The organism is Tepidibacillus infernus, assembly GCF_048898065.1.
Lineage (GTDB): Bacteria > Bacillota > Bacilli > Tepidibacillales > Tepidibacillaceae > Tepidibacillus_B > Tepidibacillus_B infernus.
On the sequence record NZ_JBLWFI010000001.1, the window covers coordinates 1,773,652 to 1,831,322 of the forward strand.

52 protein-coding genes, 1 pseudogene and 1 riboswitch (1 of these 54 running past the window's edge) are annotated in these 57,671 nt (G+C 37.3%); of the genes and pseudogenes, 7 read left to right on the top strand and 46 right to left on the bottom strand.

Features of this window, described 5'->3' with window-relative positions; translation table 11 throughout:
* Positions 1-240: 240 nt before the first annotated feature.
* The 15 genes from TEPIDINF_RS08965 to TEPIDINF_RS09035 form a co-directional block, all read right to left on the bottom strand.
* A complete protein-coding gene (locus TEPIDINF_RS08965) occupies positions 241-1,035 on the bottom strand; it encodes an ABC transporter ATP-binding protein (protein ID WP_068725852.1) in 795 nt (264 codons plus the stop codon).
* Positions 1,036-1,048: 13 nt separating this feature from the next.
* Positions 1,049-2,023, bottom strand: coding sequence for an ABC transporter permease (locus TEPIDINF_RS08970; RefSeq protein ID WP_068725854.1), 975 nt, complete (start codon positions 2,021-2,023; stop codon positions 1,049-1,051).
* A gap of 47 nt (positions 2,024-2,070) precedes the next feature.
* Positions 2,071-3,084, bottom strand: a complete 1,014-nt coding sequence (locus TEPIDINF_RS08975; RefSeq protein ID WP_068725857.1) for an ABC transporter substrate-binding protein — start codon at positions 3,082-3,084, stop codon at positions 2,071-2,073.
* A gap of 304 nt (positions 3,085-3,388) precedes the next feature.
* Positions 3,389-3,604, bottom strand: coding sequence for a YqgQ family protein (locus tag TEPIDINF_RS08980; RefSeq protein WP_068725859.1), 216 nt, complete (start codon positions 3,602-3,604; stop codon positions 3,389-3,391).
* Positions 3,605-3,635: 31 nt separating this feature from the next.
* The gene (locus tag TEPIDINF_RS08985) at positions 3,636-3,803 is read right to left on the bottom strand and encodes a twin-arginine translocase TatA/TatE family subunit (protein ID WP_068725861.1); all 168 of its coding nucleotides are present in this window, start codon (positions 3,801-3,803) and stop codon (positions 3,636-3,638) included.
* A 163-nt stretch (positions 3,804-3,966) separates the two neighbouring features.
* Positions 3,967-5,313 (bottom strand): sigma-54-dependent transcriptional regulator, encoded by a 1,347-nt coding sequence (locus TEPIDINF_RS08990; RefSeq protein WP_069800755.1) that lies wholly within the window; start codon positions 5,311-5,313, stop codon positions 3,967-3,969.
* Positions 5,313-7,499 (bottom strand): ATP-binding protein, encoded by a 2,187-nt coding sequence (locus TEPIDINF_RS08995; RefSeq protein ID WP_421691797.1) that lies wholly within the window; start codon positions 7,497-7,499, stop codon positions 5,313-5,315. Before TEPIDINF_RS08995 ends, TEPIDINF_RS08990 begins: the two co-directional genes overlap by 1 nt.
* 18 nt (positions 7,500-7,517) lie before the next feature.
* A complete protein-coding gene (locus tag TEPIDINF_RS09000) occupies positions 7,518-8,507 on the bottom strand; it encodes an ABC transporter substrate-binding protein (RefSeq protein WP_068725867.1) in 990 nt (329 codons plus the stop codon).
* Between the two features lie 326 nt (positions 8,508-8,833).
* Positions 8,834-9,064: a hypothetical protein gene (locus TEPIDINF_RS09005; protein ID WP_181482283.1), complete on the bottom strand. Its 231-nt coding sequence runs from the start codon at positions 9,062-9,064 to the stop codon at positions 8,834-8,836.
* Positions 9,012-10,313 carry an IS91 family transposase gene (locus TEPIDINF_RS09010; protein WP_421691798.1) on the bottom strand — a complete coding sequence of 434 codons (1,302 nt, stop codon included), beginning with the start codon at positions 10,311-10,313 and terminating at the stop codon, positions 9,012-9,014. The genes TEPIDINF_RS09005 and TEPIDINF_RS09010 overlap by 53 nt, the downstream gene beginning before the upstream one ends.
* Before the next feature lie 124 nt (positions 10,314-10,437).
* Complete coding sequence (locus TEPIDINF_RS09015; protein WP_068725869.1) at positions 10,438-11,412, bottom strand: 4Fe-4S binding protein; 975 nt, start codon at positions 11,410-11,412, stop codon at positions 10,438-10,440.
* A 90-nt stretch (positions 11,413-11,502) separates the two neighbouring features.
* Complete coding sequence (gene nrfD, locus TEPIDINF_RS09020; protein ID WP_201024184.1) at positions 11,503-12,669, bottom strand: NrfD/PsrC family molybdoenzyme membrane anchor subunit; 1,167 nt, start codon at positions 12,667-12,669, stop codon at positions 11,503-11,505.
* A gap of 1 nt (position 12,670) precedes the next feature.
* A complete protein-coding gene (dsrO, locus tag TEPIDINF_RS09025; RefSeq protein WP_068725871.1) occupies positions 12,671-13,291 on the bottom strand; it encodes a sulfate reduction electron transfer complex DsrMKJOP subunit DsrO in 621 nt (206 codons plus the stop codon).
* On the bottom strand, positions 13,284-13,946 hold the full coding sequence (locus TEPIDINF_RS09030) for a TorD/DmsD family molecular chaperone (RefSeq protein WP_068725873.1): 663 nt from the start codon (positions 13,944-13,946) through the stop codon (positions 13,284-13,286). Before TEPIDINF_RS09030 ends, dsrO begins: the two co-directional genes overlap by 8 nt.
* 18 nt (positions 13,947-13,964) lie before the next feature.
* Entirely contained in the window at positions 13,965-17,027 is a 3,063-nt protein-coding gene (locus tag TEPIDINF_RS09035; RefSeq protein ID WP_421691799.1) for a molybdopterin dinucleotide binding domain-containing protein, read from the bottom strand.
* 293 nt (positions 17,028-17,320) lie between these two features.
* Positions 17,321-17,463, top strand: a riboswitch (cyclic di-AMP (ydaO/yuaA leader).
* Between the two features lie 83 nt (positions 17,464-17,546).
* Here TEPIDINF_RS09035 and TEPIDINF_RS09040 point away from each other — a divergent pair.
* On the top strand, positions 17,547-18,809 hold the full coding sequence (locus tag TEPIDINF_RS09040; RefSeq protein ID WP_068725877.1) for a dicarboxylate/amino acid:cation symporter: 1,263 nt from the start codon (positions 17,547-17,549) through the stop codon (positions 18,807-18,809).
* 208 nt (positions 18,810-19,017) lie between these two features.
* Here TEPIDINF_RS09040 and TEPIDINF_RS09045 read toward each other — a convergent pair whose 3' ends face one another.
* The 9 genes from TEPIDINF_RS09045 to fabI all read right to left on the bottom strand — a co-directional run bounded on the left by TEPIDINF_RS09045 (position 19,018) and on the right by fabI (position 28,079).
* Complete coding sequence (locus TEPIDINF_RS09045) at positions 19,018-21,126, bottom strand: TaqI-like C-terminal specificity domain-containing protein (protein ID WP_421691800.1); 2,109 nt, start codon at positions 21,124-21,126, stop codon at positions 19,018-19,020.
* 127 nt (positions 21,127-21,253) lie between these two features.
* Entirely contained in the window at positions 21,254-21,442 is a 189-nt protein-coding gene (locus TEPIDINF_RS09050; RefSeq protein ID WP_421691801.1) for a FeoB-associated Cys-rich membrane protein, read from the bottom strand.
* A gap of 199 nt (positions 21,443-21,641) precedes the next feature.
* A complete protein-coding gene (gene feoB / locus TEPIDINF_RS09055) occupies positions 21,642-23,642 on the bottom strand; it encodes a ferrous iron transport protein B (RefSeq protein WP_421691802.1) in 2,001 nt (666 codons plus the stop codon).
* A gap of 16 nt (positions 23,643-23,658) precedes the next feature.
* Positions 23,659-23,892, bottom strand: a complete 234-nt coding sequence (locus TEPIDINF_RS09060) for a FeoA family protein (RefSeq protein WP_068725886.1) — start codon at positions 23,890-23,892, stop codon at positions 23,659-23,661.
* 123 nt (positions 23,893-24,015) lie between these two features.
* Positions 24,016-24,159: a YitT family protein gene (locus TEPIDINF_RS09065; RefSeq protein ID WP_407701951.1), complete on the bottom strand. Its 144-nt coding sequence runs from the start codon at positions 24,157-24,159 to the stop codon at positions 24,016-24,018.
* 57 nt (positions 24,160-24,216) lie between these two features.
* Positions 24,217-25,611: a sensor histidine kinase gene (locus TEPIDINF_RS09070; protein ID WP_421691803.1), complete on the bottom strand. Its 1,395-nt coding sequence runs from the start codon at positions 25,609-25,611 to the stop codon at positions 24,217-24,219.
* Entirely contained in the window at positions 25,608-26,300 is a 693-nt protein-coding gene (locus TEPIDINF_RS09075; RefSeq protein WP_068725892.1) for a response regulator transcription factor, read from the bottom strand. Before TEPIDINF_RS09075 ends, TEPIDINF_RS09070 begins: the two co-directional genes overlap by 4 nt.
* Positions 26,301-26,630: 330 nt before the next feature.
* Entirely contained in the window at positions 26,631-27,176 is a 546-nt protein-coding gene (locus TEPIDINF_RS09080; RefSeq protein ID WP_068725895.1) for a hypothetical protein, read from the bottom strand.
* Positions 27,177-27,305: 129 nt separating this feature from the next.
* On the bottom strand, positions 27,306-28,079 hold the full coding sequence (fabI, locus tag TEPIDINF_RS09085; protein ID WP_421691804.1) for an enoyl-ACP reductase FabI: 774 nt from the start codon (positions 28,077-28,079) through the stop codon (positions 27,306-27,308).
* 242 nt (positions 28,080-28,321) lie between these two features.
* On the opposite strand from fabI, the gene pyc reads away from it, so the two are divergent.
* Together pyc and TEPIDINF_RS09095 are read left to right on the top strand one after the other, a co-directional pair.
* Entirely contained in the window at positions 28,322-31,789 is a 3,468-nt protein-coding gene (gene pyc, locus TEPIDINF_RS09090; protein WP_421691805.1) for a pyruvate carboxylase, read from the top strand.
* Positions 31,790-31,816: 27 nt separating this feature from the next.
* Positions 31,817-32,215, top strand: coding sequence for a thioesterase family protein (locus TEPIDINF_RS09095; protein WP_068725903.1), 399 nt, complete (start codon positions 31,817-31,819; stop codon positions 32,213-32,215).
* A gap of 72 nt (positions 32,216-32,287) precedes the next feature.
* Here the strand turns inward: TEPIDINF_RS09095 and TEPIDINF_RS09100 are convergent, their stop codons facing one another.
* Positions 32,288-32,758 carry an HAD family hydrolase gene (locus tag TEPIDINF_RS09100; protein ID WP_421691806.1) on the bottom strand — a complete coding sequence of 157 codons (471 nt, stop codon included), beginning with the start codon at positions 32,756-32,758 and terminating at the stop codon, positions 32,288-32,290.
* 177 nt (positions 32,759-32,935) lie between these two features.
* Between TEPIDINF_RS09100 and TEPIDINF_RS09105 the strand changes: the two genes are divergently transcribed.
* Entirely contained in the window at positions 32,936-33,829 is an 894-nt protein-coding gene (locus TEPIDINF_RS09105; RefSeq protein ID WP_421691807.1) for a cation diffusion facilitator family transporter, read from the top strand.
* A 23-nt stretch (positions 33,830-33,852) separates the two neighbouring features.
* On the opposite strand, the gene TEPIDINF_RS09110 is transcribed toward TEPIDINF_RS09105, so the two are convergent.
* Both TEPIDINF_RS09110 and TEPIDINF_RS09115 read right to left on the bottom strand, forming a co-directional pair.
* Positions 33,853-35,322, bottom strand: coding sequence for an N-acetylmuramoyl-L-alanine amidase family protein (locus TEPIDINF_RS09110; protein WP_068725910.1), 1,470 nt, complete (start codon positions 35,320-35,322; stop codon positions 33,853-33,855).
* Positions 35,323-35,478: 156 nt separating this feature from the next.
* Complete coding sequence (locus TEPIDINF_RS09115) at positions 35,479-36,645, bottom strand: MFS transporter (RefSeq protein ID WP_421691808.1); 1,167 nt, start codon at positions 36,643-36,645, stop codon at positions 35,479-35,481.
* A 114-nt stretch (positions 36,646-36,759) separates the two neighbouring features.
* Between TEPIDINF_RS09115 and TEPIDINF_RS09120 the strand changes: the two genes are divergently transcribed.
* Together TEPIDINF_RS09120 and TEPIDINF_RS09125 are read left to right on the top strand one after the other, a co-directional pair.
* Entirely contained in the window at positions 36,760-37,881 is a 1,122-nt protein-coding gene (locus TEPIDINF_RS09120) for an FG-GAP-like repeat-containing protein (protein WP_069800788.1), read from the top strand.
* Between the two features lie 108 nt (positions 37,882-37,989).
* Positions 37,990-38,760: an SDR family oxidoreductase gene (locus tag TEPIDINF_RS09125; protein WP_421691809.1), complete on the top strand. Its 771-nt coding sequence runs from the start codon at positions 37,990-37,992 to the stop codon at positions 38,758-38,760.
* Positions 38,761-38,770: 10 nt separating this feature from the next.
* Here the strand turns inward: TEPIDINF_RS09125 and TEPIDINF_RS09130 are convergent, their stop codons facing one another.
* Together TEPIDINF_RS09130 and TEPIDINF_RS09135 are read right to left on the bottom strand one after the other, a co-directional pair.
* Positions 38,771-39,253, bottom strand: a complete 483-nt coding sequence (locus TEPIDINF_RS09130) for a hemerythrin domain-containing protein (RefSeq protein ID WP_421691810.1) — start codon at positions 39,251-39,253, stop codon at positions 38,771-38,773.
* A gap of 97 nt (positions 39,254-39,350) precedes the next feature.
* Positions 39,351-40,301 (bottom strand): 4-hydroxy-3-methylbut-2-enyl diphosphate reductase, encoded by a 951-nt coding sequence (locus tag TEPIDINF_RS09135; protein ID WP_421691811.1) that lies wholly within the window; start codon positions 40,299-40,301, stop codon positions 39,351-39,353.
* A 217-nt stretch (positions 40,302-40,518) separates the two neighbouring features.
* Here TEPIDINF_RS09135 and pckA point away from each other — a divergent pair.
* Positions 40,519-42,101, top strand: a pseudogene (gene pckA, locus TEPIDINF_RS09140) (phosphoenolpyruvate carboxykinase (ATP)).
* Between the two features lie 80 nt (positions 42,102-42,181).
* Here the strand turns inward: pckA and TEPIDINF_RS09145 are convergent.
* The 17 genes from TEPIDINF_RS09145 to TEPIDINF_RS09225 all read right to left on the bottom strand — a co-directional run.
* The gene (locus TEPIDINF_RS09145) at positions 42,182-42,508 is read right to left on the bottom strand and encodes a class I SAM-dependent methyltransferase (RefSeq protein ID WP_235589101.1); all 327 of its coding nucleotides are present in this window, start codon (positions 42,506-42,508) and stop codon (positions 42,182-42,184) included.
* Positions 42,509-42,635: 127 nt separating this feature from the next.
* Positions 42,636-43,619: an ABC transporter substrate-binding protein gene (locus TEPIDINF_RS09150; RefSeq protein WP_421691812.1), complete on the bottom strand. Its 984-nt coding sequence runs from the start codon at positions 43,617-43,619 to the stop codon at positions 42,636-42,638.
* Between the two features lie 36 nt (positions 43,620-43,655).
* The gene (locus TEPIDINF_RS09155) at positions 43,656-45,140 is read right to left on the bottom strand and encodes a cobyric acid synthase (protein ID WP_421691813.1); all 1,485 of its coding nucleotides are present in this window, start codon (positions 45,138-45,140) and stop codon (positions 43,656-43,658) included.
* On the bottom strand, positions 45,133-45,729 hold the full coding sequence (locus TEPIDINF_RS09160; protein ID WP_421691814.1) for a histidine phosphatase family protein: 597 nt from the start codon (positions 45,727-45,729) through the stop codon (positions 45,133-45,135). Before TEPIDINF_RS09160 ends, TEPIDINF_RS09155 begins: the two co-directional genes overlap by 8 nt.
* A gap of 3 nt (positions 45,730-45,732) precedes the next feature.
* Positions 45,733-46,473, bottom strand: a complete 741-nt coding sequence (gene cobS, locus TEPIDINF_RS09165; protein ID WP_421691815.1) for an adenosylcobinamide-GDP ribazoletransferase — start codon at positions 46,471-46,473, stop codon at positions 45,733-45,735.
* A gap of 7 nt (positions 46,474-46,480) precedes the next feature.
* Entirely contained in the window at positions 46,481-47,077 is a 597-nt protein-coding gene (cobU, locus tag TEPIDINF_RS09170; protein WP_421691816.1) for a bifunctional adenosylcobinamide kinase/adenosylcobinamide-phosphate guanylyltransferase, read from the bottom strand.
* Complete coding sequence (locus TEPIDINF_RS09175) at positions 47,058-48,140, bottom strand: pyridoxal phosphate-dependent aminotransferase (protein ID WP_421691817.1); 1,083 nt, start codon at positions 48,138-48,140, stop codon at positions 47,058-47,060. The genes cobU and TEPIDINF_RS09175 overlap by 20 nt, the downstream gene beginning before the upstream one ends.
* A gap of 12 nt (positions 48,141-48,152) precedes the next feature.
* Positions 48,153-49,118, bottom strand: coding sequence for an adenosylcobinamide-phosphate synthase CbiB (gene cbiB / locus TEPIDINF_RS09180; protein ID WP_421691818.1), 966 nt, complete (start codon positions 49,116-49,118; stop codon positions 48,153-48,155).
* Between the two features lie 16 nt (positions 49,119-49,134).
* A complete protein-coding gene (gene cobT / locus TEPIDINF_RS09185; protein WP_421691819.1) occupies positions 49,135-50,196 on the bottom strand; it encodes a nicotinate-nucleotide--dimethylbenzimidazole phosphoribosyltransferase in 1,062 nt (353 codons plus the stop codon).
* A 12-nt stretch (positions 50,197-50,208) separates the two neighbouring features.
* Positions 50,209-50,751, bottom strand: a complete 543-nt coding sequence (gene cobO, locus TEPIDINF_RS09190; RefSeq protein WP_421691820.1) for a cob(I)yrinic acid a,c-diamide adenosyltransferase — start codon at positions 50,749-50,751, stop codon at positions 50,209-50,211.
* Positions 50,752-50,778: 27 nt separating this feature from the next.
* Complete coding sequence (locus TEPIDINF_RS09195) at positions 50,779-52,170, bottom strand: cobyrinic acid a,c-diamide synthase CobB (protein ID WP_421691821.1); 1,392 nt, start codon at positions 52,168-52,170, stop codon at positions 50,779-50,781.
* The gene (locus TEPIDINF_RS09200) at positions 52,167-53,273 is read right to left on the bottom strand and encodes a cobalt-precorrin 5A hydrolase (RefSeq protein WP_421691822.1); all 1,107 of its coding nucleotides are present in this window, start codon (positions 53,271-53,273) and stop codon (positions 52,167-52,169) included. The genes TEPIDINF_RS09195 and TEPIDINF_RS09200 overlap by 4 nt, the downstream gene beginning before the upstream one ends.
* The gene (gene cobM, locus TEPIDINF_RS09205; RefSeq protein WP_068725949.1) at positions 53,274-54,053 is read right to left on the bottom strand and encodes a precorrin-4 C(11)-methyltransferase; all 780 of its coding nucleotides are present in this window, start codon (positions 54,051-54,053) and stop codon (positions 53,274-53,276) included.
* Positions 54,050-54,769, bottom strand: a complete 720-nt coding sequence (cobI, locus tag TEPIDINF_RS09210; RefSeq protein WP_068725951.1) for a precorrin-2 C(20)-methyltransferase — start codon at positions 54,767-54,769, stop codon at positions 54,050-54,052. Before cobI ends, cobM begins: the two co-directional genes overlap by 4 nt.
* Positions 54,756-56,012: a precorrin-6y C5,15-methyltransferase (decarboxylating) subunit CbiE gene (cbiE, locus tag TEPIDINF_RS09215; RefSeq protein ID WP_421691823.1), complete on the bottom strand. Its 1,257-nt coding sequence runs from the start codon at positions 56,010-56,012 to the stop codon at positions 54,756-54,758. Before cbiE ends, cobI begins: the two co-directional genes overlap by 14 nt.
* Complete coding sequence (locus TEPIDINF_RS09220; RefSeq protein WP_068725956.1) at positions 56,000-57,097, bottom strand: cobalt-precorrin-5B (C(1))-methyltransferase; 1,098 nt, start codon at positions 57,095-57,097, stop codon at positions 56,000-56,002. The genes cbiE and TEPIDINF_RS09220 overlap by 13 nt, the downstream gene beginning before the upstream one ends.
* A protein-coding gene (locus TEPIDINF_RS09225) for a precorrin-8X methylmutase (RefSeq protein WP_421691824.1) crosses the window boundary here: on the bottom strand, positions 57,094-57,671 show its 3' portion. The gene runs 85 nt beyond the window's last position; 578 of the gene's 663 nt are visible here — the last part of the coding sequence; its start codon lies off the right edge, out of view; the stop codon is at positions 57,094-57,096. Before TEPIDINF_RS09225 ends, TEPIDINF_RS09220 begins: the two co-directional genes overlap by 4 nt.

Consider the following 57,671-nt stretch of genomic DNA (forward strand, 5'->3'; position numbering starts at 1 on the left):
GCAGTCTTACCCCACGTTTTGCGCCTAATATTGTTCGTGTTCCTCGGGTCAGAACTTTGCCGCCGGCTTCCTTCAGATTCCACCTCGCGATGGACACCCTTGCCTTAAGCTAATGGTTGGTCGCTACATACCCCCATAGCGGACTTTCACCGCCTAGTTAATCGCCATGCGTGGCGCACTTGAAAATTTTTAAGGGAACCCATATGGATTCCCTTAAAAAATATATTGATAACTTACACACTACCCTAACACAACTCGATCATCAACAAATTGTTCTCCTTTTAAATCTTCAAAGGCACGGATAAGGTCTTTCACGGTCATTTTTGCCTTTTGCAATTCATTTAACTCAAGGACGATTTCTCCTTGGTGCATCATGATGAGTCGATTACCCAGCTTTAATGCCTGATCCATATTGTGCGTTATCATCAATGTGGTTAATCGATCTTGTCTTACTATTTTTTCGGTTAAATGGGTAATCAATTGGGCTCGTTTTGGGTCTAATGCGGCAGTATGTTCATCAAGAAGTAGAATTTTAGGTTTGGTAAAGGTGGCCATAAGTAAACTAAGTGCTTGCCTTTCTCCTCCTGATAGCAATCCTACTTTATGCTCCAAACGATTTTCTAAATCAAGTTCTAGTACTGATAATGAGGATTGAAAAAAATCTCGTAGCTTACTATTTAAAGCAACCCTTAGTCCTCTACTTTTTCCCCGTTTGTATGCCATCGCCAAATTTTCTTCAATGGTCATCGTTGGCGAGGTTCCTGCCATTGGGTCTTGAAATACTCGTCCAATCAATTTTGCTCGCCCGCTTTCTGGCCATCTCGTAATCTCTTGTCCATCAATATAAATATTTCCTTCATCGACCTGATGAACACCGGCAATGGCGTTCATTAATGTTGATTTTCCAGCTCCATTTGTTCCGATCACTGTTACAAAATCACCGGGATATAACCGTAAATCAATGTGACGTAGTGCAGGCTTTTCATTTACTGTACCTATATTAAATGTTTTTGACACATTTTCAATTCGTAACATCCTTTTTCACCCCTTAGCTTTTCTCTGCGCTGACTTTTTGAACAGCATAATCAAGTTGCTCAACTTTTTTAGGACCAGCTTGTGATTTCTTTGTCCTTTTAGAGAAAGATGGAAAAGTGAGTGAAAAAATGACGAGAACTGCAGTAATTAGCTTCATATCGGTTGGGCTTAGCCATGGTAAATATAAAGCGATCGCAATCACTAGTCGATAAATAATGGCACCACCTATAACAGCAATCGTTGACCGCTTAATCGATTTGGAACCAAACACTGCCTGGCCAATGATAACGGAAGCCAAACCAATAACGATCATCCCAATTCCCATTTGTACATCAGCATAACCTTGATATTGAGCCATCATCCCACCTGCTAAACCTACTAAAGCATTGGAAAGAATCAGTCCCATCATGATCGAATGGTGTGTATTTACGCCAAAACTCCTAATCATCGAAGGATTATCACCAGTTGCACGAATCGCCAAGCCAATATCCGTTCGTAAAAACCAGTCAATGGCCAATTTTAATAGTAGAACGACAAGTAATAAGGCGAACGAATAGAGCCACTGATTAACTTCTTCACCATTTGTCGCTCCAAGCCATTGTACGATCTGTTCCTTTATTTTACCAACCGGTGTAAAAATAGTATCTGCTCGAAAAAGTGATAAATTTGAGGTACCCATAATCTTTAAGTTAATGGAATATAAAGCGGTCATCGTAAGAATTCCAGCAAGCAACCCGTCAATCTTCCCTTTCGTATGAAGGATTCCTGTAATCAGTCCAGCAATTCCCCCGGAAATAAAAGCAAAGATTAAGGCAAGGAAGGGATTGACTCCCTTTGTAATCAATAGAGCAGAAATAGCAGCTCCCATAGGGAAGCTACCATCTACTGTTAAATCAGGATAATTTAAGATACGAAAAGCTAAATATACACCTAAAGCCATTATGGCAAAGATAAATCCTTGTTCTAACGATCCAATTACAATTCCCATTTCTGTCCCTCCCAAGATGAATCGTTATCTAACCTTTATTGTTCATATTACTGTTCGAACACTTCATCTGCTTCTTGAAGTAAGTCCTCTGGTAATTGTACGCCCATTCTTTCAGCTGCTTTTTTGTTAATCACCAATTTCATTTCTTTTTGGGTTTCAATCGCCATATCTTCTGGTTTTGCTTCACCCTTTAAAATTTTTACAGCCATTTCCCCTGTCTGATAACCTAGTTTATAATAATCTAAACCATAAGTGATTAACCCACCACGTTTCACCGAATCTCCTTCTCCGACAACAACGGGAAGTTTACCTGCTTCAGCAACCATGAGGACTGCTTCCATACTGGAGACAACGGTGTTATCTGTAGGAATATAAAAAGCATCAATCTTTGGAGCCAATGCATCAGCTGCTTGTTTTACTTCCGAACTGTTCGTAATCCCGGCTAATTCCAATGTTAACCCTAGTTCTTCAGCAGCTGCTTGTGCCATTTTTACCTGTACTTCTGAATTGGCTTCACCCGTATTGTAAATAATTCCAACCGTCTTTGCTTCTGGTTTTACCTTTTTCACTAATTGTAATTGTTCCTTTACAGGGTTCATATCTGTGGTTCCTGTAACATTTGTCCCAGGTTTTTCCATTGACTTAACAATACCTGCACTTACCGGATCTGTAACAGCAGTGATCAGAATAGGAATTGAATTCGTTTGTTGAGCAACAGCTTGTGCTGAAGGAGTAGCAATGGCAAAAATCATATTTTTCTTATCATTTACGAATTTTTGTGCGATTGTATTTAATGTATCCCTATTCCCTTGAGCATTCTGGTAATCAAATTGAACTTGTTTTCCTTCTTCATATCCTAATGCTTTTAATGCATCGATAAACCCTTGTCGTGATGCATCCAAGGAAGGGTGTTCAACGATTTGAATAATCCCGATGTTAACCATTTCCTTCGTTTCTTCTGTTTCTTTTACTTCGGTACTACTTTGACTAGAACAACCAATTAAAGAAAGTAAACTTCCAATTAAAACGAAAATGAATGCCCCTCTTAACCACTTCTTCATCTTTATCTCTCCCGTTTGTTCATTCTAAAAATAGATTCCATTCTCTTTAACGCCGATACGCTTTAACGCTTATAGGCATTAAAGCATTTTCGTTTATCATATCAATCTTTTAAACAATTTACAATGATTTTTTAATCATTTTCATAAAATTAGGCCATAATAAAAAGTTTATATATCCCAACGCACTCCGTTGTTCGTGCATTTCTTTTGAATGAAAAAATTAGAAAGAAATACACTCCCAAAAGTCGCTGCTTATGGAATATACAAACCTCCAATAGCAGTAAAAAAAGAGCAGTCATTTCGACTACTCCTTTGATTCTGGTAAAATCTCTTCTTTGTATTCTCTTTTCAGTATTGATTTTGCTTCTTTATATTCTTCGATCGTAATCAAATTGCTTTCATAAAGATCCTGTAGTTCTAAGTCCATTAAGACGATATCGTCAAGACGATTTCCCGTATAAATGAACGCACCAAACCTTTTTAAGATCGCTTGTACATCTGTAAGATCATTTTTCCCCATGAAATCACTCTTTCATCAGGCAACAGAATGATTAAGCTTTTTTCTCCTCATCATCTAAAAGGTCCTTAGTTGCACTTTTGAATTCTTTTATGGTTCTACCAAATGCTCTCCCGATCTCTGGTAATTTGCTTGGGCCAAAGATGACTAAAGCAATCACTAAAATCAAAATCAATCCAGGTATTCCAATATTATTAAGCATGATATCCCCTCCAAGGTTAAATGTTGTTCCTTACTTTATACTTTAGCAAAATCAATGCCAATTTAGAATCCCTTTATTATGACGATTTCTAAAACATTTGCAGAGCTTATTGTCATTAACATTCCTGCCAAACTGACATCTCTATGCAAAAATGTCATAGTTACTAACGTTCTATCCCATAGGTTTCAATTTTACGATAAAGGTTTCTTAAACTTATCCCTAAGATTTGTGCCGTTCTCGTTTTGTTCCAATCACATTGTTCTAGGACACGAATGATATGATTTTTTTCTACTTCGTCTAACGAGATCAATGCAAGATCCTCTGCTATGAAATCATTTTTATTGAGGCCATGAGGAAAAATATCTTGTGGTTCTATCTTTTCATTACTGGATAACAAGACTCCGCGCTCAATTAAATGAGATAACTCACGAACATTACCTGGAAAATGGTAATTAGTCAGGGCTTCAATCGTGGCTGGACTTAATTCTTTTCGTCCATATCTTTGTTGATACTTTTTCAAAAAATAGGCTGCTAATAAAGGAATATCCGATTTTCGTTCTCTTAGTGGAGGAACGACCAATTTCATCACATTGAGGCGAAAATAAAGGTCTTCACGAAAGTTACCTTTTTCAATCTCTTCCTCCAAATTACGATTTGTGGCAGCAACTAGACGAACATCAACTCTACGTAATTGATTTTCACCAACACGGCGAAATTCTCCACTTTCTAGGAATCTTAGTAATTTGACTTGTAAAGATAATGGCATTTCCCCTATTTCGTCAAGAAACAAAGTACCTTTATGTGCCATTTCCACTAAACCTTTCTTTTCTGACACAGCTCCTGTAAACGCTCCTTTGGCATGACCAAACAATTCACTTTCTAAAAGGTTCTCCATTAATGCTCCTGAATTGATCGCAATAAAAGGTTGGTTTGATCGTTCGCTCCAAGTATGGACAGCTCTCGCAATCAATTCCTTTCCAGTCCCACTTTCACCTTCAATTAAGACAGGAACATGACTTTGTGCAAGGCGTTTGGTCATCTCAAGTAGCATTTTTAATTTTGGATGTTCACCAATGATTTCAAATTGCATCCCTTCGATTTGCATCACTTCTTTTAATCGTTTATTTTCCTCAAAGAGTTGTTTTTTCTCTAAAGCTTTTTGAATAATCACGTCTAATTCTGCTAAGTTATATGGTTTTGTTAAATAATCATAGGCACCTGATTTCATCGCATCAATCGCCGTTTCGACCGTTCCGTGACCTGTTAACATAATCACTTCCATATTTGGACTTCGTTTCTTGGATTCACGAAGCAACTCGATTCCATCCATCCCAGGCATCTTAATATCATAGATACCAATATCATATGAGGTTTGTTCCATTTGCTTTAATGCTTCATGCCCTGAAGCGAAACCAGATACCTGATACCCTTTTCTTTTGAGTCGTTGAACTAAAAGTTGTAAAAGATCTTGTTCATCGTCAACAACAATCATTTGTACAGATTCTTTCATCAAATCACCTCCTGGTTCTTTTGCTGAGTAGTTGACAAGACAATTGTTACGATAGTGCCTTTTCCTTCTTCACTTTCTATTCGTATATCACCATTCATTTTTTTCAATATATTATAAGAAATATATAAGCCTAGACCTGTTCCTTTACCCACTGGTTTTGTCGTATAAAATGGATCAAAAACCTTAATAAGCTGTTCCTTATTCATTCCATGTCCATTATCTTTGATATGAATTTCAAGTTGATTTGGTTTTTCAATTGCTTGAATTTCTAGCAAGCCATTCTCATCCATGGCATCAATTGCATTCTGAATGATATTGATAAGGACTTGTTGAATTTGTAATCCATCACCATGAATCAAAGGTAAAGGTAAATCATATTTTTTCACCAATTGGATCTGTTTTTTCTTTAAACTATGTTGTAAAAGAACTAGACTATCCTCAAGTACTTTAATAGGATCTACATCATTGGCAACAAATGAATTCTTTCGGGAAAAATTAAGCAAATTATTGGTAATCATTTTACATCGATCTACATTATTTCGGATGATATCTAAATAATGGTCAACTTCACCATTTAGAATCAACTCTTGCGTAGGTTCTTCTTTGATTCGCTCTTTTAAATCTTCGGCATAGGCACTAATCGATGCTAACGGGTTATTTACTTCATGGGCAAATCCTGATGCTAATATACCCAATGCTGATAACTTATCCGCCTGTACTACCATTTCTTCTAGTTGCCTTTGCTCAGTAATATCTTCAACTACAACAAGGTAATTCGCTTCTCCTGCCCTTACTCTTTCCAATGGATACATACGATGACTATAAATTCGATTTTCCCCAAGTTCATTGATCGTTGTAACGACTTCATTTTGACATTGCTTTGGATCTTTTAATGTAATTGGACAATCTTTACATGGTTCTTTTAACCTGCCTAATAAAGTATAGCATGACAGTCCTTTTTCATCATTCGCTAGCCACTCCTTTAGACGATCATTCATCCATTCTACAGTAAAGTCTTCATGGACCAAGGCAAAACCTGCTCTACTTCCATTAATAATTGTATCCAATCTTTCTTTTTCTTGCTCTAAATGCTCAGATTTTAATTGTAATTCGTTTGTCATCCGATTAAACGCTTCAGAAAGCTTTCCAAATTCATCTTTTGCTTTATAATTGATTTTTACATTTAAAAAACCCTGTGTAACTTTACGTACTGCTTTTTCCATCAATTCAATCGGTTTAGTGAACCATACCCCAAATATAATACTAACTAGCACAACGATAAGAGTTACGATTAACATCATCAAAATCAGGCGCTGTACAAGTAAATCAATCGGGGCAAAAGCTTTATCAATCGGTTGCTCAATCACTACTCCCCAATTTGCTGATTTAATTGGAGCGTATGCCCCCATAACTTTTTCTCCAGTATAACTTTGATAGGAAATTGGTTGTTTTATTATTTCTTTTTCTTCTACCATCCGTTTTAATTCTGGAGATATAATTACATTTTTAGTTAATAAGACTTGTCCAAAATCGGTATGAGCAATCAAGCGCGACTTATCATCAATTAGATAAATATAGCTCTGATTGCCTGTGTGAATCGCTGATATTTGCTTAAATGTTCCTCTCAAGCTAATTTCAATAATAATTCCGCCATGAAAATCTTGATGGTCTGGCGAATAAAAAGGAACTCCAATATTCACATAAGGATTCCCATCCTCTTTAAATAAAACATCTCCCACTAAACATTGTCCATTCTGAGATTCAGTTTTTAATTTTTCCAACTGGCTTTTTAAAATACGCGTCTGGGGGATAATTTCCCAACGCATCGCCGACGCCATGACCTTGCCATTTTCATCAAAGACATAAGCATTCTCTATTTCCGGATTTTGTTTTAGAAATCCATAAAGGCTCTGTTCCCACTTTTCTCTATTCGTCTCCTTATCAAGATCCTCTATTTCATTCGAATCAATTAAAAGCTGCATTCTTCCTTTAATCGAGGTTAATAAATGTTCTACTTCTGTTGCTGCGCGTTGAACAATATAGAGTTGTTTTTCTTGTATACTTCCCTCAAGTCCCGCTTTTGTCGTTTGAATCGTATATAAACCAATAATGGCGATAGGTACAATCGACATCATCACACCAAAAAATAAAAGTTTAAATTTGATTCGATTCCACCATGGAACCATTTAGCATTCCTCCTGTGCCTACTCTATCCTTTGAATAAAGGCATTTCCTATTTTGGAAAATTCGATATTTAAGGCTCTTTCCGTTTTTGCATTAACGAGCAAACGCACAGTATCTGGTTTCTCAACTGGTATACTTCCTGCGCTTTGGCCATGCAAGATTTGACTCACGGTACTAGCACATTGAAAACCTTGGTCATAGTAAGAGACACCATAAGATAATAAAAATCCATTTTTAATATCACTTGACTGCACACCAAACGTTGGAATATTGCGTTCTAATGCCAATTGTCCTATGGTTAAACTTGCTTTTTCTAAAAAGTAACTAGGTAGAACAAGGATTCCATCATTCTCTTGAAAAGAAAAGGATTTAAGTTCTTTTAACTGTTCCAAATTAGAGATTGGGATAGGGGATATCCCGATCTGAAGCTTTTCGCTCACTTGTTTCACCTTTTCTAGACTTAATAAACTTGCGTCTATTTTTTCATCATAAATAACAATGATTCGGTTAAGCGAAGGTAATAATAATTTAAACAATTGCAATCGTTTACCTGATAATTCAACATGTCCATTTTCAACACCTGTAAGTCTACCATTTGGTTTCTGATAGCTTTCTACTAAGTTTAACTGTATGGCATCAGCAACGCCAAGGAAGATAATCGGCGTTTTCCCTCGGCTATTTTCCTTGAAAAATTTCGTTTCAATTGCACCACCAGCAATAATAACATCCAGATCCATTGCATCAAGTTCATTGGCGTATTTTTTTATTAAATCTATCTGATTATCTGCATTTTTGATGACAAACGATGTATTCATCCCTTCAACATATCCCAGGTTTTGCAACCCTTCTTTCAGGCCTTTAATTTTTTCTATTCTTTCAGTACCACTAATTAAAACCCCAATTTTATACTTTTCTTTTGTATTTACTAGTTCATTGGAAGATTGAATATACCAAAAAGAAAAAAGAATAATGCCTATTACTATTAGAATGATCCTAATCATTTTTTTCATTATTTGTCACCCAAATCTCTTTTTCTACTATTTATCATTTTACCATAGATTTCACTATGATTATAAAATAAAATGTGTGTTAAATTTATGCTAAAAAAAGGTTTGTATATTCCATCGCGCTCCGTCATCCGTGCCCTTCTATGAATAAAGATTAAGGAGAGAAGGGCACTTCTGAAGGCACACAAAGTGTACAAGTCGTGCTACACAGCTAAAGCTGCTAGTCACGCTATGTCGCTGCTTATGGAATATACAAACCCTTAAATGACAAATGGAAGAAAGTTATACTTTCTTAATCTTAAGAAAAACCGGGCATAGCCCGGTCCTTTTTATTTTGGTGATTTAATATCACTTAGTCGATATTCTTTACCTTGTAACCCTTTATAATATTCAGGGTACATTTCTCCCCCACACTCTTCACAAGTAAACATAGGTGGAACCGAAAGGTCTCCATCATCCATTGCGTCAAAATCTTGCACAACTCTTAAAGGTATTTCTTCTACTAATTCACACTGCAAGCAATGGTAAATGACCATTTGCTGCTTTTTTATTTGAGTCAAATTGTTTACTTTCTTTCGTTTTTTCCCTTTTCGCCGATGTTTGGAAACTGGTGATATAACGAATCTCTCCCTCCAAATATTTCTTTGTCATTTGATCTATTGCAAATTTTATTACTAGTATACCATCTTCAAGGCATACTTCACCCTTATATTCATAATAATTTTCACAATGAGGACATATCACGTCTCTTCTTCCACTTGCCACTATTCTTTCCCTCCACGTCTGACGACGTAAGGTCTTTTTAATTTTCACAATCCATTTTCTTGCTTTTTCTTGCCATACAGTGAGTATTTTTTTGCTTATTGTTTTGATTCTTCTGGAATACACCCCATAATGACGAATCGTTTTAAATTGCTCATCTGGTATATGACGAATGAGCCGTGAAATAAATTCTTCTACACTGACTGTTTCTGTTTTTTCTTTCCCATCTGTTTTGTCATGGTATTTAAAAGTTACACATTGACCATCATATGCTTCAATCCTATTGATTCCAATTGCAGGTCGACGAATATAACGACCAATGTAGCGTAGCTGCTCTTTTATGCTCCCTTTCTGTTTTGGGGCATACACATAGAAGCCTTCACCATTTTCGGTAAACGCCTTTTGAAGTCGGGATTGTATTTTTTTCTTTTCTTTTCCTGTTAATCCTTTACGTATTAGTTTCAGTACAACAGTTTGCCATTGTTTTCGAAGCATTGTAAAGGGCAAGTAGTCATATTGTTTCCATTCCCCTTTTTTCGTCAACCCACCCATAGTCACTAACATATGAACATGTGGATTAAAGTTAATCCTTGAGCCAAAAGTATGTAATCCTGCGATGATCCCTGGCGTTACTTTGGCTTTCTTTTGAAAGAAGTCGGTTAAAAGCCTTGCGGCTTTATCCATTAAATCTTTTAATAAATGTCGATGAAGTAGAAATACATCTCGCAATCCCTCATCAATTGTAAAAATAACATGCCTATGATTAACCTGAAAAACGTCTTCTGTCAACAACCTACTCCATTCTTCACTTTCCCCAACTGAGCATGTTGTGCAAAAACGTCCTTTACAGCGATGGGGTACCTTCCGAACATCATGACATCCTTCACACACGAAAAGCTTAAATCCTTTTTTAAAGTCTCCACAATCGCGAAATTTCTCTACTTCTTTAATAACAATGGGTCTGATCTTTTTACCATATTTATTTTTGAATTTCTCCCAGTGTTGATGTTGGTCAAAGAAAATACGTTTTAATATGTTCGTCTCCATACAACAAAAATACCACAGTATCAAGGACTGTGGTAGATCAAAATTTTATACTTTCTTATCTTTTAAAAAAAGTAGCGTAGCCCAATTGACTACGCCATCTTTGTATCATTAATAAAGGGAAGAATTATAGAAATGTTATCGCTTTTCGGTAACAAACATCTTCACATAGATGACAATCTATACATTGTTCTTGAATCCAAGTGAAGTTCTTTTCTGATTCAGTAAGTTTAATCGCCTCGGTAGGACATACCTTTTCACAAATCCCACAATAGGTACATTGTTCTTCATTCAATTTTAAACTTTTATCCATCATTGGTATGGATTCTTTTTGTTTTGGTTTAATCCAATGTTCATATACTTGTAAGCGTATCGACTTTTGCGATACTAATTGACCATCTTTCCAAGGCGATTGTTCCTTTTGCTTAACCACACTTCTTACAATGATTTGCTTTGTTTCTTTACCGAAAATCTTAAAAAATTCTCGCCGATCCATTAGATTAAGATCATCGGATTGTTCTTCTTTCTTACCTTGTTCTTGGATAATCTGCGATAGATAAGTCTTTTTATCCATCTCATGCCATTTAATCATAGGCCAACGTTCTCGCCATTTTACAAGTTTTTGCTTAAATAATTGAAAACCCTGTTTTAACTGGCAAGAGGAGCAAGGTTCAGTCAAAAAGTTGAACTCTGTTATACCGTTAGCAATCGCTAGCTGAACCCCAAGGTCATCTAATTGGCCCAAACATGAGAGCATTTTTCCAGTCTCTTGTTGCATTCCATCCATTTGTTTGCAATGGAAAAACAATATTTCATTCGTCTCAGAATACGCTTTAATTGTTGTATAGTATTCCTTATTTGATTCAACTTTCATTTCAATCGCTTCGGTAGGACAAATAGAGGTACATAACCCACATCCTGTGCATGACCAATCAATAGAAAGTCCATCTTTTAAGTTAATAGCATCAAAAGGACATACTGTTTGACATGCATTGCAAGTGGAAGCTTTATGCCTTGTATGTGTGCATCGGTCAGAATGAATCACAATTGGCTTTTGCCTTTCCGCCCATTCTGTTCCTAACTTGATCAATTGGCTAAGCATAGTAATGTACCTCCTATCTAAGAAGTTTCAATATAAAAATGCATGTGTGCTTTTGCGAGCGAGCCTTCTTATCCTTGAATCGTAATCGTTTTAGATGAGTTTTTTATAACGATCCTTCTCTTCAGTGATTGGCAGAACATAGAATAATACCGCCAACAAGATGATTTCTAATGCAGCGAAGGTAAAAATAAAGGCTAAATGAGTTGGGTTAGGAATATATTCTGTCCATCCATTTCCATCTAATTGTAGCTGCAATCCTCCAACTACAAAGTTCATGCGCATAGCCATAACACCGAACAAGGTCATTAAAGATGCGATAGTGATTCCTGTATAAGTCTTACGAATTTTTGGAATGGAAAACATGATAAATGGAATCAATAATCCAATGGTTACTTCATACAGCAAGAATGGAACTCGATGTTCGCCATGGAGCATTTGCCAAGCCGTTTCGTATGCATTGGTTCCCGCATAGAAGAGTACAATAAAAGCTACGATTAAAAGTACTGCATCGACTAGAATAAACCAAACCATCATTTTTGCAATATCAAAAATCAACTCTTTGCGTTCTTCCGTAATTCTTTTCTTACTACTTAGATAACGTTCTGCAATCATCGTTAAGATTAACAGTAAGCCAGTTCCAGATACAATGGCTGACATCAAGAAGATAAATGGCATCAATGCTGTATTCCAAAGCCCTCTAGCCTGTACATTAGCCAATATGAATCCGGTATATCCATGGACTAATAATGCCAATGGTACATTAATCGTTCCTAAACGTTTTACCCATTTTTCATCTTTCTTATAAGACTCTTCTGTCGTCTCTAAGTGGCCAAATGATAAAAACTTATATAACTTACCTCTCCAATTCGTTAATGCTTTGGAGCCAAGTGCAAAATCTTTTCTAAACATAAACCAAGCATAGATCGCTGTCATTAAAGGATATAATGTTAAAAGAAATGAACCATAAGTAATTGGTGAAGTTGGGTTAAAGTAGACAAATAGGTGCCAAAATCTTGATGGCTGTTCTAGGTCTACGATCAAATGCAATGGTGCAACGACTAATAATGCTAATGCCATGATCGTCCCAATTTTTGCAATAGGTTTATATTTTTTAATGCCTAATACAGAACTTAAGCTGGATAATAAGAACGAACCGGCACTTAAACCTGTATAAAAGAAATATACAGAAATTAAATATCCTAATGGGATTTCATGTTCCACATTATAGAGATAATTTAGATTGATAAACTCTCCCACCTTATTTCTCCCCTTTCTTTAAGGCAGTATAATCGGAGTTCATAAGGGTTCCATCAGCATCGATGTAGTAAACTTGTGGTTTGGTACCCATTTCAGGTTTTAATACCTGTGTATTCTTAGTTGCAACTAATTGATGAACTAAACTGTCAGGATCGTTCAAATCACCAAAAATTCTTGCACCACTTACACAGGTGGCAACACATGCTGGCTCTAATCCTTCTTCTACACGGTGATAGCAGAATGTACATTTATCCACGGTTTTCGTAAGTGAATTTACATATCTCGCTTCATATGGGCATGCAGTGATACAATACTTACAACCAATACAACGATCATAATCAATCAGAATGGTTCCGTCTTCTGTACGCCATGTTGCTTCTACTGGACAAACTTTTTCACAGGGAGCTTCTTCACAATGATTACACAATCTTGGTAGTTTGGCTCTCTTAACATCTGGGAAAGTTCCTACTTCAATTTCCTTTACCCAAGTACGAAAAACCCCATCAGGTACATTATTTTCTACTTTACATGCTATTGTACATGCGTCGCATCCGCTGCATTTGGCTACGTCCACCACCATGGCATATCTCTTTTTGCGTTCTTCCACTTGTTGGTTAGGCATAACTGATCACCCCACTATTTAAAATCAACTCTCGATCCATCTCAATAAATTGCTGAATCAATTCAATCAGAACTCGGTAGATGGTTCCTTGTGCATCTAAATCAAAGGATTCACGATATTTTGCAATAAACGGTATGAGATGCTGTTCTAGCATTCCAAGCTCTTCCTCTTGAATTTTCCCTCTTACATCCATGGAAGAATAGGTTTCCATTCCGCAAAGGTGTGCCATGTACCCCAATTGATAACCAAAAAGATCAGACATTCCTAATTGCTTAAATGGTGTATAAATATCTAAGTTTTCTGGAACAAATTGAGCAGCTTCATAACGATTCGCTAATTCCACTTCAATTTCGCCCCACATTTTGTTGTAGATCACAATCGATTCAACAGCAGGTGAATATCTTCCTGATGTTGGTACGAAGAATAAATCATAAAAGTCTTGTTGTAACTCTTCAATCGTTTTTACGCCATTTTGATAGTTTTGTATAATTTGATCCCATTCATCAAAGGATACCTCTTCTGCAAAGATTTCTTTTAAATACGGAAGGGTATCCACCAACCCCTGAATCAATTCAGGAGTTGGTTCTTTTAATAGCATCGATGTTAAAAATTGATAGATGTGTTCACGTGCTGTAATTTCACCAATACTTAACATTCTTACCCCTCCTAGATGTTATAGTTTGACAATCTTTGCTCTTGTATCATTTCTAGAAATAGCTCCACTTACTGGATCATTAACAAGATTTCCGTTCTTTTCTCTATGAGCGATTGGATTTAATGCGATCCCAGCAGCAATTTTTTTATTTCCTTTTACTTCTTTTCCACCAACCTCATAGGTCTTGCTACCATATTCCCAATGGCCATAACCAAAGGCGATCGCAATACTACCCGGCATTAAGCCGTCACGAATTTTCGCTTCTCCTGTTGCTTCTCCTGTTGGTGTCACTATTTTTACTTGATCCCCATCATGAATGCCTAAACGCTCTGCATCAGACCTTGCGATTTGAATTTGGTTGGCTTCTTTCACATCTCTTAATTTACTAATATTAGCTAACGTAGAGGTACTTCTAAATCTTGATTTGTAAGAGAATAAGGTGAATGGCCACTCTGATTCTGGGTATTCCTTTTGGATTGGCGTTCCATCGCTAAATGCTGGTTCAATAAAGGTACCGGTTCCTTCAAAATATTCACCTGTAATGGAATCACGTGTTGAACCAACACTTTCGTTATAAATATTTAATATCTTAGGATATTTATATTTCAGATCATTTCCTTGGTATGCCTTTTCGTGTGGCTCAAAACGCCCCCCACGAACCATGACATATAAAGCCTTTTTCCACTCTTCAGTTGTGAGTGATTGTTCACTTCCTTTTAACATTTCATCAATTCCAGTCAACTGCACTTCACTTGGATCTACATCAGGGACTGGTGTTTCATCATAAGCAATGTTGGCAATCGCTCTTAAATAGAAGTCTTCCTGACGATGCAGTGGATATAATTTACCATCTGCACCAGGGATTGCTTGATCACCAAAGCCAGGTAATTCAATCATTTTAGCAACATCTATCAGATAGGTTTCCATATTGATGTGACGCCCATCTGGTAGTTTTGGTGTTTTTGGGGTAACCACTGGCCAACGAGTAGCTGAAACCTTATTGACCATTCCATTCCATATACTTGGTAATCCCCAGCTTTCATAGAAAACAGTATCTGGTACAATATAGTCAGCAAAAGCTGTTGTTTCACCCATTATTACATCAATAGATATAATTAAGGGTAGATTCTTTGGATCCTTGATTCCTTCAATAAAATCCTTTTGATAGAGCCCAGGTGTTGTATAGAAAGGATTCATTTGATGGTTGATTAAGATTTTTGCTTTATATGGATATCCCTTTATCGTAGCAGGAATAATATCTTGCATCATTGCTTGGGCAAATGGATAATATGGTTCTTTTGCTGGATAAGGATTTTCTCCTCTAGCTACTTTTTCTTTATATTCTGTCGTTTTCTCATAGGCAAACTTATCTTTTGCTATACGAACGCCTTTAGGTTTTGGCTTTTCAGGGAAACCAAGCAGATTATATTTAGGGCTCTCATCAAAAGTTTTGTAACCACCTGCACTTTTACTCATTCCACCTTTTTTATTCACACTACCTACCAATGCATTTAATAGAATGATTGATAAGCTATTATGAAAACCATTCGGATGCATGGATGGTCCACCATGATGATCAATCCCAACACGAGTTCCGCGCTTTGTGAATTCATCAGCTAACCAGATTATTTTTTCTACTGGAACACCGGATTTTTCGCTGTATTGTTGTAAAGTATATTTCTCTGCATTCTCTTTTAAAGCCATTAAAGAGGTCTTTACTTTGATGGAATTGCCATTTTGACCTTGAATTTCACCTTTGAATAAAATTTGACCCCATTTACTCTTTTTATCTGTAGATGGTTGAAGGGTATCGCGATCAATGACAACGTATTCTTCTTCCGTACCTAATCCAATCTCATTCGCTCTTAAAAACTTGCGATAATTAGGATGAGCTGGATCATCAATAATTAAGTAGGCTGCATTCGTCCAACTTGGGAAACCAATCGAAGCAGCTGTTTCTTTATTTACTGCAGATAAATATTTTTCATTGTAGCGATTATTTTCAAAGATCCAACGAATCATTCCCATCGCCAGTGCAGCGTCATAGCCCGGCTTAATTGGAATCCATTTTGCTTGAGTTCCAGTCAAATTTGGAAGAACTGGATCAACAACAGCAAACTGCAAACGTCCTTCTGTCGCGGCTTTGTTCGTTTTCTTAATTATTGGTTGATACGGGTTTCCTGCTTGGCCAGGTGCTGTCCCAAAGAAAATGATAAAATCTGACTCATCAAAATCAGGCTTCATATGTGGACTTTTTTGCCACTCATCCAAGAAGGCTTGATAAGCTATCCTTCTTGCACCACCACAGATTCCTGTATGGCCATACATATTGACCGTACCATAAGCCTGTTGAAATCGTTTTGCAAAATCTGTTCTTCCATCATAACGACCTCCAAGCACAACTAATTGATTTACCTTTGCTCCAAGCTCAGGGCGCTTAGGATCGATTAATGTCTTAAAGTCACGAACTTGTTTAAGTCCTTCAATCTCTTGATCTTCACCAATTTCACTAAACAATTTCCCACCATTTACGGTTTCATTTAACAATTCCTCATAGGAGATCGGCTTCCATTTCCCTTCTCCTCTTTTCCCATTTCGTTTTAATGGAACTAAGATTCGTTGAGGATCATATGTCGCTTCAAATGCACTATTTCCTCTTGGACAAACCGTAGCTCGATTGGTAATTCCCTTTTCCTCGTAGCGACTAGCAGATAGATAAGCTTCTAATAATGGAGTATCGTATTTGATTGGATTTTGAGCCGCACTTGGATGATAAGGATTCCCAAAAACTTTGATGATCTGACCTGTTTTCTTATCAATTTTTAAGCGGTTGCCACAATCACTAAAACAGCCAAGACAAACGCTGTTCCTCATGACAATATCTGGATTTAATTCAATTTTTCCTGTCTTTAGATCTACCTTAGCTTCTGGTACTTGCCCTGTCTTGGTTGAGCTCTTTACTCGATTGGACATTGGACGAAAGGTTTCATCTGCGGTTACCTTACTTAATCCAATTCCAAAGACGCTTAAAGAACCAATGAGGGCTGATGCTTTCAAAAAGTTCCTACGATTCAATTTCATAAAACAAACCACCCCATTCTTATAACATCTTTGTTTTTGATCTTTGTAGTTTTGTCTTGTGTAAAATGAGTTGCAAAACCCATGCCAAATTTTTAACCAGTCAGATATTAGGCTTCAAAACATATTCTGATTCCCATATATTCTTTTTTTCATGCAAAAATGTCCTTAACGATGACATTTTGGCATATAGTCTAAACCAAGTTTAGTTGCACTTTTATTTACACTTTCAGGAAATAATTGGAGTAATAGCCATTGACATTTTTAATATAAAACAATAAAATTTATTATAACTTTATATTTCTACGCTGAATCAAACTTGAGCGGGGGAACCATTTCTGTGATGAAATTGGTCACTAGGGGTGAATCCTTAAAATAGGTAGGGCGACTCTCACGTCCGAATCCGACAGCTAACCTCGTAAGCGTATAGGGAGAAGGATGGTTGTTTTTTCTAGCCATAGAAGAGCATAGCCCTTCTGTGGCTTTTTATTTCTATAAAAATGAAAAAAAAGGAGGAAATGTATGAAATTAACAGGTAAAATTTTAATTGCGTTAATCGTTGGTGGGGTCTTTGGTTTATTATTTAATTTGTTTGCTTCAGATTCTTTTCCATATGTAGACCAATATTTGCTAACGCCAATTGGAAAAATCTTTTTAAACTTAATCAGTATGTTAGTGGTACCAATCGTTTTCTTCTCGATAACTCTTGGTACAGCTGGAATAGGTGATCCCAAAAAGCTAGGCCGAATTGGAACAAAGACGATTAGTTTTTTCCTTTTTACAACTGGGATCGCAATTACGATCGGGTTATTCTTGGCAAGTGTGATTCAGCCAGGTGCAGGGTGGAATCTTGGTACTGAACAAGCAACCTTCCAAGGGAAAGAAGCGCCCCCTGTCATCGACACCTTATTAAGCATCATTCCGAAAAATCCGATACAATCCATGGCAAACGGAGATATGCTACCACTTATCACGTTCGCTGTCTTTATCGGTATTGGCATTGTAGCGCTAGGGAAAAAAGCAAATCGCTTCCTTGAATTTGTGGAACAGGGAAATGAGATTATGATGTATCTTGTTCATCTAGTCATGAGATTTGCTCCATATGGTACTTTTGCTTTAATCGCTTCTGCCATTGGCAAGCAAGGATTAACTGCAATTAAAGCAATGGGACTATATATGACGGTTGTCATCGCTGCATTATTTGTACACGCTATCGTTACCTATGGTTCTTCTCTTTTATTGATCGCTAAACAAAATCCAATCAGTTTCTTTAAAGGTTTTTTCCCAGCGATGGCGGTTGCATTTAGTACCTCTAGCAGTAGTGCGACATTACCCGTTTCGATGAAAGCTGCTCAAGAAAACCTAAATGTACCAAAATCGATTAGCTCCTTCGTTCAACCATTAGGTGCAACGATCAATATGGATGGAACTGCGATTATGCAAGGGGTTGCCACTGTATTTATTGCTCAAGTATATGGTGTTGATTTAACATTTAGTCAATTGTTAACTGTTGTATTAACTGCAACACTTGCAAGTATTGGAACCGCTTCTGTCCCAGGAGTAGGATTGGTCATGCTAACCATGGTGTTAAAATCAGTTGGTTTACCTGTAGAAGGAATTGGACTCATTTTAGGAGTTGACCGTATTCTTGACATGTTACGAACCTCGATCAATGTGGCAGGAGATGCCACTTGTGCAGTTGTGGTGGCCAAAACGGAGGAAAAACATATGGAACAACCTACAAAAGGAAGACTTGATTATCAAGAAACTGAATTGGCAGGTTAAAAAGGTTTGTATATTCCATCGCGCTCCGTCATCCGTACCCTTCTATGAATAAAGATTACGGAGAGAAGGGCACTTCTGAAGGTCGCAGCTTATGGAATATACAAACCCTTAAATGACAAATGGAAGAAAGTTATACTTTCTTAATCTTTAAAAAAAAGAAGTGTATTTACAAAACATGGTAAATACACTTCTTTTTTTTGCAATGGTTTCACCTCGACAAATTTCTAACCTGCTTAAACTTTTTCTTGATATATTCTTTTTGTTCGGGATGAAGTTGGTATAATCCCATGATTCGATCATCGATTCTTTCATACAGTTCTAAGCGTTGTTCAGGACTATTAACTGACATCAATTGATCAACTAATTTTTCAATCTCCATCTGCTCTTTTTGGTCACAGGGAGGAATTGGAATCGATTCAATATGTTTGCGCAAAATCTTTACAGATGAAAACGATAAGGTATAGAAAAATTGAACCGGCCGCGAATTAAGTACAGCTAAGATATATTTGATCAAATACCCTTCAAGCGTTGGAATCAGGATATTCGCACTATTTAAGGATAAGGTTTGCTGATGATCATAGGCAAACGTTAAGGTTTCATTAATAAACCGATAAATTAATTTTTCTTTAGCCCGATAAAGAGAAACAGGTGCTACTTGTTGAAATTTCTCTGGTGTAAAGACAATATAATGGTTTCCCACATAATAATTATACTTATCGACATCATTTCCTTTTAAAATAGGCTCCCCACCAACAGGTTTGACTTGGGATAAATAAGCTTTATTATCACCAGTCACAATGCCTAATGCAAAATGTGCATGATCCTTTAAATATTGAACACCCGGTAATGATTTCATTTGTTCAATCAATTGATCTTCTGCATCTGATGATTTGACATTAAAAATGTGTAAATCATTGTTTAAAAATCTTTTTTGTGAAATAGAAACAATCAAATTCTCATCTTCGACAGTGATTTGGTGGTCTGGTGAGCTCTTTCTATTTCTCACGATTAAAGTAATGGCAGGAGCAAATACTTTTGAAAACTGCTGACCTAGTACCTTGATATTTAAGAGTTCTGTTTGCTCAAGCAAGATTTTTCGAATGGGAAGATGAGATTTTACATTTAGCAGAGACTCTGGAAGTACATAAGCCAAAAGCCCATTCTCTCGTAACATATGAATTCCACTTTCTAAGAAAAGGACAAAAGATTCGAGCGACCCTTGAGCAGTTAAATAACGATCCCGATAAAATTCCACTTCGTCCTGACTAAAATGATATCCCCATGGCGGGTTTCCAATCACTAAATCATACTGATCTTTATCATACGTAGAAAAGAGATGATAGCCATATGCCTCTAAGCTATTTCGGGATCTAATATTCAAAATAGATTGTACATCAATCTCTGATTCAAGCAATAAAACCAGATTGATTCGAGCTAAAGCAACGGCAATTTCATCAATGTCAAAACCAGCGATACTTTCTTCAATGAGTCTTTGTTCTACTTCTTTAATATTTTGATGACCTGATTCTAACAATTGGCTTTTTAATCTTAAAAAAAGTTTAATTAAAAAATTCCCTGATCCACAGCATGGATCTACGGCTTTAGAAAGTTTATCCTTTTCAAAAAAGGTCAAACTTTTATCTACCAATGAATCGACGATCGTAGAAGGAGTGTAGTAACTTCCATTGTTTTTTCTTTTGCCCAAATGAGAAAGAGACATATAAACTAGTCCTAAAAAATCGTCTCCTTCAACAAAGGGAATATGTAGCTGTCTAACTTTTTGTAAAGCGATCAAATCAGACTCCTGAATGTTACCATTTCTATAATCAAAGAGGGACTCCAGAATCAGTTCATACTTCTGAAGGGAAAGCTGGTCTTTACTTATGAGTTCAGTAAAACTACTATCGTTTTGTGTGATATGAGTCTCTATCTTTCCCTGGGCAAGTAGTAGATTTAGCACAACTTCAAATAGAACAAGACGAACTTTCTCCTGATGTTTAATTTCTTTGGCAATTTCAATGATTTGTTCAGCGTACGAAAGGTAGGGAGAATAAGTAACATATTCGGTAGGGATAAAGTTTCCTTTCACTGCTTTTTTATTTCTTCTACTTTTTAATCGTTCCGTTTTTCCTGTTTCGATTTCATGTTTTAACTTTAAAACTTCCTCTATTTGAAATAAAGTATCCCGATTTTTCTTCAGCACTTTTTGTAATCTTCCTGTTTTCACCCAATTTCGGACTGTGGCCGTTGATACAGCAAGTAAATGAGCGACTTCGTCTATATGAATATATCTTTGTTCTAGATCTGTTTGGCCCAAGCTTTTGCACCTCGCACATTATTTTCATACCTCTTTCAACGTACCATAATCGCTAAGTAGACTCCAGTTTTTCATTTCATTTCCGACGAAACAAAAAAGGAAGGTTATTTCCCTTCCCCAGTGATTGTTATATTTTTCTCTGATTAAGAATGAGCGGAACCTCTTTTGTTTTCATTTGTTGCACTGGGCAGTTCCCACTTACCGCACAGCCTGAACAACTATCGCAGCTTTTCCCAGCACGCCATTTTTGAAAGGAACGATAAAGTGTCCAACTACTATATCCTATAATTGCAGTTAAAATAAGATAGGTCAACATTTTACCCTCTCCCTTTTCTCTTTCCAGCTTCCATATGGGTTGAACAACAATCACCTTTCACTTTCTTTTTTGTTGCCTTAAAAAGAATGTAACCACTATAAGCCACAATCACAGCTGTGATAAGAATTGAACCGATCATTTTTATCCCTTCCATCTTATTTGATATGGAATATACAATCATTCACTTACAAAGTACAATTCAGACTAATAGATTTCCTACTTGATAAATAATGAACGCTAAAATCCACGCAATAGAAAAACTATAACCTATTGAAAATAATGGCCACTTCCAAGAACCAGTTTCCTTTTTCATCACCACGATAGTAGCCATACATGGTGTGTAAAGTAAAACAAAGACCATGAATGCATAAGCAGAGACTGGAGTAAAGGTACTTTGAATAATTGCAGCTAATTGGGCGATGCTTTCCCCTCCGCCTGCACCATAAACAATGGACATGGTTGAAACAACGATTTCTTTTGCCATAAACCCACTAATCAGGGCGACTCCTGATTGCCAAGTACCAAAACCTAATGGGGCAAAAATAGGTGCTATGATTCCTCCTAGATCAGCTAGGAAGCTTTCATTCATCTCTACCATACCCGTCCACGAGAAATTAGCCAAAAACCAGATTAATACCGCCATACTAAAAATAATTGTCCCTGCTTTTTTAATAAAATTTTTCCCTTTGTCCCAGGTACTTAATAATAAGCTTCTTACCATTGGTATGCGATAGGGTGGTAACTCAATGGCAAACAAGCTCTCTTCTTCTTTTAGTAAGAAGCGTTTAAAAATAAAGCCTAGTAAAATAGCAAAAACAATACCTAATAGATATAAAGAAAAAACAACCAGACTTTGATACTGTCTAAAGAAAACGGAAACAAATAACGCATAGACTGCTAATCTAGCAGAACAAGACATAAAAGGACTTAAAAGAATTGTAATTAGTCTTTCTTTTGGCTGCTCAATGGTTCTTGCACTCATCACACCTGGTACATTGCAACCAAACCCGACGATCATGGGAATAAAGGCTTTTCCATTTAATCCGATGGATGACATCGCCTTATCCATAATAAACGCAGCCCTTGCCATATAACCGGAATCCTCTAAAAAGGAAATGACCAAGAATAACACAAAAATTTGTGGGACAAAAACAAGAACTCCGCCTACTCCTGCAATAATCCCATCAACCACCAATTGAAGTAACCAAGGTGTAGCACCAATGGAAATTAGAAATTGTGTTACACTTTCAGATATTGGCCCACTGAGCCAACCATCTAATATATCTTGTAATGGTGTTCCAACCCAAGAGAATGTGACTTGGAAGGTTAAAAACATAAAGAATAGGAATAATGGGATTCCTAAATATTTATGAGTGACGATCGCATCAATTCGTTCTGTCCATGTCCTTCTTGAAATAGATTCTGTTACCATCACTTCTTCTAATAATTGGCCGATCCAGCGATAACGCTCTTCACGAATTACTTGTAAGACAGGCACATTAAATTTAGTTTGCAATTGCTGTTTAATCGATTCAACTGCTTCTCGATTTTGATCATTTTGAACCAGTTGTTCAACAACTGAATTACCTTCTAAAAGCTGCAATGCAATCCAGCGGTAGTTGTGGTTTTTAAATTCAGGTAATTGATTTATGATCGTTCCAATCTGTTTTAGTGCCTCTTCAATCTGAGGATCATACTTTAATGCAAATTGAGGAGGAGACAAAGGAGATTGAATCACCTTAATAAATTCTTGGTATCCTTCCCCTTTTCGAGCCGACATCGGAATAATGGGAATACTCAAGCGTTGTTCCATTTTCTCTATATCAATCGAAATACCATACGCTTTGGCTACGTCCATCATATTTAAAGACATGACCACAGGTTTGCCAAATTCCAATAGTTGTAAAGTAAAATAAAGATTCCTCTCAAGATTTGATGCATCAACAATATTAATCAGTGCATCAAACTCTTCGCTAACCAGGAATTGACTCGCCACTTTTTCCTCAATTGAAAATGGAGAGATACTATACACACCTGGTAAATCCACTACCTCTACTGAATCATTGTATTTCATATAGCCAACCTTTTTCTCCACCGTAACACCAGGCCAGTTACCAACATATTGCCTTGTTCCTGTTAGCAGGTTAAATAAAGATGTTTTTCCTGCATTCGGGTTTCCAGCTAATGCATATACTGTCATTTCTTACACCTCAAATTCATTTTACAAACTCTACAAGAATTTCTTCTGCTTCTTTTTTGCGAAAACTCATCTGAAAACCTCGTACTTTAATCGCCATTGGATCGCCAAACGGTGCAATTCTAGACACTTCTAACACAGTTCCCGGCAAAAGCCCCATGTCCATTAGCCGCCTTTGTTTATTTTCATTCATATGTAATGATTTAACTCTTACTTTTTCCCCAACTCTACATTGAGCTAAATTTAATTTCATTCCACTCACCAACTATTTAGTAGTAATAATCATTCTCAATTACATTATATGATGAAAAATATTGGATGTATACCCTTTACCGTTTATTTAATTGTGAAATTTTTGTGAATGAATGGTTTTTTTTCATAATCCCTTTTCCCTCTGTTTTGTTTTTAATAGATCAATCGTCGTTGTATTGACCAAAAGATTGACTAATGTATATAGAAATGTGCTTAAGCCAAATACCCATGCGGTGATTCCTAGTACGATCATATTCAAGAAAAGGATGAAGCGGCCAAATGAATCAAATCAAACAAATCAACAAAAATAGAAATAGCAAACATACTAATAATGGTTCCCCCTTGGTAACTCAATAAAAAAGGTCGTTCCTTTGCCCTTTTTACTTTCTACTGAAATCTTTCCACCATGTGCTTCAATAAACCCTTTAGCAATAGCTAAGCCTAAGCCGGTTCCCCCCTGATCACGAGATCTTGACGCATCAGTTCGATAAAATCTCTCAAAGATATAGGGAAGGAATTCTTCATCTATTCCAGGACCACTATCCATTACCTTAATCACTAGATTTGAATTGTATGAATGTGGGCTTATCTCAACCAACACCTTACCGTGTTCAGGTGTATGACGGAGTGCATTACCTAACAGATTAATGATGACTTGCGTAATACGGTCAGCATCGATCTCAATCAAAGGGTCTAGGCCTTTTTTAAATACCAAATCGATCTGTTTTTCTTCTGCCAACCATTCAAAATGATCAATCACCCGTTGAATCAATTCATTAAGATTCGTCTCACTTTTGTTAAGAGGTAATTTGCCTGCCTCAGCTAATGTAAGCTGTTGAAGGTCATTCACTAATCTTGACAAGCGAAATACTTCATCATTTAATTGCACAATAACTTCTGGGCTTGGTTCAAGAGCATCCTCCTGAATCGACTCTAACTTTCCTCTTAAAATAGAAAGGGGTGTCCTTAATTCATGGGCCACATCTGCTACTAGGTTTTTCCTTACTTCCTCATTTCGTTCTAATTTTGCTGACATTTCATTAAAGGCATTAGCCAGTTGATGAAATTCATCCTCTGTTTTCACTTGAATTCGATAAGAGGTATCGCCCTTTGACAAATAGTGAATCCCTGTCATCAATAGAGAAAGTGGCTTCGTCATCGTTTTTGAAAAAAATAACCCCAATAAAACAGCAATCACGACTGCAATCGAGGTGCCAAAAAGAATGGAAGTATTCATCGAATTCATGAATTGTTGTTCTAATGTAGTCAAGCCATTACTCTTATCACGATTAATAATTAGTTCTCCAACCTTGTTTTCATTTAGGATTAGGTCTTCATGAATCCCAGAGATTTCTTTTGCCGATTTGCCTAACCATTTATTTTGGGTATCTCCAACGACAATACCCTGTTGGTTAGCAACGATTATTTCTAGGTTTTCCATCCCAATACTATTCTGACTATTTGCCCACATAGGCCCTCTACGAGCCCTATATTGGAATGGATTATCTACCAATTGTTCTTGTATCTGATCCCATGATTGGTAATAGTCATAGTAATTAAGCAACATCTCTTTTAGAACCTGAATTCTTGTACTTTCATTCTGGCTCACATAATTCTCAAAAACAGTTCCAATTCGATTTTGAAAATATAAGGATTGTAATAAGGCCATGACGATGACGATACTACTAAAAGCAATAATTAACTTTGTTTGTAGTCTCATAGGTCTCCCCCAAATCGATAGCCAATTCCATAAACAGTTTGAATATATTTAGGATTCGCTGGATCTTCTTCTACTTTTCTCCGCAGATTGCTTACATGTGTATCAATAGACCGTTCATAGTTCACATAAGCTTCTCCCATGGCAATATTCATCAATTGCAAACGACTATAGACTCTGCCAGGCTTTTGCGCTAAGGCAACCAAAATTTTAAATTCAGTTGGGGTTAAATTTACTTTCTTTTCGGCAACATAGACTTCAAATTTAGATTGAAAAATTTTGATTTTCCCTCTGATCATAAAGTCCTCTTCCACTTCCTCATCAGGCTGGGTTCTGCGTAGAACGGCTTTCATCCTTGCCACTAACTCCCGTAAGCTAAATGGTTTTGTAATATAATCATCAGCCCCCATCTCCAAACCTAACAGCTTATCTACTTCGTCAGTCTTAGCCGTAAGCATAATAACAGGCATTTTCTTATAAGTTGTTCTTACTTCCCTTAATGTTTGAAGCCCATCCATTCCAGGCATCATTAAATCCAAAAGCATTAAATCAATATTTCCATGTTTTATTTGATCAAAAGCTTCATAACCATTGCTTGCTTCTAATACATCATAGCCCTCATTGATTAAAAAGGTTTTAACCATCTCCCGAATTTTTGTTTCATCATCCACGATTAAAATTGTCTTCTTCATGGCAAAGTCCCCCAAAAAATTCCTTTTCCCTTATCTTATCTTCAAAATCTACATTTTTAAATCAATACTATTAAGAAAAGGTTTGTATATTCCATCGCGCTCCGTCATCCGTGCCCTTATATGAATAAAGATTACGGAGAGAAGGGCACTTCTGAAGGCACACAAAGTGTACAAGTCGTGCTACACAGCTAAAGCTGCTAGTCACGCTATGTCGCTGCTTATGGAATAGACAAACCCTTAAATGACAAGTGGAAGAAAGTTATACTTGCTTATCTTTTTGAAAAACCCTGAAGTTAAACTCCAGGGCTAAACATATTATGTGTGATTTAATTAGTTGGAACTGGTTGAAGAATTGACTGACCAGCGTGGGCCACCACCAAATCCTCTACCTGCTCCTCGCATACCTTGACCATTCCATTGACCACCCATTCTTGGGCCAACTTCTGTTCTAGTGATTGCAGCTTCCATATTTACCTTCATTCGTTCAAGGATGTAGTTCTTTTGATCTTCAGTAATCACTTTATCCTTAACTAATTGATCTAATTGTTCGGTTTTTGCAGCAACTAAAACTTCAAGAAGTTGCTCGGTTGTAACACCTTTTTCTTCTGCAATTTGTTCAATTGATTTTCCTGATGTTCTTTGTGCATATAACTCATCAGCTGTGATACCAATTTTCTCAGCAACAATCTCATGCATGGAACCAGCAAAATATTGTCCCATACGCATTCCCATTGGTTGCCAGTTTGTTGGTTGTTGCACTTGTGCTGGTGCTGTAACAGGTGTAGTATCTGCTTGGCTTACGACTGGACCAATCATCGCCCCTACTCCCATTGCTCCAACTAGTGCACTTGCAAATAAAACTTTTTGTAATTTCATATTTGATCTCCCTTTCTTAGATAAATTGGGAAACTAGCTAGCTTCCACTATTATCTTAACCAAGGGATTTTCAGAACTTTTTTTAGAAATATCAAGATCATGTTAAGATTTACATTTTTTAAGTTTAGATTATAATCCTAAAATATGATATCCACTATCTACATGGATGACTTCACCTGTAATGCCACGAGACCAATCACTCATTAAAAATAGAGCCGTATCTCCAACCTCTGAAGCATCTGTTGTTCTTCGAAGTGGAGCTTTTTCTTCAATCTGATGAAGAATAGTATTAAAATCTTTGACACCTTTTGCGGCCAATGTGCGAATAGGTCCAGCTGATATGGCATTTACGCGAATTTGATTTGGACCTAAGTCATTGGCTAAGTATTGTACACTAGATTCTAAAGCAGCTTTTGCTACTCCCATTACATTATAATTTTGAACCACTCGTTCTCCACCAAGATAGGTCATGGCTATAATGCTACCGCCTTCGGTCATTAACTTCTCGGCTTCACGTGCAACAGCAACTAAAGAATACACACTAATTTCTTGAGCCATCAAGTAGCCATCTCGAGAGGTATTGGCATATTTCCCCTCTAATTCTTCTACTTTCGCATGTGCAATACTATGAACAACTCCATGTAAAACGCCAACTTCTTCTTTTAGAAATTGGAAAAGGGCACTAATTTCTTTATCCTTAGTAACATCGCAAGGGTAAATCAGTTTATTGTCCATTTCTTCGGCCAACTCTAAGATATTTTTTTCAAATCGTTCACCTTGATATGTAAAAATTAATCGTGCTCCTTCACGGTATAACGAATTAGCGATCGCCCATGCAATACTACGTTTATTCGCAACACCCATCACTAAAATATTTTTACCTTTTAAAAGCTGTCCCGACATGGGAACTCACCCTCTTTCATTTCTACTTTTAGTACCTGATACTAATATATACTAATAATTTTACATGAACCTTATTTAAATGTAAACCTCATGCAAGCTAATTATGCTCAATCTGTTCATTTTTCAACCTTTTAAAATTTTTTGTGTAAATATTCTATTTGCTTCTTTTTGTATCTCAATTTAAAATATGTATTAAAATTTATGTTATAGTAAAGCAATAAAGAAAGGAGAGAGGATGAGACATGGCACAAATTCGTCCATTTCAAAAAGTTTTGGTAGCAAATAGAGGGGAAATTGCGATACGTATTTTTCGTGCATGTACAGAACTTCATATACGCACTGTTGCCATTTATTCCGAGGAAGACCAGGTCTCTTTGCATCGTTTTAAGGCTGACGAAGCCTATCTGGTAGGGGAAGGGAAGGGGCCAGTCGAGTCCTATCTTGATATTGAAGGGATTATTGAGATTGCCAAACGTCATAATGTGGATGCCATTCACCCGGGATACGGTTTTCTTTCTGAAAATAGTGAGTTTGCACGGCGCTGTGAAGAAGAAGGTATTGTTTTTATTGGCCCAAACCCAGAACATATCAAAATGTTTGGTGATAAGGTGGAAGCAAGACGTTTAGCCATTGAAGCCAATATACCAGTCGTCCCAGGTACTGAAACCCCTATCGAGCAATTACAGGAAGCTATCTTTTTCGCAAATGAACATGGGTATCCGATTATGATTAAAGCCGCTTCTGGAGGGGGCGGACGGGGGATGCGAATTGCTCGAAATCAGGCAGAACTCGAAGAATCAATGGAAAGAGCTCGTTCCGAGGCCCTTTCAGCTTTCGGAAACTCTCAAGTCTATTTAGAAAAATATCTCGAAAACCCAAAACATATTGAGGTTCAAGTCTTGGCAGATCAGTATGGCAATGCAGTTCATTTATTTGAAAGAGATTGTTCTGTCCAACGACGCCATCAAAAGGTTGTCGAGATCGCTCCATCCCTCTCTTTGACTGAAAATCTACGAAATGAAATCTATGAAGCAGCGCTAAAAATCATGAAAAAAGCGAATTATATCAATGCTGGTACTGTTGAATTTTTGGTAACTCCCGATCAAAAGTTTTATTTTATTGAAGTAAACCCTCGCATTCAAGTTGAACATACTATTACCGAACTAATTACTGGTATTGATATTGTTCAAGCCCAAATTAAAATTGCTGAAGGGTATGCCCTTGATAATTCAGTAATGGGCATTCCTCCTCAAAATCAGATTACTAAAAATGGTTATGCAATCCAATGTCGTGTGACAACTGAAGATCCAGAGAACGGATTTATGCCTGATACTGGAAGAATTGTTGCCTATCGCTCTGCAAGTGGTTTTGGTGTTAGACTAGATGCAGGAAATAGTTTTGCCGGGGCTTACATCACACCTCACTATGATTCTTTGCTCGTTAAGGTATCCACCTATGCTAATACCTTCGAACAAGCAGCATCAAAAATGTTACGTACTTTAAAAGAGTTTCGAATCCGTGGTGTAAAAACAAATATTTTATTCTTAGAAAATCTTGTTCAACATCCGAACTTTTTAAATGGTCATTATGATACATCTTTTATTGATAGCCATCCTGAATTGTTTCATTTACCACCAAGACAAGATCGAGCAAGCAAACTTCTTTCCTATATTGGTCATATTACAGTGAATGGGTACCCAAACCTACCAAAAAAAGATAAAAAACCTAGCTTTCATAAACCAAGAATACCAGCTACTTCCATCAAACTCCCTTATCCTGATGGAACCAAACAGATTTTAGATCAATATGGAGTTGATGGTCTGATCAAATGGGTGATGCAACAGAAAAAAGTGCTGATAACTGATACTACTTTTCGTGATGCTCACCAATCCTTATTAGCAACACGTGTCCGTACCTACGATTTGCTTAAAATTGCAGAGGCTACCGGAAAATTAGCTCCTGAAATTTTTTCCCTCGAAATGTGGGGTGGTGCAACGTTTGATACTAGCATGCGTTTTCTTAAAGAATGCCCTTGGGATAGATTGCATCAGCTTCGTGAAAAAATCCCTAATATACTATTTCAAATGTTAATCCGAGGAGCCAACGCTGTAGGTTATACTAATTATCCTGACAATGTGATTAAAGAATTTATTAAAGAATCGGCGGATTCAGGTATCGATCTATTCCGTATCTTCGATAGTTTAAATTGGCTTAAGGGAATGCAAATTTCAATCGATGCCGTTAGAGAGAATGAAAAAATAGCAGAAGCAGCCATTTGTTACACAGGTGATATTCTTGATCCGACAAAGGATAAATATACGTTACAATACTATATCAACCTCGCTAAAGAATTGAAAAAATCAGGAGCTCATATCATTGGCATCAAAGACATGGCTGGCTTATTAAAACCCTATGCAGCCTATAAGCTTATTAAAACACTCAAAGAAGAAGTAGGTTTACCTATTCACCTTCATACACATGATACCTCAGGTAATGGCCAAGCAACGCTTTTAAAAGCGATCGAAGCAGGAGTGGATATTGTTGATACGGCATTAAGTTCAATGTCTGGTCTTACCTCTCAACCAAGTCTAAATGCTTTAGTTGCTTCATTAGAATATAACGAAAGATCTACTGGATTAGATTTAGATAACCTGCAAATGCTAGATCATTACTGGGAAGATGTTCGCCCATACTATGCTTGTTTTGAAAGTGGGTTAAAGTCAAGTAGCACGGAAGTTTACAAACATGAGATGCCTGGGGGACAATATACCAATCTAAAACAGCAATCTATTGCTGTAGGACTAGTAGATCGTTTTGATGAAGTAGCAGATATGTATGCAAAAGTTAATAAAATGTTTGGCGACATTGTCAAAGTAACCCCTTCATCAAAAGTAGTTGGTGACATGGCTTTATTCATGGTACAAAACCACTTAACGGAAAAAGATATCTATGAGCGGGGTGAACAGCTTGATTTTCCTGATTCTGTTGTTCAATTCTTTCAAGGCTATCTTGGTCAACCTTATGGAGGATTCCCTCAACGTTTACAAGAGATTATTTTAAAAGGAAAAGATTATATTACTTGTCGCCCTGGGGAGCTGTTGCCATCAGTTGACTTTTCTAAAACAAAAGAAGAACTAGAACAAAAAATACATCGAAAACCAACCAATAAAGAAGTGCTATCCTACATTTTATACCCTCAAGTCTTTCTTGATAAAGAAAAATATATTGAGGAATATGGCAACCTATCGTTTTTAGATACCCCCACCTTTTTCTATGGAATGAGACCTGGTGAAAGAATTGCAGTTGAAATAGAAAAAGGGAAAACTTTGATGATTAAGCTAACGTCCGTTGGCGAGCTTCAACAAGACGGATCAAGAACGATTTATTTTGAATTAAATGGGATTCCAAGAGAAGTTACAGTAAGGGATGAACATACTGGCATCGCCATTCAAAAAAGAAAAAAAGCTAAACGAAATAACCCGCTACATGTAGGCGCAACAATGCCAGGTAAAGTTTTAAAAGTAATAATTGAACCAGGGGATCGGGTGAATAAGGGTGATTATATGATTGTAACAGAGGCGATGAAGATGGAAACGACGATTCAAGCTTCGAATGATGGAATCGTAAAAGAAATCTATGTCAAACCTGGGGATACAATTGAAAGCAACGATTTGCTTCTAGAGTTTGAATATGTTAAAAATGAGTCATAACAGAACTCTGCAAAAAGGAGAATCTTAATGGAATTTCATTTACAAATTGGTATGACAGGTACTAAACAATCCATCGTTAACAATACTAATACAGCTAAAACGTATGGTAGTGGAGAGTTAGAAGTATTTGCTACACCAGCAATGGTTGGGCTCATGGAGGGTGCAGCGATGAATGCCGTTCACTCTTCATTGCCTGAAGGTTTTGGAACAGTAGGCACAGAACTTCAGGTAAAACATGTCGCTGCAACTCCCTTAGGAATGAACGTAGAAGCAAGGGCTGAACTAATTGCAATCAATGGAAAACGATTAAGCTTTAAAGTTGAGGCCTATGATGAGGTTGGGTTGATTGGTGAAGGTACCCATGAACGATATATTGTTGAAGAAGAAAAATTCCTTTCAAGAGTAAATAATAAGGGTAAAGAATAAGTTATTTTTAATAATGTAGGAAAAAATCCGGGGTGTCATTCCCGGATTTCCTTCATAATATAGATTGTTTACCTAACTTCTCAATGTGGCAATCAGTCGGTTTTGTTTCAATAACAAGTCTAACCCATCTGTGATTTGTTTGACCACGATATCACTTTTCATAAGGGAACTTGTTGCACAACCTTCAGTCCCAATCAATGCAATGGCTAAGTCAGAGACTTCAAACATCCACTCATCATTTACTCCATTCCCCATGGAAATGACACCTTTTTCTTTTAATGCTTGAACAAATCGCTGCTTCTCTCCTAATTGATCTTCTTTGCCAATCACATGGACTTGTACAGGTAAATCTTTACACTGATCATGAACACTACTATTGGTATCTGCTGTAACCACATAGAGAGTTAAATCTTTTGCTAATTGTCTAAGCTTTTCTTTCACTTCTGGTAAGATCACTCCATCTAAAGCAATCGTTCCATTGAAATTCAAAACTAAATTTTCTACTTTTACTTCCTTCCTTCCTGGAATGTTGATCGTTAACATAGATACCCTCCTAGACAATATAAGGTTAGTTAAAGCATGGCTTTCCAAATCATTCTTTATTCTTATCATACTTTTTCATTTTTCATATCCCAATAATCAGGGAAAGTAGACCAAAACATATTAAATAGATTATCATGGAAAGATAAGAAAATGAATCTTGCTTGGAGGAAGAAACGAATGAACGACAAAATCAGTCAAATTGAACGAGGAGAGCGGGGAAGTTGGGTCAGTATAATTGCTTATGTCTCCCTATCTATTTTGAAATTATTGATTGGATATCTTTTTAATTCTAAAGCTCTCATTGCCGATGGGCTAAATAATACAACAGATATTATTGGATCGATTGCAGTCTTGGTTGGTTTCAAGATTGCTAAAATCCCTCCAGATAAAGACCATACATATGGCCATCTTCGGGCAGAAACTATTGCTTCCATGGTAACCTCCTTCATTATGTTTGTCGTGGGAATTGATGTCTTATACAACTCTGTACGTAACCTATTCTCACCAAAAATCGAAACACCACAAATGATTACAGCTTGGGTGGCTCTATTTTCCGCACTAGTCATGTTGCTGGTCTATCGCTATAATATAAAATTAGCAGAAAAAATCCAAAGTGATGGATTAAAGGCAGTAGCCCTAGACAATCGTTCTGATGCCTTTGTTAGTATAGGTGCATCTGTAGGAATTATTGGTGCCCAATTTAACCTCCCTTGGCTAGATCCACTAGCTGCTTTTGGTGTTGGTGTTATTATTATCAAAACCGCTTGGGAAATCTTCACAGAAAGCTCTCATAATTTATCCGATGGATTTGAATATGAACGGTTAAATCATATGAAGATCACAGTAAAGACAATAAAAGAAGTAAAAATCGTTAAAGATATCAAGGCGAGAAAACAAGGAAGTATCGCCATTGTAGATGTTACTATTGGTGTAAGGCCAACCCTTAATGTAGTAGAAAGTCATGAAATTACCGAAATCATTGAAAAACGTTTAATGAAAGAATTTCCTGACGTTCAACGTGTTCATGTTCATGTTGAACCCATTGAGGTGAGTACCAGTGACCCAACTTGATTGGTTACAAAAAAAAGAAGCGATCACGCTTCTTTTATTCCAAAATATTCATTGATTGCTTTGAAGATCGCTTGAGCAATTCGTTGTTGGGTTTCTGGCGTAAAGAGAGCTGCTTCATCCCCACTATTGGATAAATAACCAGATTCCAATAAGACAGCTGGCATGGTCGTATATTTAATCACTCTAAAACCAGCAGTTCTTATTCCGCGATCATTAAAACCTGTTGCTTCTACAAGGTAAGGATGAATCAATTGGGCAAAGAATCTGCTCTCTTCATGTGTATAGTAGGTTTCTGTTCCACTTACGTCCGGTTTTCCAGTCATCGCATTGGCATGGATCGAAATAAATAAATCAGCACCCAAGGAATTTGCTAATTCCACACGCTCGTCTAATGTTGGATAGGTATCCGAATCTCTAGTCATGATCACTTGAATCTCTTGGTTATTCTGATATAATGTATTGACTAATAGAGCAACCGCTAAGTTAAAATCCTTTTCTCTTGTACCACTTACTCCTGATGTACCTGGATCTTTTCCGCCGTGGCCAGCATCAATCACAACTTTAAAAACCTTTGGTTTCATCTGTAAGATCAAGAGGTTGTCCCTTTTCTCTATGCTATAATCTACTTTCTTCTTTAAATCGACAACAATTCTGACTTGATCTGGATTTAGTTGAAATTGACTATAACGCACAGCGCTAAAGAGCTCGTTCTCTGCAATCTCAGGTGACTTTAAGTTTGGTGAGAGAATCATCCCCTCAAGGTCAATCACTAAACGGTTAGGTTGGTTTAACTCGATTAATTTGTGAGTAAATTCTGTTTCCTTTGTTTCAATGATAAGGCTTGTCCCATCTTGAACAATCGTTTGTAATTCATTTGAAGGTGCAATTTCTTCTAGCTGAGATGGATCATTTTGATTTTCCTGATCTGGTTTCTGATTTGTTTCATCATTAGTAGTCTCATCTACTGGGCTAGGTTCTTCTTTAGTATCTGTTGGCTTATCTGTTGTTTGTTCTTGACCATTCTGCTCATTTCCAGTTTCCGATGGTGGCACAACTGTGTCTACCTTAGTATCGATCGCAACAGATTGAGTTGATGCATCCCATTTCACATGAGCACCAAAATTTTCAGATATTGCTCTAATGGGTAAAAAGGAACGGCCATTTTTAGAAATAGGTGCTACATCTAATGCAATTTTTGTCCCATTCTTCCATAATGTTGCTTGATTAAGGACAAATCTAATTCGATCTTGACCACTCACAATATTTACTTCTTTCTTTTTACTATCATAGGTGACGTAATAGCCAAGGTTTTCGGATATCACTCGAACAGGAACAATGACACGACTGGTATTAGTCATGATAGGTGGAGCATCAGATAAAACAACCTTCCCATCGATTAAAATTTGAATCGGTTTCTCAGCAGCCATTACAACGCTAGGTACAAGAAGAAACAAGAAGATCAAAAAAAGAAATAAAATGCGTCGTCTCTCCATGTTTCTACCTCTCTTATTCTCATTTTTGTTTTTGACATAAAACGACGTTTTCTCTAATCAACTCACTTTCCTCAATTCTTTTCTATTAAAATAGACAAAAAAAGACAGAAAAAGTTGCGGGAGTTAGACAATTTTCAATAAATTTATACTTTTGGACTACTTCCTTTCCATGATCCAGATCGACAGAAAAACAAAGAAGCCAACAAATGCTGTTCCAGCCATAAATAAATAAGTGTTCATCATTCCATAATGTTCTGATATCCAACCACCCATCATCGTAACCGCCATACTCCCTAAGCCTAAGCCAAAGGAACCATATAAAGACATTGCAGTCACTTGCATTTCTTTAGGGGATATTTCACGAACAAACTGGGCCGCAGTTGGAACGTATAATCCAACAGAAAAGCCTTGAACAAATGTAGTAGCTAAAACCCAAGATACTGAGGGACTAAAGGAATAGAAAAGCCATCTTCCTGTCGTTACAAGGGCTGAAAACAAAAGAATGGGTAATAAACCAAATTTGCGAATTAAGAAACCACTTACCCTCATCAAAGGAGCTTCACTACCTGCTGCTAATAAAAAGGCCAAGCCAAACCCTGACATTGATCCCCCTATTTCTTTAAAAAATAAACCAAAATAAGTGTTATTTGCATTGATCGATCCAAACAATAAAAAGGTTCCCAATAAGAAAATGAGAAACTTAGGTATCTTTAATAAATCTCTGATTCCTTGAAAAAGTTGTATAGAGACTTGACCAGTCTCATTAGGGATGTTGAAGGTGATCAGTGCAGCCATACCTAGGAAAAGTGCATATAAATAAAAGATGACTTGAATATCTAACAAATCGCTTAGTGTTCCAGCAACCCATACGGCAACAGCAAAACCAATCGCCCCCCATAAACGAATATCACCATAATTGCCCCCATAGTTGTGAACAAAATTCATCGAAATATTATCTGAAATGGGAACTACGGCACTTTGAAATAAGGAGAGCGCTGCATTTAGTAAGATAAAAATGGCATAAGATTGATTATACGGAAAAATCAAGGCAACGAATCCAGCCGCTAGCAATGTAAAAAATAAAATTTTTTTCTCGATACGAAACCGATCACAAATCATTCCCCATAGAGGTTGCACGATAATAGCCACTACAGGCCCAATCGACATAAGGAGGCCAATTTGCCCTTCACCTAACCCTTGTTCTTTAAAGTATACAGAAAGGGAGGGATATAACGCCCCTACACCAAAAAAGAACAATAAATAAAAGCCACTTAAATTGGTATATATTTTTTTTCTACTTTTCTTGTAAGCAATTGCCTCCAACTTGACATCTCCTTTGCTTATTCCTTTGCCAAATTATATTGTAACACATCAAGCACATTATTTGGGCGTATGCATACCCTATAATAAAAGCCCATTTTAAGGGAGGGTTTGAAATTGAATCTTAAAATAGATACGATTACAGAACATATTCCAGAAGATGCTTTTGGCTACTCATTAGCCTTAGGTGACATCAATGGAGATGGGAAAAACGAGATCATCGTTGCTTCCACCAATGGGCCAAAAGGGGCTACTATTAAAGTTTTTTCTCCTAATAAAAAACGACTAAAGACGTTTCATATCGGAAATAAAAAGGTAAATACCATTCGTCTCATCACTGCCGACATCAATCAAGACCAAATCGATGAACTAGTAGTTGGGATTACCTATCAAGATTTATCTGGAGAAGTAAAAGTCTTTTCTGTCAAAGATCATAGAACAATCTACCATTGGAAAAGTGAAAGGGAATACGATGCCTTTGGATTTACCATTGCAGTTGGCCATATCACTGGTGATGAAGGGATCGATGTTTTAGTAGGAGCACCACAACCGATTCAAAGGGGCAAAGGAAAGGTCTACATCTATAACGGCAAAGATGGATCATTATTTAGAGAATATACTTCAAGAATAAGCAAGGAATATTGTGACTTTGCAACCTCTGTAGCTGCTGGCGATATCGATGGTGATGGGTTTGATGAAGTCATTATTGGTGCACCAGGTGTCCCTAGAGGGGAAGTCTATGTTTATTCAGGTAGATTAGGATGGCTAACTCAGAAGTTATCTGGTGATCCCGGGTTTGGTATCAACGTTCATGTAGACGATGTGAATGGAGATGAGCGAAAAGAACTCCTTGTGACAACGAAAGATTTACATGGCAATAAAGTTTCTGTTTTCCAAGGAGGATTTTATCCGATCTATGAAATCATGAACGACGAAGTAGATATTGGTTTTGGTGAAACCATGATCACGTCTGATATCAACGGTGATGGTAAAAAAGAAATTATCCTTGGCGCTTTTGATGCTCATCACAAGAGGAAAAAATATGCTGGCCAAGTGAATGTGTATTCAGGTGATGAAGGCAAGTTACTCCATCGTTGGTATGGCCAAAATGAAAAAGATCAATTTGGTTTCTCCATGGCTGCAGGTAAACTAGATAACGCAAAAGATAGCTTACTGATTGGTGTTCCAAGAGAAATTCTAAAGAAAAATGGTCTTGTCTATATTGTTTCAATGGAATAATATTTACCCATGCCTTCCTTTTACAGAAAATAATAAGGAAGGCATTGCTCTTGAAAATAAAATTAATATTTAAGAAAATAGATTAAAACTTGATTTGAGGTGATCATCTTGAAATTCGAAAATAAAGTCGTGATCGTAACAGGTGGCGGTCAGGGGATTGGACGAGCCATCTCACAAGCATTTGCTAAACAAGGGGCAAAAGTCGTCATTGCCGATATCGATGAAGAAGCAGGACGAGAAAATGAAAAGATAATTATTCAGGAGCAAGGTGAGGCGTTATTTGTAAAAACAGACATGAGAAATGAGGGAGAGATTAAACAGTTAGTCAATCAAACGGTAAAAAAATATGGACAAGTCGATATATTGATCAATAATGCGGGTATTGGCCATACGGAATCTATTTATACGATCAATGTAGATGATTTTGACCGGGTGTTGTCAACAAATCTCCGTTCTACTTTTATTTGTAGCAAATATACGGCTTTAGAAATGAAAAAGCAACAACAAGGAGTCATTATTAACATTTCCTCTACACGTGCATTCATGTCAGAACCTAATACAGAGGCTTATGCTGCTTCCAAAGGTGGGATTTTGGCTTTAACACATGCTCTAGCAATTAGTCTTGGCCATGATGGTATTCGCGTGAATGCAATCAGTCCTGGCTGGATTGAAGTTGGAGATTGGCAAAAATCAAAAATGGCCATCCAACCTCACCATTCAGAAGAAGATAAAAATCAACATCCTGTTGGGCGAGTTGGACAACCAATGGATATCACAGCAGCATGTCTGTATTTAGCTTCAGACGATGCTAGTTTTATTACTGGCCAAAATCTAACCATTGATGGCGGAATGACCAAAAAAATGATTTATGTTGAATAAAGGGAATAATTTATTCCTTAATGCCTAGGGCGATGTTTCCTGCAATTCGTTCAGCCGTTTTCCATTCATCTAAACTTAAAATACGCTCAGATAATGGAAATAAAATTTGGTTTTCTTTATGAATATGCTCTCTTAATACTTGCAAGATCAATCCAGCATGTTTTAAGGCGACATCTTTGGCTGGTGTTTCTTTCATCAATTCTTCCTTTAAAGCCTTTTGTTCGTTTCTGAGGTCATCATGTTCTCGCTCCATTACCATGACAGGTCCATTTGGGCCTATTTTTTCTGACATCAATGGGAATAATGCCTGTTCTTCTTGAACAAAGTGAATATCTAAGGCGACTTCAAGGAATTTGGTAAAACCAATAAGCTGCAATTTTACTCTTTCTATTTCAGCCCCTTTTCTTAATTCTTCTAAATGAACATGTAATTGATCTAACTGCATCAATGCGTGCTCGTGATCTTCATAAAATAATTGTAATAAACTATTCATCTACATAACCTCCATCCCATTTTATATCTTTACCTATACTATACTAAGGTTTGGAATCTATTGCAGTGAAATTTATCACATAAAGATCATAAAGATATTATTGTACTCTTTTTTCCCTGACCTTAGGTAGGATTTTCTTAATATCTACTTTTCTCTCTTTCTTCCAAGTAGAAGGTTCGTGCTCATCAAATTGTTCTAAAAAATCAATGACCTCCTTAGTTAAAGGTGTTGGAGTTGAAGCTCCTGAAGTTACAGCTACGGTTTGCTTTCCTTTGAGCCATTCGATATCTAGCTCAGACAAATCTGCAATCCGATAAGCAGGGACACCGGCAATTTCTTCTGAAACTTGGGCCAAACGATTAGAATTATTACTTCTAGGATCCCCAACCACAATAACTAGATCACTATCTTTTGCTTGTTCAGCTACTGCTTCTTGTCGAGTTTGAGTCGCCATACAGATTTCATTATAAACCTCTGCATGGGGAAATTTTTCTAAAACCTTCTTCATCACATGAGCAACATCCCATTGGCTCATGGTTGTTTGATTTGTCACGATAATTTTATTTGATTCAATCTCTAATTGTTCTACATCTGCCTCTTTTTCAACTAAATAAACTTGCTCAGGTGCAACTCCAATTGCCCCTTCTGGTTCAGGGTGACCCTTTTTACCTATATATATAACTTTATAACCTTGCTTTGTTTTTTCCTCAATAAGAATATGGGTCTTGGTTACATCAGGACAGGTTGCATCAATGACAACTAATCCTTTTTCCTTCGCCCTTTTTTTTACTTCTGGTGAAACGCCATGGGCAGTAAAAATAACCGTTCCTTCATCAATTTGTTCTAGTAAGGCTAAACGATTTTCCCCATCCAAGGAAATAATATTCTGTTCTCTAAACGCTTCAACCACATGTTGATTATGCACGATCATACCTAATATATAAATAGGTCGTGGTAAACTTTTGTCCAAGGCTGCATTTTGTGCCAAAACCATGGCATCTACCACACCATAACAATATCCTCTTGGAGAGATTTTAATGACATTCAAAGTATTCTCCTCCTCATATACATATACTACTCTATTTTAACATCTGTAGATAAAAACACAATGGAGCGGAATTTAATATTGCAGTCTTAAAATATTCAGAATATAATAATTCCTATAATGAACGTTATATAATATATACTATTTTACATAATAGTATATCACATATTATTTGCAGCAAATTATTCGACATCTAAAACAAAATGGGGAGGATATCATAATGAGTACAAATGTGGAAGAACTAAATCTTAGAAATCTACTAAAGGGGACAAACGTTTATTTTAATCTTGAGGTACCAAAGATTATTGAACTAGCGATTCAACGTAAGGAAGGAATTTTAACAAAGACAGGTGCATTATTGACGACGACTGGCAAATATACTGGACGTTCTCCAAAAGATCGATTTATCGTTGATGAAAAAGAAAATCACGACAAAATCGCCTGGGGTATTGTAAACCAACCGATCAGTGAAGAAATTTTCTATTCACTCTATCAAAAAGTATTACAATATCTTCAAGATAAAGAGATCTTTGTTTTTGATGGGTATGCTGGTGCAAATAAGAAATATCAATTACCGATTCGTGTTGTAAATGAATTCGCATGGCATAATCTATTTGTACAACAGCTTTTCATCCGCCCCACTAAAGAAGAATTAGAGAGCCATCAAGCTGAATTTACTGTTATCTCGGCCCCCGGTTTTAAAGCAAACCCTACCGTTGATGGAACAAACTCTGAAGCTTTTATTATGCTTAATTTAAAGGAAAAAATCGTCTTAATAGGTGGTACAGAGTATGCTGGTGAAATGAAAAAATCGATTTTTAGTGTCATGAATTTCTTATTACCACAGAAAAATGTCCTATCGATGCACTGTTCAGCCAATGTAGGAAAAAACGGCGATGTGGCTTTATTCTTTGGTTTATCTGGCACGGGAAAGACCACCCTCTCAGCAGATCCAAATCGTTATTTAATCGGCGATGATGAACATGGCTGGTCTGATGATGGAGTCTTTAATATTGAAGGTGGATGCTATGCGAAATGTATTCGCCTCTCTGAAGAAAATGAGCCACAAATTTGGAATGCCATCCAATTTGGTAGTGTACTAGAAAATGTGGTAATTGATGATAACCGTAATTTAGACTTTAATAGTGATGCTCTTACAGAAAATACCCGTGCTGCTTATCCGCTACATTATATCCCGGGAGCAGTCATCCCTAGCCAAGCAGGACATCCTCACGTAGTCATCTTTCTTACTGCGGATGCTTTTGGTGTATTACCTCCTATCTCTAGACTAACAAAAGAACAAGCAATGTATCATTTCTTATCAGGTTATACAGTAAATTAGCAGGCACAGAACGGGGTGTTACTGAACCAGAGGCCACTTTCTCCACTTGTTTTGGTGAACCATTCTTACCATTATCTCCAACCATCTATGCGGAGATGCTAGGAGAGAAAATCACTAAACACCAAGCAAAAGTCTATCTTGTGAATACTGGTTGGTCAGGTGGACCTTATGGTGTTGGACAACGAATAAAGATCGCTTATACAAGGGCAATGGTCACAGCGGCTTTAAATGGTTCAATCGAAGAAGCTGCTTTCATAAAGGATCCTATTTTTGGTTTTGGTATTCCTACCCAGATTCATGGTGTACCTGAAGAAGTCTTACAGCCTAAAAATACTTGGGCAGACCAAGAAGCCTATGATCGTCAAGCCAATGAATTGGCAAAACGTTTTATCCTTAATTTTAATAAGTTCTCACAAGTATCTGAAGAAATTAAATCAGCTGGACCAAAAGTTACTGAATAAGAAAAGGTTTGTATATTCCAACGCACTCCAAAGTTCGCTGTTTAGGAATATACAAACCTCTACTATTTTTCTTAGTTCTCTTATTTGTTTGGGTCTAGTGTGATTAGTCGATACATACTTCCTAAGATTCGATGCTCATTTTTGAGCTTGAATCCTGCCAATTCTAAATTCTTCATTGTGTCTCGATTAATGTTTGCCCCGATCATTCCTACGACTAACGGGTTTATCATATCCATCATTTTTCCCATCATCGGTTGATCACTTCGCATGTGCTCTAACATTCGAATTGTTCCATTTGGTTTAACAACTCTACGAATTTCCTTTAATCCTTTGATTGGATCAGGGACAGAACAAAATACACAGGTGGTAACCACTGCATCAAATGAATTATCTTCGAATGATGACATCCATCCAATCATACACATGGGCTACACGATTATACCGTCTACGAATAATCTCTGTTCGATCCATCTTTTATTCACTTACCTTCGTCAAATAGTCATTCCTTTTCAATTGCTTTGATGTTACTAAAATTTATTTCATTAAATCTGGATATAGCGCTTTTGCTATGCTTTCTAAACCATCGATGATCCGTGGTCCTGGTCGATTCACGATGTCACTATCTAGATCTACCACTCGTTTATTTTTAATCGCATCAATGTTTTGCCAACCTTCTTTTTTCATGATGTTTGCTACGGCATTCTTATCATAGTATCCATATGTAGTAAGGATCACTTGTGGGTTTTTTGAAATAATTTTTTCTTCATTATATTTTATCCAACCTGGGTCTTCAACGATATTGATTCCTCCAGCTTCCATTACTAATTCATCCATAAACGTTCCTTTTCCCGGTGTGTATAAATCTGGAGAAACAGCTACAAACACACGTACTTTTTCTTCTGGTTTCAAAGTAGCTAATTTTTCGTTTATCGATTTTTGTTTTTCCTTCATTTTAGAGACGACTTCTTTCGCTTGTTGTTGCGTATTGGTGACAAGACCAACTTTTTCAATCGTTTGATAGACGGCATCTAAACTTTGTGGGTTAAATTGTAAAACAGGTATCTTTAATTCACGAATTTTATCTGTCATTTCTTTGTTATGAGAACCTAACAAAATTAACTCTGGGTTTAATTTAACGATTTGCTCGATGTTTGGATTTAAACCTTCTTGAAAAACGTACTCTACTTTTTTCTGAACATCATGTGGATAGTTATCGTACTTCGTTACTGCAACAACTTTTCCTTCTAAACCTAAGGCAAAGAGTGTTTCTGTGTGACTAGGAATTAAGGATATAATACGCGTCGGTTCTTTTGTGATCGTAACCTTTGTTCCTGTATCATCTATAATGGTTAATGGGTAGGTTGTTTTTAATGTTTCTTCTTGTTTTTGAGCTTGATTTTGAATCGTTTGTTCTTGTGGTTTTGCAGCTTGTTGCCCACATCCGGTAAGAACACCCAACAATAGTAAAATAGCACTTAACAAAAGCAAACTTTTCTTCATAAAACTTTTTTTCAACATCTTAATCTCTCCCTTGTTCATAGTATCATGAATGATTTAAAAAATATAGTGATCGAAAAATTGAACATATACTGGTCGTAGAGAATGAATGAACCAATCTTCTAGATTCTCAAACATCTTTTCTTTTCGTCTTGAAAATGCGACTCTATCTTTTCTTGGTGGTAATCCATATTTCTCTCGTAGTCGTTCTAACCACTCATGTCGAAAATGATCTGAATCAAAGATTCCATGAATAAAAGTTCCCCAAGCTGGTAAGTTCGGATGATGAAACCCTTCAAGAGTTCCATTTTCTAATAAAAACATCCCTTCTTGTTTTTCAGTCCATTCCACAATCCCCATATGAATTTCATAGCCAAAAATAGGTAGCTTAGAATGAACCTTTTTTCCTTTCACACGGACGGTTTTCTTTTCCTTCTCAAATCTTGTAACCATTGGGAAAAAGGCAAACCCTTCTCGTGATAAAACATTTGATTCGATCAAATCTGGATCCAACAATCTCTCACCAAGCATTTGATATCCACCGCATATTCCGACTAATTCTCGCTGTTGTGCTACATGATCAACTATTTTTTGCCAAAATCCAGATTGCTGCAAAAACTGAAGGTCTTCCATTGTATTTTTTGTTCCTGGCAAAATCACAACATGAGGATTACCAAACTCTTTCACATTATTTACATAGCGAATTTGAACATCCTCTTCCAGCTCTAATGGTATAAAATCGGTGTAATTCGATATATACGGATACTTCACAACGACAATGTCTAAGTCCGCGTTTTCTTTTGCCATTTGTTTTTGCTGTAAAGCCACCGAATCCTCTTCTTCCCATTCTGGTAATGGATAAAAAGGAAAAACAGCAAGGACCGGAATATCTGTGTACTTTTCAATCCACTCGATTCCAGATTGAAAAAGCTGAAGATCTCCACGAAATTTATTAATAAAAATTCCTTTCACCCTTTTTCGTTCTTCTGCTGTCAACAATTGTAGAGTCCCTACGATTTGGGCAAAAACGCCCCCACGATCAATATCAGCAACCAAAATCACATCTGCATTGGCCCACTCGGCGACCTTCATATTCACAATATCCCGATCTTTTAAATTCATCTCAACAGGACTACCTGCACCTTCAATGAGGATCAAATCGTACTCCGCTTGTAGTTTCGCTAATGAGTCTTGAACGATTTTTTTTAATTCTTCATGTTTTGTCTCACGATAATCCCGAAAATTCATTTGTGCGATCGGTTTCCCGTGAACAATCACTTGTGATGCGTATGGATTGCTTGGTTTCAGTAGAATCGGATTCATATGTTCTGAGGCCACGATCCCAGCCGCATCGGCTTGCAAACCTTGGGCTCGTCCTATTTCTTTCCCATCTACTGTGATATAGGAATTTAAAGCCATATTTTGCGCTTTAAAGGGAGCAACAGAAACATTTCTTTGCGAAAAGTAACGACATAATGCTGTGACAATCCTACTTTTCCCGACATCAGAACCTGTACCCACAATCATTAAAGCCTTAGCCATCTTTACTTTCCCCTTCATCGACTTCTCTCATTTCTTTGTACTGCCAATTCAGATAAAAAAGAGAGCCAGGTCGAACATTTAATTCATAAAAAGACGTATGGTGAATCATTGAATAAAGAACCCGAATCGGACCTCCATGTGTGATAACAAGCATCGATTGACTAGCACTTTCCTCTACCCATTGATCAAAAAAGGAAATCAGCCGTGATTTTAATTGCTGTAAGGTTTCCCCATTTGGCGGTGAAATTTGCCAAGGGTCATGAAGCCATTTGACAAATAACTCTTGTTGATTTTGGTACAACCCATCATAATCTTTCAATTCCCAATCGCCAAAATTCAGTTCTTTCAGCCGCTCATCTTGCATAAAAGGAATATTCATGTTCAGTTGTTTACGAATGATCTGCATCGTCTCTATTGTCCTTTTCATTCCGCTATGCACCATCATTTCAACCCGGTGTTGTTGCAAGAAAGGAACCCATTTTAAGATCTGATCATCATTTTGATCAAGTAAAGGCGGATCACTGCTTCCAAGCAATATTCCTTTTTCATTCCATTTTGTCAATCCATGTCGGAGTAAATAAAAGTTCATGTCTCACCTCGATAACAGAACAAACATAAGCCAAAGCAGTGTTTCTCCCCCTTCAATGAACCAGCCATAAACATCCCCTGTTAGTCCCCCTAATTTTTTTGTAAAATACACGCCAAATAAAAGGACAAACCCAATAACCAGAAATAACATCTGTAGCGCATAAGCAGTCAGCCAAAATAATGGTAGAATCCAAACAAAAGTGACTATGAAAGTTTTCAGTGTTAGAGCTTCCTTTAACATCCTTCCGATCCCTTCCTTGCGCGCATAGGGAAAACGATATACCGCCAATACAACACCAAAGCGGGCCAGCAAAGGAGCAAAAAGAAATGCTTCTAGGGAAAACTTCGCATCAATACTTAGCAAACTCGATGCCTTTAACGCAAATAAAATAACAAATCCGATCACACCCATAGCTCCGACACGACTATCCTTCATAATCGCAAGCATTTTTTCTTTATCTCGGCTACTCCCAATCCCATCAAAAACATCCATCCAACCATCTGCATGTAACCCTCCTGTTATCCATAAAAGGAAAGAAACCAACAGGATCGAATGAACCGTTCTTGGGAACCAATCAATCGTAATTTGCTGAAATAAATAAAGGAAAAACCCAATCATCCAACCTACAGCAGGAAGGTAGAGAATCGAACGTTTCATCCTCTCTTGATCATAATGTATGGCATATGGAACCGGAATACGGCTAAAATATTGGATTGCCATCCAAAACGAATCAATTTCATTCATTAATCGCCTAATTTTGCATCACCCCTTTCATATCGTCTTTGATCAACATCGGGATTCCAGCTACGACTAAATAGACTTGGTCTGCTACCTTTGCTAATTTTTGATTGGTCCAACCTAGCAAATCCTGATAGATTCGGCCTAAAACATTCATTTCAATTCCACCAAACCCGACCTCATTCGTTACAAGAATTGTAGGTTGGTTCGTTTTCATAAGTGTCTGAATAAAGCGATCAATTTGCTCTTCTACTATTTTGACCCCTTGTTCTGATTCCCACATTTCTTTTCCCATTGGATCTTTTTGTAATAAAAGATTAGAAACCCACACTGTAACACAATCGATTAAAGTGACAGAATCAGCTGAAGCCTTTTTCTTTGGGGCAAAGTATTGATCAATCCATATTGGCTCTTCGATAATCTTCCAATTTGTTGGGCGATTTTTTTGATGATGGAGAATTCTTCTTCTCATTTCTTCATCTTTAGCTTCTGCAGTTGCAATATAACGAACATGCCTTTCATATTGACTGGCTAAAGATTGGGCAAAATTAGATTTGCCACTTCTTACTCCACCTGTAATCAAAGTGACGTTAGCTTGAGGATATGTCAAACTGTTTCAACTCCTTTAAAAGCTCAAGGTTTTCTTCCCGTGTTTTGATGGCTAAGCGGATAAAATGATCATCTAGTCCTGGAAAAGAATGAGCCAAACGAATAGCGATTCTTTTTTTCTTTAACTCTTGTTCAAGTCGATCTACGGAAAAAGAAGTGTGTACCAAATAAAAGTTCGTCGTTGTGGGGTAAATGTGATACCCATCGATTTGTCTCATTTCTTGGTAAAACCACTTTTGTTCCTGATGAATCCATGCCCGCGTTTCTTCCCTAAATGAAATGTCATCAAGTAAAATTATCCCTACCTGTTGTGCCAACGCATTGACTGTCCAAGGGTCTCGTATCAACTCCATGGAATGAACCAACCACGAAGGTCCAATCGCATACCCTAATCGAATCCCGGGAATAGAGTAAAATTTAGTCAGAGAGCGCACAAGGATAAGGGGAGTATCTTCTTTAAACAGTTGTATTAACCCATATGGCTCACTTGTAAATTCAATAAACGACTCATCGACCACTAAAAGGGCCTGCCGATCTTTCACAAGTTGGATCACTTCTACCATTTCTTCTAAAGAAACCATTTGACCTGTTGGGTTGTTCGGACGACAAATATACAGTAAATCCCCTTTAGATAGAATCGCTTTTAATCTTTCAAGGGGAAATATAAATCGATCTCCATCTATCTCATAAAAGATCCGTTTTATTGGAACATTTGCCGCTTGTAATGATGCTTCATATTCTGAAAAAGTAGGATGAACAACGATTCCTTGATTCACACGTAGTACCCTTGGTAAAAGAAAGAAAAGTTCTGCTGCGCCATTTCCAATCACGACTTGTTCTTGATTCACTTTTAACTTTTTCGCAATTTGTTCCTTAAAAGGATACGCTTGTTCCAATGGGTATTTACAAATCCACGATCGATCACTTTGCTGTAAGAAATCCATAATCAAAGCTGGAGGCCCTAATGGATTGGTATTAATACTAAAATCTAGTTTTGCCCAAGACTTACTTCCATGTTCCCTTTTACTCAATAAAGGGATATGTTCCTGTAACCATTCTTTCACCAAATCACCAACCTAATTGGTAAAATAAAGCGACCAAAAGATCACCGTGTACAAGCCAATAAAGATTCCACTTACACCATATAACAACTGAATCGTTTGTTGAATATGCTCAACCTGAAGCGGTTTAAGATCATCCCCCATATACGCTCTTTTTTTGGGTTGGCCAAAATAAATATTGACCCCTCCTAAGCGGATATGTAAAGCCCCAGCAACACTCGCTTCTGGGATGCCACTATTCGGACTAGGATGTAAATGTGCATCTCGAAACCAAATAGAAAGAGACTTTTTTGCATCCAATTGTAACAACCAAGCTGCTAAGACAATGAGAACACCGGTGATCCTTGCAGGGATATAATTAAGTAGATCATCAAATCTTGCGGAAGCAAAGCCAAAATCACGATAACGTTCGTTTTTATACCCACACATCGAATCAAGGGTGTTGGCTGCTCGATATACCATTGCCAACGCAGGTCCTCCTAATATGGCGTAAAATAGTGGAGAAATTACTGCATCGACAATATTTTCTGCAATAGTTTCAACCGTTGCCCGAATCACTTCCGATTCATCCAAATGATCAGTATCCCGACTAACGATATAACCAACCTGTTTTTTAGCTTCTTCTAGTTCTTTTGCCTTTAATAAAGAGAACAACTTCTTCCCCTCGTCTGCTAAACCTTTCGTTGCAATTGTGGTTGAAATGAGCCAAGCGCCTACCAACAACGATAACCAAAGATGAACCTGATTCATTACAAATAAAATGAGCCATACCAATCCATAACTACTGCCAACAATGATAATGACTAAAATAATCCCTAATAACCGCTCTGAAAAATGGAAAGTAAATCTTCGTAAAAATGTTTCCATGTTTCGAATAGCTTTGCCAATCAACACCACGGGATGTGTCAATTGCTTTGGATCACCAATCCACAAATCAATGAGAAATGCAGCGATCACTTGCCAATAAAGATATTGATTCATACTCTATCCTCTGTCGTTAGTTTTGAGATACGATTTTATTTGCTACGTTTGCCTCTTCAAAGGTAGCCATTTCTTGAAATAGATGTTGAGCAGAACGAAGTATTGGAAGAGCTAGGATTGCACCTGTTCCTTCCCCTAGTCGTAGGTTCAATTGTAATAATGGATAAATTTGCAACGCTTGTAACGTATGTCGATGTCCTGGCTCCTCAGATTGATGGGAAGCAATCATATAAAGTACACTCTTTGTTTCAATCTTTGCTGCAATCAATGCCGAAGCACCCGTATTAAAACCATCGAGCAGAATAGGAACTCGCTTATAAGCAGCAGACAAAATCATCCCTGTCATCGCTGCAATTTCATAACCACCAAATGTAGCAAGAACCTCGATTGGATCATTAGACTGTAGGTTATGGAATTGTAATGCTTGTTGAATGACCTTTTTTTTATGCAACCACTGATCTGAATCCAAACCAGTCCCTCTACCAACGACTTCATCAAGAGGTCTTTTTAGCAATGAAGCTGCAATCGCTGCACTCGATGTGGTATTTCCAATCCCCATTTCTCCAATTGCTAATCCTTTTGCACCATTTTCTACTTCCATCACCCCTAAATCAAATCCGACTTGAATCGCCTCTATTGCTTCTTGTTTGGTCATCGCTTTTTCTTTGAGAAAATTCCGGGTGCCTTGTCCAATTTTCTTTTGGATTAAGAGGGGATTATCGATGGAATCTTTCATTCCCACATCGACCACTTTTAACGACACATCGTGTTGGCGTGTTAACACATTAATCGCCGCTCCACCATGAAGAAAATTATGAACCATTTGTGTCGTCACTTCGGAAGGAAAAGCGGAAACTCCCTCTTCTGTTACTCCATGGTCCCCTACAAAAACAAAACTTGTAATCGGGTCAACACGGAAACGAGTCGTCTGATAAATGCCTGCCAATTGAATGGCCAAATCTTCTAACATTCCCAAACTACCCTGTGGTTTTGTCAATTGATCTAAATGGGTCTCTGCTTCTTTCATTACATTCACATCTAACAATTGAATCTGATCAATAGCCGTTTGCCAATTCATGTTCTTTCCTCCTCAATATTCAATTCCTTTGACAGCTGGAATTCCTTCATTATAGTAATGTTTTACTTCTTGAATTTCAGAAACAAGATCTGCTTGGTTGATGAGTTCTGGTTTAACATTACGACCTGTAATCACCACATGTAACGCTTTTGGTCTTTGTTGAAGTAATTGAATCACTTCTTTTAGTGGAAGAACATCATCGATGGGAAAATCAGTGATTGCTAAAGCATTATTCAACTCGTCTAATACAATTAGATCGTAAGAACCCGACATTGTTTTTTCTTTAACTAATTCCCAAGCCCTGTTTAACGCTTGACGATGTTCCTCTGCCGTTTTCGTCCAGGTAAAGCCGATACCTAATTGAATAATCTCAATCCCTAACTTCTCTAATGTCTTTTTTTCTCCATAATCCCTTTCAGGTGATTTGATAAATTGAAAGATGCCTACCTTTAGACCCTGACCGAATGCTCGAACGGCTAGTCCAATTGCAGCTGTCGTTTTTCCTTTTCCGTTTCCCGTATAAATGATCGTTAAGCCTTTTTTCGTTTCTTTCATCAATTTCTCTCCTTTCTTCAAGTGAATTTATCTTTTTTTTTGATATTCAACTGCTTTTTCTAACCAATGAATAACCACATTCGGATTTGAAGGAAAGTAGAAGTGTGTATATCCAGCTACTAGATTTTCCTGATGGTAACCATCCGAAAATTCTCCACCTAATCCCTTTACCTTATACGCATATGGGTAGTTTTCAATCGTTGGAATTAATCTAGAATAGTGAAATTCGTGTCCTCTTGCTGTCTCTCCTTTGTTTAATAATACTTGTTGCGTAAGTGCTGTGATTTCCCGATATCCTAATGCAGCCAAACGTTGTTGCATTTGAACTTTCGCTGGAATGATCCCAACCATCTCATACGAATTTCCATTGTGATCAATAATCTCCTCAGTTAAGAACATATAACCGCCACATTCGGCAAATGTTGGCATTCCCTGACTGATCTTTTCCCGAAAATCCGCGATTATCTTTTTCTGGACTGTTAATTGAGCAGCAAATTCTTCCGGAAATCCTCCTCCGATATACAATCCATCTGCATCAACAGGAATGGTTTCTCCGGCTAAGGGGCTAAAGTATTGAATTCTTGCTCCGTATTGTTCTAGTAGCTCTAAATTCTCTGGATAATAGAAATGAAATGCTTCATCTTTAGCCACAGCAATGGTGATAGGATAACGTCGCTCAGAAAGTGATTGGAACATAGGACTATGGTTAACAATGACTTCCTTTGCTTTTTTGGCAATTTGTACGAATTGATCGAGATCAATATGCTCTTCTATCGATCCTGCTAATTGTTGAAATAATGGATTAAGTTCCCCTCGTTCAATTGCTGGAACAAGTCCTAAATGTCTTTCCGGTATACTCATGATTTGATTTTTGATTAAATAACCAATCACTGGAATTCCTGTCACATCTTCGATCGCCTTTTTTACCAATTGATAATGTCGATATCCTCCTACTTGATTGACAACCACTCCGGCAATATTTATCCGGGAATCCATTCGCTTAAACCCAAGGACCATCGCTGCAGCACTTCGGGCTACTCCCTCTGCATTGATGACCAAAACGACTGGAGCGTTTAATAATCGACTAATTTCCGCAGTACTTCCTCTGTCACTTAGAGGGTCTTTGCCATCAAAAAAACCCATTACACCCTCAATTATTGCAAGATCTGCACCAAGTGAACCGCGGATAAAGATTTCCTTCATGATTTCTGAATCAACCATCCAAGTATCAAGATTCCTTGACTCCCTTTTTGTCACTGCAGTGTGATATGTAGGATCAATATAATCGGGTCCTACTTTAAACCCTTGAACAGTGATTCCTCTTTTTACTAGAGCAGCCATTATACCAATCGTTAACGTCGTTTTCCCTACTCCACTTCCTGTCCCAGCAATGACAACTCTTGGAATCTGTGTTTTCATCCATTTCCTCCTTTCTCTAATCTACCAATGGAAATCGTAACATTCCCTGCTTTTTTCTTTTGCAATAGAAGTTGATTCGTTCTAGCAGATAAACTAGCAGCAGGTTCACTCACCCCATAAACCCCAATATGACGATAAACCGTTTCTGAAGGGTGTTGAATGGATACCTGATTTAATTTATCTTTTGTATAGAAAACGATTGGCCATTGATACTTTTGACGAATCTCTAATAATCCTAATTCATCCCTTTTTAAATCAATGGTTGCGAGATGGTTAATACTCTTCCAAGACAATCCTTCCTCTTCTAACGTTGAAAAGATAACAGACTCGATTTCCGAAGCTGATGTACCACGATTACATCCGATTCCAACCACTAATGTTTTCGGACGGAAGAGAATGGTCTTCTCAGGGAGATGACTCCATTCATCTTGGTCAAGTAATCGATCGGTAATGACAATTGCCCCTTGATAATCTTCCTTAATTCTACTTTCACTTGATATCGAAGAATAAAACGTAAATTGTTCAGAACGAGGAATCGAAGAAGGCCACCAATCCCTTTCTCCAACTTCTTGAATCATCGCTATTTTTTCGTCATTCACAACCGCTGCACTTACCGCAGTAACATGTTGTACAGAGTCTAGCTGCCAACCATATTGAACTCCTAGCAAATCAACAGCTAATTTTTGGTTCACATCAGACGAAGTGGTAATAACTGGAATAGCCCCTATTAAATTGGATACTTGATTGGCTAAATGGTTAGCCCCTCCTAAGTGTCCAGATAAGACACTAATGACATACTGGCCAATGTCATCTAAGACAACAACTGCCGGATCAGTCCTTTTGTCCTTGATAAGTGGAGCAATTATTCGCACAACAGCTCCAAGAGCCATAAATAAGATCAATCCTCGATAGGATAAAAATAAGGAAGATAAGAGCGTTGCCATACTACCATCAACTACGTAAATACCCTTTTCTTCTTCATCTCCGAAAACCCATTTTTTGGGATAATAAAGATCACTATCAGGTAATTGCTCATGCAGAAATCGTGCTTGACTTACTCCTTTTTTTGTAATTGCCACAATCCCATATGCTTTCTTCACCATTTACTCCCCTTTTCGATATCCGTGGCTAAATCGACCATCATACAATTTGGAACGATTTTTATCGATATCCAGATGATTTTGAAAAACGTTGCCGGCCAAAATCATCGCATGGGAGTGAATATTCTCTTTCTTCAATTCTTCTACCACTTTTGCCAATGTACTTTGGATCATTTTTTGATCCTCCCAAGTCGCACGATATACAACCACAATCGGTGTATCTTCTGCCCATCCAGCGAATCTTAATTCCTCTACGACTTTTTCAATAAATGATGAACTTAAAAATAATGCAAGGGTACTATGGTGACGTGCTAATTCTCTTAATTTCTCCTTTTCTGGTACAGGGGTTCTTCCTTCTATTCTTGTAATGATTAACGTCTGAGTGAGTTCTGGAATGGTAAGCTCCGCCTTGATTTGTGCAGCAGCCGCAAAAACGGAACTTACACCAGGGATGATCTCATAATCGATACCTTCCCGTTGCAATCGTCTCATTTGTTCAGATGTCGTACTAAAAATTGAAGGATCCCCAGTATGTAAGCGAACAACAAGACTTCCTTTTTGAACTTCTTCAACGATCATCTCTATTTGTTGTTCCAAGGTAAGCCCAGCTGTTTTAATCGTTTTTGCTCCTTTTTTTACCCTATCTAATAAAGAAGGATGGATTAAAGAATCGGTATAAAGAATCACATCTGCTTGTTGCAGTAATTTTAACCCTTTTACTGTGATGAGATCAGGGTCTCCAGGTCCTGCTCCAACGAAATAAACCTTATTTTCTTTCATCATGTTCTCTTCACCACCATTAATGACAAATAGGGCAACTCTTTTCCTTTTAAATCTAAAACGTTTTTATAGATGATTTCTTCGTTTGAAGTTGCTTTTGTGACTATTGCAGCCTTTTCTAAGGTATTGGTTTCGATTAAAACATCGACCAATAAATCAAGGACTTTTGCTATTTTTAGGAAAATAATCGTTTCATGTAGTTCAATCGCTTTTTTCATGTGATCTTTATTTCTCGTAGCTGGAATAATTCCGACCTGTGCATCGCCATCAGCCAATGGTAAATGTAATGAAGCCGCGGCACCAAAAATTGAAGAAATTCCCGGAATCGATTGGACGGTAACCTCTGGATGAAGGAGTCCCATATATCGATAAAGATGAATAAATGTACTATAAAATAAAGGGTCTCCTTCTGTAAGGAAGGCAACATCCTTTCCCTGCTGTAAGTGGCGAAATACTGCTTCTGTTGCTTCTTTCCATTGCTGTTCGATGATTTCTTTATTTTTGGTCATCGGGAACAGTAAAGGAAGTAATTGCTGCCGTTTTATATCAATAAAGTTCCTTACAATCGACAAAGCATAACTCGTCTCATTTACCGCCTTTATTGGAAAAGCAATCACCGGTGAATTTTTGATCACCCGTAATGCTTTTAATGTGAGAAGTTCGGGATCGCCAGGGCCAATGCCAATACCAAAAAATTGTCCGATTTTATGCTCTTCCATCTACTTCTTCCTTTCTTTTTCCTTTTGGATTCGTTGCTGTGACAATATAGATTGGATTTAAACTCTCAAATCCTGTTTTACTAGCAATCGGCTTACTTCGAGCAATCTGCACAAGTGTAATTTTCGGTGAACATCCCCTATTTTCAAAAAAATGTAATGTTTCTATCAATGTTTCCATCGTAATGGCGTTCACAATCACCCTTCCGTTTTGCTTCAGCCGATGACAGCCTAGCTGGAGGATTTCTTCTAACCTCCCATTGCTCCCTCCAACAAAAATCACATCTGGATCGGGAAGATCGTTTAAACAATCTGGGGCCTCCCCATGGATAACTGTAAAATCCGTACGAAACTTCTTCATATTTTTTTTGATAAAATCTATATTCTCAATGTCTTTTTCAATCGCATAAACTTCAGTATCTGGCTGATATTTGGATGCTTCAATGGAAACAGAACCTGACCCAGCTCCAATATCCCAAAGAATATCTCCTGATCTTAATTTCATTTCTACTAAACTTAATACCCGTATCTCTTTTTTGGTTATTAATCCTTTTTTTGGCTTTTTTTGATAAAATTCTTCGTCTTCGATTCCTAAATTCCAACTTTGAACGGCTGGAATTTCTTTTCGTTTCCGCATTATGACGATATTTAACGGCGCGAATGTTTGATCACCCGCTTCTTCAAGAGATAAGAGATAAATCTTTTCATTTTTTCCACCAAGGTGTTCACCAATAAACATTTCATACTCATCAAATCCATAGATTAGTAGATACTGCGCAATCATTGTTGGTGAATGGACAGCATCCGTTAACAGAGCAATCTTTGCTTTTCCATCGATTCTTTGGGCTAACCCTGTCAATGACCTCCCATGTAAACTTTCAATATAACTATCCTGCCAAGAATCTCCCAACCTAGCAAATGCTAATTGAACTGAACTTAGGTGAGGATAGATCGATAGATTTTCGTACCCTATAATGTCAAGAAATAAACGGCCAATTCCATAAAAAAGTGGATCACCTGAAGCAAGAACAACCACCTTTTTGTTGATTGCTTTCTCCTTCAAACGATGTAGGATAAATGGTAAATCCCCTCTTAAAATCCATTTTTCTTTTTGAAAATCGGGAAAATAGGAAAGTTGTCTTTCTCCACCTACTAAAATATCTGCTTCGGCAATCCATTTTCGGTAGTGAGGAAAAATTCCATTTTCTCCATCATCACCGATACCAATGATCTTCATTTTTTCCATTCATCCATCTCCACCCTCCCAAGAACTCTTCCCAATTTTGAAACAAGAATGACCTCTAGGATTAATCCTCCTTGAATATAAGAAAGACTCTCTAAAGCGACTAAACGGCAAATTTCTGCAAAAAAAGATGGTCTATTTTCTTCGATGATGATTTTCTCAACCCATGCAGCCGTATTGGCTTGTCGAATTTGTGCTTGAACAGAATCTGAAAAGTGAAGCCGGTTTGCAATATTAGCTAAAAATTGAAAATCAATACTCGACTCTTTTGAATGAACCATCATTTTCCCTTGCGCAACTTTGGATAGTTTTCCAATCATCCCTAAGATGGTCACCTTTTTTGTTCCTAATCTTTTCGCTTGTTTTAAAGCAAAACCAACAAATTCACCCATTTGAACAAAGGCCATTTCCTCTTTTTCCTTAAAAATGTTTTGCGCGATCTTTTCACTTGTACTCCCAGTCGTTAAAATAAAATGGTCGATGCCATTGATTCTGGCAACACGAATCGCTTGAACAATACTAGCCTGGTAAGCATCATGAGAGTAAGGAATCACCGTACCTCTTGATCCTAAAATGGAAATCCCACCAATAATCCCCAATCTAGGATTTAATGTTTTTTTCGCTAACTCTTCACCATTGGGTACCGAAATGACCACTTTTACACCTTTTGTAAGTTGATAAAAATTTAATAGCTGTTTTACTTCTTTCTCGATCATGCGTCTTGGAACAGGATTGATTGCTGCTTCGCCAATAGGGACCGGTAATCCAGGTTTGGTTACTCGACCAACCCCTTTTCCACCGTCTATCTCGATTCTTTCTTCATTAAGCCATGAAACGGTTGACAAAATTAGCGCTCCGTGGGTGACATCTGGATCATCGCCTGCATCTTTGATCACACCTGCCATTGCAAAGGTTAGGCTATACGTAGAGTTTTGAATGGGAAATCTAACCTTCTCACCAATCGGCAACTGGATTTCAATATCAAGAATTTGGCTCTGCTCAATTAACATAAGTAAAGCTGCTTTTGTTGCAGCAGTTGCACAGGCTCCTGTGGTATATCCGCTTCGTAATCCTTTTTTCTTACTCATTCTACATCCTTATCAACTTGTTGAGCCATCAGTGAGAGAGCATTCACAATTGCTGCAGCCACTGGGCTTCCACCCTTTCTTCCCTGATTGGTAATATAGGGAACATCTAATTTCTGTAATTCTTCCTTTGATTCTTTTGCAGATACAAAGCCAACAGGAACGCCGATGATGAGATCGGGCTTTGCTTTTTTCAATTTTATCAGCCGAATCAGTTCTAGAAGTGCTGTTGGTGCATTTCCGATGGCAAAAATCCCACCCTCTATTTGACTTGTTGCCTTTTGCATGGCAATAATCGAACGCGTCGTGTTTTGTTCTTTCGCTTTCTTGACTACATCCTCATCCCGTATATGACAAATGATTTGTCCACCAAAATGAGTGATGCGAGATTGATGGATTCCTGCTTTTACCATTTCCACATCCGTCACAATTTTTTTTCCTTGGCGAATTGCGAAGATACCCGCTTTCACTGCTTCTGGATGAAATCGTAAACTTCTCCCTAATTCAAAATCCGCGGTCGTATGAATCACCCTTTTGACAATTGGAAATTGTGCATCTGAAAAGGAATGATTACCGA

Bases quoted from the DNA above. Each gene is read 5' to 3' on its own strand.
- TEPIDINF_RS09200 (WP_421691822.1), bottom strand. From the start codon at position 53,273: ATGGTGAAGAAAGCATATGGGATTGTGGCAATTACAAAAAAAGGAGTA.
- TEPIDINF_RS09040 (WP_068725877.1), top strand. From the start codon at position 17,547: ATGAAATTAACAGGTAAAATTTTAATTGCGTTAATCGTTGGTGGGGTC.
- cobO (WP_421691820.1), bottom strand. From the start codon at position 50,751: ATGAAAGAAACGAAAAAAGGCTTAACGATCATTTATACGGGAAACGGA.
- cobS (WP_421691815.1), bottom strand. From the start codon at position 46,473: ATGAATGAAATTGATTCGTTTTGGATGGCAATCCAATATTTTAGCCGT.
- cobI (WP_068725951.1), bottom strand. From the start codon at position 54,769: ATGGAAGAGCATAAAATCGGACAATTTTTTGGTATTGGCATTGGCCCT.
- TEPIDINF_RS09015 (WP_068725869.1), bottom strand. From the start codon at position 11,412: ATGCTTAGCCAATTGATCAAGTTAGGAACAGAATGGGCGGAAAGGCAA.
- TEPIDINF_RS09080 (WP_068725895.1), bottom strand. From the start codon at position 27,176: ATGAAATTACAAAAAGTTTTATTTGCAAGTGCACTAGTTGGAGCAATG.
- TEPIDINF_RS09070 (WP_421691803.1), bottom strand. From the start codon at position 25,611: ATGAGACTACAAACAAAGTTAATTATTGCTTTTAGTAGTATCGTCATC.
- TEPIDINF_RS09150 (WP_421691812.1), bottom strand. From the start codon at position 43,619: ATGTTGAAAAAAAGTTTTATGAAGAAAAGTTTGCTTTTGTTAAGTGCT.
- TEPIDINF_RS08970 (WP_068725854.1), bottom strand. From the start codon at position 2,023: ATGGGAATTGTAATTGGATCGTTAGAACAAGGATTTATCTTTGCCATA.
- fabI (WP_421691804.1), bottom strand. From the start codon at position 28,079: ATGTCGGGACAGCTTTTAAAAGGTAAAAATATTTTAGTGATGGGTGTT.
- TEPIDINF_RS09075 (WP_068725892.1), bottom strand. From the start codon at position 26,300: ATGAAGAAGACAATTTTAATCGTGGATGATGAAACAAAAATTCGGGAG.
- TEPIDINF_RS08985 (WP_068725861.1), bottom strand. From the start codon at position 3,803: ATGCTTAATAATATTGGAATACCTGGATTGATTTTGATTTTAGTGATT.
- cobM (WP_068725949.1), bottom strand. From the start codon at position 54,053: ATGATGAAAGAAAATAAGGTTTATTTCGTTGGAGCAGGACCTGGAGAC.
- cbiE (WP_421691823.1), bottom strand. From the start codon at position 56,012: ATGGAAAAAATGAAGATCATTGGTATCGGTGATGATGGAGAAAATGGA.
- cbiB (WP_421691818.1), bottom strand. From the start codon at position 49,118: ATGAATCAATATCTTTATTGGCAAGTGATCGCTGCATTTCTCATTGAT.
- TEPIDINF_RS09035 (WP_421691799.1), bottom strand. From the start codon at position 17,027: ATGAAATTGAATCGTAGGAACTTTTTGAAAGCATCAGCCCTCATTGGT.
- feoB (WP_421691802.1), bottom strand. From the start codon at position 23,642: ATGACAGTATATGCATTAGCTGGAAACCCGAATGCAGGAAAAACATCT.
- TEPIDINF_RS09030 (WP_068725873.1), bottom strand. From the start codon at position 13,946: ATGTTAAGTATTGGTGAAATTACAGCACGTGAACACATCTATCAATTT.
- TEPIDINF_RS09010 (WP_421691798.1), bottom strand. From the start codon at position 10,313: ATGGAGACGAACATATTAAAACGTATTTTCTTTGACCAACATCAACAC.
- TEPIDINF_RS08965 (WP_068725852.1), bottom strand. From the start codon at position 1,035: ATGTTACGAATTGAAAATGTGTCAAAAACATTTAATATAGGTACAGTA.
- TEPIDINF_RS09105 (WP_421691807.1), top strand. From the start codon at position 32,936: ATGAACGACAAAATCAGTCAAATTGAACGAGGAGAGCGGGGAAGTTGG.
- TEPIDINF_RS09160 (WP_421691814.1), bottom strand. From the start codon at position 45,729: ATGAACTTTTATTTACTCCGACATGGATTGACAAAATGGAATGAAAAA.
- TEPIDINF_RS08995 (WP_421691797.1), bottom strand. From the start codon at position 7,499: ATGGTTCCATGGTGGAATCGAATCAAATTTAAACTTTTATTTTTTGGT.
- TEPIDINF_RS09155 (WP_421691813.1), bottom strand. From the start codon at position 45,140: ATGGCTAAGGCTTTAATGATTGTGGGTACAGGTTCTGATGTCGGGAAA.
- dsrO (WP_068725871.1), bottom strand. From the start codon at position 13,291: ATGCCTAACCAACAAGTGGAAGAACGCAAAAAGAGATATGCCATGGTG.
- pyc (WP_421691805.1), top strand. From the start codon at position 28,322: ATGGCACAAATTCGTCCATTTCAAAAAGTTTTGGTAGCAAATAGAGGG.
- TEPIDINF_RS09050 (WP_421691801.1), bottom strand. From the start codon at position 21,442: ATGTTGACCTATCTTATTTTAACTGCAATTATAGGATATAGTAGTTGG.
- TEPIDINF_RS09130 (WP_421691810.1), bottom strand. From the start codon at position 39,253: ATGAATAGTTTATTACAATTATTTTATGAAGATCACGAGCACGCATTG.
- cobT (WP_421691819.1), bottom strand. From the start codon at position 50,196: ATGAATTGGCAAACGGCTATTGATCAGATTCAATTGTTAGATGTGAAT.
- TEPIDINF_RS09100 (WP_421691806.1), bottom strand. From the start codon at position 32,758: ATGTTAACGATCAACATTCCAGGAAGGAAGGAAGTAAAAGTAGAAAAT.
- TEPIDINF_RS09060 (WP_068725886.1), bottom strand. From the start codon at position 23,892: ATGAAATTAAATTTAGCTCAATGTAGAGTTGGGGAAAAAGTAAGAGTT.
- TEPIDINF_RS09000 (WP_068725867.1), bottom strand. From the start codon at position 8,507: ATGAAAAAAATGATTAGGATCATTCTAATAGTAATAGGCATTATTCTT.
- TEPIDINF_RS09195 (WP_421691821.1), bottom strand. From the start codon at position 52,170: ATGAAAACACAGATTCCAAGAGTTGTCATTGCTGGGACAGGAAGTGGA.
- TEPIDINF_RS09145 (WP_235589101.1), bottom strand. From the start codon at position 42,508: ATGTCATCATTCGAAGATAATTCATTTGATGCAGTGGTTACCACCTGT.
- TEPIDINF_RS08990 (WP_069800755.1), bottom strand. From the start codon at position 5,313: ATGAAAGAATCTGTACAAATGATTGTTGTTGACGATGAACAAGATCTT.
- TEPIDINF_RS09220 (WP_068725956.1), bottom strand. From the start codon at position 57,097: ATGAGTAAGAAAAAAGGATTACGAAGCGGATATACCACAGGAGCCTGT.
- TEPIDINF_RS09095 (WP_068725903.1), top strand. From the start codon at position 31,817: ATGGAATTTCATTTACAAATTGGTATGACAGGTACTAAACAATCCATC.
- TEPIDINF_RS08980 (WP_068725859.1), bottom strand. From the start codon at position 3,604: ATGGGGAAAAATGATCTTACAGATGTACAAGCGATCTTAAAAAGGTTT.
- TEPIDINF_RS08975 (WP_068725857.1), bottom strand. From the start codon at position 3,084: ATGAAGAAGTGGTTAAGAGGGGCATTCATTTTCGTTTTAATTGGAAGT.
- TEPIDINF_RS09110 (WP_068725910.1), bottom strand. From the start codon at position 35,322: ATGGAGAGACGACGCATTTTATTTCTTTTTTTGATCTTCTTGTTTCTT.